This window comes from Roseateles sp. Mitsp63 (assembly GCF_059491535.1).
Genome location: NZ_CP168509.1, coordinates 5,995,360 through 6,053,030 on the forward strand (window position 1 = coordinate 5,995,360; position 57,671 = coordinate 6,053,030).

Annotated in this window: 35 protein-coding genes, 6 tRNA genes and 9 rRNA genes (1 of these 50 running past the window's edge); 25 read left to right on the top strand and 25 right to left on the bottom strand. The window is 64.5% G+C overall.

The features are described 5' to 3' along the window. Positions 1 to 356: 356 nt before the first annotated feature. Both ACEN96_RS25970 and ACEN96_RS25975 read left to right on the top strand, forming a co-directional pair. Entirely contained in the window at positions 357 to 1,547 is a 1,191-nt protein-coding gene (locus ACEN96_RS25970) for an acyltransferase family protein (protein WP_495585902.1), read from the top strand. Continuing rightward, the gene (locus ACEN96_RS25975; RefSeq protein WP_495585903.1) at positions 1,540 to 2,049 is read left to right on the top strand and encodes a CreA family protein; all 510 of its coding nucleotides are present in this window, start codon (positions 1,540 to 1,542) and stop codon (positions 2,047 to 2,049) included. The genes ACEN96_RS25970 and ACEN96_RS25975 overlap by 8 nt, the downstream gene beginning before the upstream one ends. Before the next feature lie 2 nt (positions 2,050 to 2,051). Here ACEN96_RS25975 and ACEN96_RS25980 read toward each other — a convergent pair whose 3' ends face one another. Continuing rightward, on the bottom strand, positions 2,052 to 2,465 hold the full coding sequence (locus ACEN96_RS25980; RefSeq protein ID WP_495585904.1) for a rhodanese-like domain-containing protein: 414 nt from the start codon (positions 2,463 to 2,465) through the stop codon (positions 2,052 to 2,054). A 99-nt stretch (positions 2,466 to 2,564) separates the two neighbouring features. Between ACEN96_RS25980 and ftrA the strand changes: the two genes are divergently transcribed. After that, the gene (gene ftrA / locus ACEN96_RS25985; protein ID WP_495585905.1) at positions 2,565 to 3,554 is read left to right on the top strand and encodes a transcriptional regulator FtrA; all 990 of its coding nucleotides are present in this window, start codon (positions 2,565 to 2,567) and stop codon (positions 3,552 to 3,554) included. Between the two features lie 13 nt (positions 3,555 to 3,567). On the opposite strand, the gene ACEN96_RS25990 is transcribed toward ftrA, so the two are convergent. Further along, a complete protein-coding gene (locus ACEN96_RS25990; RefSeq protein WP_495585906.1) occupies positions 3,568 to 4,623 on the bottom strand; it encodes a lactonase family protein in 1,056 nt (351 codons plus the stop codon). A gap of 40 nt (positions 4,624 to 4,663) precedes the next feature. Here ACEN96_RS25990 and ACEN96_RS25995 point away from each other — a divergent pair, with 40 nt between their 5' ends. Next, complete coding sequence (locus ACEN96_RS25995) at positions 4,664 to 5,896, top strand: GGDEF domain-containing protein (RefSeq protein ID WP_495585907.1); 1,233 nt, start codon at positions 4,664 to 4,666, stop codon at positions 5,894 to 5,896. Between the two features lie 147 nt (positions 5,897 to 6,043). Then, a complete protein-coding gene (locus ACEN96_RS26000) occupies positions 6,044 to 6,676 on the top strand; it encodes a GNAT family N-acetyltransferase (protein ID WP_495585908.1) in 633 nt (210 codons plus the stop codon). A gap of 54 nt (positions 6,677 to 6,730) precedes the next feature. On the opposite strand, the gene ACEN96_RS26005 is transcribed toward ACEN96_RS26000, so the two are convergent. Beyond that, entirely contained in the window at positions 6,731 to 7,903 is a 1,173-nt protein-coding gene (locus tag ACEN96_RS26005; protein ID WP_495585909.1) for a PQQ-dependent sugar dehydrogenase, read from the bottom strand. Positions 7,904 to 8,142: 239 nt separating this feature from the next. Between ACEN96_RS26005 and fusA the strand changes: the two genes are divergently transcribed. From fusA to ACEN96_RS26035, 6 genes are all read left to right on the top strand, one after another. Then, complete coding sequence (gene fusA / locus ACEN96_RS26010; protein WP_495585910.1) at positions 8,143 to 10,272, top strand: elongation factor G; 2,130 nt, start codon at positions 8,143 to 8,145, stop codon at positions 10,270 to 10,272. A gap of 68 nt (positions 10,273 to 10,340) precedes the next feature. Next, on the top strand, positions 10,341 to 10,931 hold the full coding sequence (locus tag ACEN96_RS26015; protein ID WP_495585911.1) for a hypothetical protein: 591 nt from the start codon (positions 10,341 to 10,343) through the stop codon (positions 10,929 to 10,931). A gap of 313 nt (positions 10,932 to 11,244) precedes the next feature. Next, positions 11,245 to 11,430, top strand: coding sequence for a hypothetical protein (locus tag ACEN96_RS26020; protein ID WP_495585912.1), 186 nt, complete (start codon positions 11,245 to 11,247; stop codon positions 11,428 to 11,430). Between the two features lie 66 nt (positions 11,431 to 11,496). After that, positions 11,497 to 11,748, top strand: a complete 252-nt coding sequence (locus ACEN96_RS26025; protein ID WP_495585913.1) for a hypothetical protein — start codon at positions 11,497 to 11,499, stop codon at positions 11,746 to 11,748. Positions 11,749 to 11,958: 210 nt separating this feature from the next. Continuing rightward, positions 11,959 to 12,771, top strand: coding sequence for an HDOD domain-containing protein (locus ACEN96_RS26030; RefSeq protein ID WP_495585914.1), 813 nt, complete (start codon positions 11,959 to 11,961; stop codon positions 12,769 to 12,771). A 59-nt stretch (positions 12,772 to 12,830) separates the two neighbouring features. Continuing rightward, positions 12,831 to 13,442: a methyltransferase domain-containing protein gene (locus ACEN96_RS26035; protein WP_495585915.1), complete on the top strand. Its 612-nt coding sequence runs from the start codon at positions 12,831 to 12,833 to the stop codon at positions 13,440 to 13,442. Positions 13,443 to 13,479: 37 nt separating this feature from the next. On the opposite strand, the gene ACEN96_RS26040 is transcribed toward ACEN96_RS26035, so the two are convergent. Then, positions 13,480 to 13,962, bottom strand: a complete 483-nt coding sequence (locus ACEN96_RS26040; RefSeq protein WP_495585916.1) for an Lrp/AsnC family transcriptional regulator — start codon at positions 13,960 to 13,962, stop codon at positions 13,480 to 13,482. 138 nt (positions 13,963 to 14,100) lie between these two features. Between ACEN96_RS26040 and hppD the strand changes: the two genes are divergently transcribed. Further along, entirely contained in the window at positions 14,101 to 15,225 is a 1,125-nt protein-coding gene (gene hppD, locus ACEN96_RS26045) for a 4-hydroxyphenylpyruvate dioxygenase (protein WP_495585917.1), read from the top strand. Between the two features lie 3 nt (positions 15,226 to 15,228). On the opposite strand, the gene ACEN96_RS26050 is transcribed toward hppD, so the two are convergent. Then, positions 15,229 to 16,173, bottom strand: a complete 945-nt coding sequence (locus ACEN96_RS26050) for an esterase/lipase family protein (RefSeq protein WP_495585918.1) — start codon at positions 16,171 to 16,173, stop codon at positions 15,229 to 15,231. A 173-nt stretch (positions 16,174 to 16,346) separates the two neighbouring features. Here ACEN96_RS26050 and ACEN96_RS26055 point away from each other — a divergent pair, with 173 nt between their 5' ends. Together ACEN96_RS26055 and ACEN96_RS26060 are read left to right on the top strand one after the other, a co-directional pair. Continuing rightward, positions 16,347 to 18,041 (top strand): long-chain-fatty-acid--CoA ligase, encoded by a 1,695-nt coding sequence (locus tag ACEN96_RS26055; RefSeq protein WP_495585919.1) that lies wholly within the window; start codon positions 16,347 to 16,349, stop codon positions 18,039 to 18,041. Between the two features lie 25 nt (positions 18,042 to 18,066). After that, positions 18,067 to 19,029, top strand: coding sequence for an MBL fold metallo-hydrolase (locus ACEN96_RS26060; RefSeq protein WP_495585920.1), 963 nt, complete (start codon positions 18,067 to 18,069; stop codon positions 19,027 to 19,029). 22 nt (positions 19,030 to 19,051) lie between these two features. On the opposite strand, the gene rrf (ACEN96_RS26065) is transcribed toward ACEN96_RS26060, so the two are convergent. From rrf (ACEN96_RS26065) to ptsP, 16 genes are all read right to left on the bottom strand, one after another. Continuing rightward, a 5S ribosomal RNA gene (gene rrf / locus ACEN96_RS26065) occupies positions 19,052 to 19,164 on the bottom strand. A gap of 161 nt (positions 19,165 to 19,325) precedes the next feature. Beyond that, positions 19,326 to 22,206, bottom strand: a 23S ribosomal RNA gene (locus tag ACEN96_RS26070). 306 nt (positions 22,207 to 22,512) lie between these two features. Continuing rightward, positions 22,513 to 22,588: transfer RNA gene (locus ACEN96_RS26075), tRNA-Ala, on the bottom strand. Positions 22,589 to 22,623: 35 nt separating this feature from the next. Continuing rightward, a tRNA-Ile gene (locus ACEN96_RS26080) sits at positions 22,624 to 22,700 on the bottom strand. Between the two features lie 178 nt (positions 22,701 to 22,878). After that, positions 22,879 to 24,407 (bottom strand): 16S ribosomal RNA (locus ACEN96_RS26085). Between the two features lie 391 nt (positions 24,408 to 24,798). Further along, positions 24,799 to 24,911, bottom strand: a 5S ribosomal RNA gene (rrf, locus tag ACEN96_RS26090). Positions 24,912 to 25,072: 161 nt separating this feature from the next. Beyond that, positions 25,073 to 27,953, bottom strand: a 23S ribosomal RNA gene (locus tag ACEN96_RS26095). A 306-nt stretch (positions 27,954 to 28,259) separates the two neighbouring features. Then, positions 28,260 to 28,335 (bottom strand) — tRNA-Ala (locus ACEN96_RS26100). A 35-nt stretch (positions 28,336 to 28,370) separates the two neighbouring features. Next, positions 28,371 to 28,447, bottom strand: a tRNA-Ile gene (locus tag ACEN96_RS26105). A 178-nt stretch (positions 28,448 to 28,625) separates the two neighbouring features. Next, positions 28,626 to 30,154: ribosomal RNA gene (locus tag ACEN96_RS26110) — 16S ribosomal RNA — on the bottom strand. Positions 30,155 to 30,545: 391 nt separating this feature from the next. Next, a 5S ribosomal RNA gene (gene rrf / locus ACEN96_RS26115) occupies positions 30,546 to 30,658 on the bottom strand. 161 nt (positions 30,659 to 30,819) lie between these two features. Further along, positions 30,820 to 33,700 (bottom strand): 23S ribosomal RNA (locus tag ACEN96_RS26120). Between the two features lie 306 nt (positions 33,701 to 34,006). Next, positions 34,007 to 34,082, bottom strand: a tRNA-Ala gene (locus ACEN96_RS26125). Positions 34,083 to 34,117: 35 nt separating this feature from the next. Then, positions 34,118 to 34,194: transfer RNA gene (locus tag ACEN96_RS26130), tRNA-Ile, on the bottom strand. A gap of 178 nt (positions 34,195 to 34,372) precedes the next feature. Further along, positions 34,373 to 35,901, bottom strand: a 16S ribosomal RNA gene (locus ACEN96_RS26135). The 16S, 23S and 5S rRNA genes sit together here with 6 tRNA genes alongside, the layout of an rRNA operon. 511 nt (positions 35,902 to 36,412) lie before the next feature. Further along, complete coding sequence (gene ptsP / locus ACEN96_RS26140) at positions 36,413 to 38,188, bottom strand: phosphoenolpyruvate--protein phosphotransferase (RefSeq protein ID WP_495585921.1); 1,776 nt, start codon at positions 38,186 to 38,188, stop codon at positions 36,413 to 36,415. A gap of 199 nt (positions 38,189 to 38,387) precedes the next feature. On the opposite strand from ptsP, the gene ACEN96_RS26145 reads away from it, so the two are divergent. Next, on the top strand, positions 38,388 to 39,233 hold the full coding sequence (locus ACEN96_RS26145; protein ID WP_495585922.1) for a GNAT family N-acetyltransferase: 846 nt from the start codon (positions 38,388 to 38,390) through the stop codon (positions 39,231 to 39,233). 170 nt (positions 39,234 to 39,403) lie between these two features. Here the strand turns inward: ACEN96_RS26145 and ACEN96_RS26150 are convergent, their stop codons facing one another. The 3 genes from ACEN96_RS26150 to ACEN96_RS26160 all read right to left on the bottom strand — a co-directional run bounded on the left by ACEN96_RS26150 (position 39,404) and on the right by ACEN96_RS26160 (position 40,698). After that, entirely contained in the window at positions 39,404 to 39,673 is a 270-nt protein-coding gene (locus ACEN96_RS26150; RefSeq protein ID WP_343642951.1) for an HPr family phosphocarrier protein, read from the bottom strand. Further along, on the bottom strand, positions 39,670 to 40,104 hold the full coding sequence (locus ACEN96_RS26155; protein ID WP_495585923.1) for a PTS sugar transporter subunit IIA: 435 nt from the start codon (positions 40,102 to 40,104) through the stop codon (positions 39,670 to 39,672). Before ACEN96_RS26155 ends, ACEN96_RS26150 begins: the two co-directional genes overlap by 4 nt. 69 nt (positions 40,105 to 40,173) lie before the next feature. Beyond that, a complete protein-coding gene (locus tag ACEN96_RS26160) occupies positions 40,174 to 40,698 on the bottom strand; it encodes a hypothetical protein (RefSeq protein ID WP_495585924.1) in 525 nt (174 codons plus the stop codon). 415 nt (positions 40,699 to 41,113) lie between these two features. Between ACEN96_RS26160 and ACEN96_RS26165 the strand changes: the two genes are divergently transcribed. The 10 genes from ACEN96_RS26165 to ACEN96_RS26210 all read left to right on the top strand — a co-directional run bounded on the left by ACEN96_RS26165 (position 41,114) and on the right by ACEN96_RS26210 (position 57,290). After that, positions 41,114 to 42,355: a cation:proton antiporter gene (locus ACEN96_RS26165; RefSeq protein ID WP_495585925.1), complete on the top strand. Its 1,242-nt coding sequence runs from the start codon at positions 41,114 to 41,116 to the stop codon at positions 42,353 to 42,355. Further along, positions 42,352 to 43,485: a YbdK family carboxylate-amine ligase gene (locus ACEN96_RS26170; protein WP_495585926.1), complete on the top strand. Its 1,134-nt coding sequence runs from the start codon at positions 42,352 to 42,354 to the stop codon at positions 43,483 to 43,485. Before ACEN96_RS26165 ends, ACEN96_RS26170 begins: the two co-directional genes overlap by 4 nt. 44 nt (positions 43,486 to 43,529) lie before the next feature. Next, positions 43,530 to 44,795: a CaiB/BaiF CoA transferase family protein gene (locus ACEN96_RS26175; protein ID WP_495585927.1), complete on the top strand. Its 1,266-nt coding sequence runs from the start codon at positions 43,530 to 43,532 to the stop codon at positions 44,793 to 44,795. Next, on the top strand, positions 44,792 to 45,550 hold the full coding sequence (locus tag ACEN96_RS26180) for an alpha/beta fold hydrolase (RefSeq protein WP_495585928.1): 759 nt from the start codon (positions 44,792 to 44,794) through the stop codon (positions 45,548 to 45,550). The genes ACEN96_RS26175 and ACEN96_RS26180 overlap by 4 nt, the downstream gene beginning before the upstream one ends. A 414-nt stretch (positions 45,551 to 45,964) precedes the next feature. Next, positions 45,965 to 47,134: a hypothetical protein gene (locus ACEN96_RS26185; protein WP_495585929.1), complete on the top strand. Its 1,170-nt coding sequence runs from the start codon at positions 45,965 to 45,967 to the stop codon at positions 47,132 to 47,134. Between the two features lie 74 nt (positions 47,135 to 47,208). After that, on the top strand, positions 47,209 to 47,718 hold the full coding sequence (locus ACEN96_RS26190) for a TlpA disulfide reductase family protein (RefSeq protein ID WP_495585930.1): 510 nt from the start codon (positions 47,209 to 47,211) through the stop codon (positions 47,716 to 47,718). Between the two features lie 179 nt (positions 47,719 to 47,897). Then, positions 47,898 to 49,433: an MdtA/MuxA family multidrug efflux RND transporter periplasmic adaptor subunit gene (locus ACEN96_RS26195; protein WP_495585931.1), complete on the top strand. Its 1,536-nt coding sequence runs from the start codon at positions 47,898 to 47,900 to the stop codon at positions 49,431 to 49,433. A gap of 25 nt (positions 49,434 to 49,458) precedes the next feature. Beyond that, positions 49,459 to 52,692 (top strand): MdtB/MuxB family multidrug efflux RND transporter permease subunit, encoded by a 3,234-nt coding sequence (locus ACEN96_RS26200; RefSeq protein ID WP_495585932.1) that lies wholly within the window; start codon positions 49,459 to 49,461, stop codon positions 52,690 to 52,692. Next, entirely contained in the window at positions 52,689 to 55,826 is a 3,138-nt protein-coding gene (locus ACEN96_RS26205) for a multidrug efflux RND transporter permease subunit (protein ID WP_495585933.1), read from the top strand. The genes ACEN96_RS26200 and ACEN96_RS26205 overlap by 4 nt, the downstream gene beginning before the upstream one ends. Before the next feature lie 15 nt (positions 55,827 to 55,841). Then, entirely contained in the window at positions 55,842 to 57,290 is a 1,449-nt protein-coding gene (locus tag ACEN96_RS26210; RefSeq protein WP_495585934.1) for an efflux transporter outer membrane subunit, read from the top strand. 136 nt (positions 57,291 to 57,426) lie between these two features. Here ACEN96_RS26210 and lipA read toward each other — a convergent pair whose 3' ends face one another. Further along, positions 57,427 to 57,671 carry the 3' portion of a lipoyl synthase gene (gene lipA, locus ACEN96_RS26215; protein ID WP_495585935.1) on the bottom strand. It continues 754 nt past the right edge of the window, so the window shows 245 of its 999 coding nt (coding positions 755-999); its start codon lies off the right edge, out of view — the gene reads right to left on this strand; it ends in the stop codon at positions 57,427 to 57,429.

A 57,671-nucleotide genomic window follows, 5' to 3' on the forward strand; every position in this document is an offset into this window, starting at 1 on the left:
CGTGCCACAGCGCTGCTGCCCTTCGAAGCACCCCCTCTCCCCTGCCCTCTCCCCCCTCGCGGGGGGCGAGGGAGTTGGTCAGCAGCAGCGCTTGACACGGTTGCTCTCCCACTTCGCGGGAGAGGGTGTAAGAAAAACGCTGGCCGGTATTACCCCCTCGCCCGCTTGCGGGAGAGGGTAGGGGTGAGGGCCAGCGTCCGCCGCAGTAAGGCAACCCCGTAACGCCCGTAACGCGCCGCCAGTCCGGCGCTCATCGCGCGCAAGCCCATTTCATCGGACGATGCGCCTCGCATTCCGCCGCACGCTGACAATCGCGGCCGCCTCTCACAACACGGCCTCGAGGCCGGACCTCCCGCATGTCCTCCCCCGCCCTGCCCGCCTCGGTTCCCGCTCGCCTGCACGGCCTGGACGCGTTGCGCGCCGCCGCGATCCTGCTGGTCTTCGCCTATCACTACCAGGCCTTCGTCAGCGGCCGTCCCACCTTCGGCTGGCTGAGCCAGATCGGCTGGACGGGCGTCGACCTGTTCTTCGTCCTGAGCGGCTACCTGATCGCCAATCAGCTGATGAGCGGCTTCCAACGCGGCGGCCAGTTGTCGCTGCCGCGCTTCTACGGCCGCCGCCTGCTGCGCACGCTGCCCAACTTCTATGTCGTGCTGGCGCTGTACTGGCTCTTCCCGCAGGTCCTCGGCGGCCGCGAGCCGCCGCCGCTGTGGCGCTTCCTGACCTTCACGCAGAACATCGGGCTCACGCCGGGCACGGCGTTCTCGCATGCCTGGTCGCTGTGTGTCGAGGAGCAGTTCTACCTCGCGCTGCCGGCCGCGTTGATGCTCGGCGCGGCGCTGAAGCGCCATCGCCGCGCGCTCGCGTGGTCGCTGATCGGCGTGCTGACGCTCGCGGCGATCGCATGGCGCGACCACCTCTGGCGGCTGTACGGCACGCAGGATCCAACGATCGGCTACTACCCGCAGCTGTACTACGGCAGCCTCTCACGGCTCGACGAATTCCTGCCCGGCGTCGCGATCGCGCTGCTCAAGCATGGCCATCCCGCCGCGTGGACGGCGCTGATGCAGCGCGCGAGGACGCTGCTGGCGGTCGGCACCGTCGCGTGTCTCGGCATGCTGACCCTGATGCTGCACTTCTATTACGTCGACGACTACGGCTACGGTCATGCGATGAGCAGCTGGGGCTACAGCGCGTTGGCATGGAGCTTCGGCGCGATGGTGCTGGCGGCGCTCGCGCCGCGCGGACCGATGTCGCGGGTGGCGTGGCCCGGCGCGAACGCGCTCGCACGCTGGTCCTACGCGCTGTACCTCACGCACAAGCCGATCGCCTACGCGCTGGCCAAGCCGCTGACGGCGCTCGGCCTGGCCCGGACTTCGGGCGGGACCGCCGCGGTCATCGCCGCCGCCTGCCTGCTCGGCGGATGGCTGCTGTACCGGTTGGTGGAGCGGCCGTTCCTGGATCTGCGGGACCGCTGGATCCCGTCGCAATTCGACGCCGCGGCGCGTGCTACAACGGCGGCCCAAAGGAGCCCTCAGCATGCCTAGCGTCCGTCCGTCCCGCCGCCGTCTCGCGGCCCTGTCCTTCGCCACCGCCGCGCTCGCGCTCACTGCCTCCGCGTGCATGGGCGCGAGCGCCGATGAGATCGGCGATGTCAGCACGGTCTTCAAGTTCATCGGTCCGAACCACAAGATCGTCGTCGACGCGTACGACGATCCCGGCGTGCAGGGCGTGACCTGCTACGTCTCGCGCGCGAAGACCGGCGGGATCAAGGGCGGTCTCGGCCTGGCCGAGGACAAGTCGGAGGCCTCGATCGCCTGCCGCGCGGTGGGTCCGATCAGCTTCCCGAAGGCGCTGCCGAAGCAGGAGGAGGTGTTCTCGGAGCGCTCCTCGCTGGTATTCAAGCGGCTGCGCGTGGTCCGCATGGTCGACGCGAAGCGCAACACGCTGGTCTACCTCACCTACTCCGATCGCGTCATCGAGGGCTCGCCGCAGAACAGCGTCACCGCGGTGCCGGTGGATCGGGGGACGGTGATTCCGGTGAGGTGACGTCAGACGGTGGCGGCGGGCTGGCTGGCCGCCACGTGGAACCCCTCATCGATCCATCCCGTCATCCCGCCGATCATCAGCTTCACCGGCCGGCCCAGCCTCGCGAGCCGCACCGCGCCTCGATGCGCGCCGTTGCAATGCGGCCCGGCGCAATAGACGACGAACAGCGTGTCCATCGGATACGCGGCCATCTTCCCTTCGGTGATCTTCCCGTGCGGCAGGCTGATCGAGCCCGGCACATGGCCTCGCTCATGGAGCTCGTGGCTGCGGACATCGAGCAGCACGAAGTCCTGGACACCGCGCGCGAGCGCGTCGTGGACGTCCCAGCAATCGGTCTCGAAGGCGAAGGCCCGCTCGAAATGCGCGAGCGCCTGGTCGCTGGAGGCGGCGGGGATGGCGGAGACATGCGAACTCATCGGATTTCCTTCTCGTTGGTGTATCGATGGCCGTCAGTGTCCCGCCATGCCGCCTTCCCGGCGAGTGGCTGGAACGACGTTGATCGGTAACATTGCGCCATGCCGCGTTCGCCGTCCCCACCCTCGAAGCCGGTTCCCGCCGAGCCTCACCTCGTCGCGATCCTCGCCTATGACCGCCTCTGCATGTTCGAGTTCGGCTGCGCCGTCGAACTCTTCGCGCTCGAGCGTCCGGAGCTGGGCGTCACCTGGTATCGCCATGCCATCTGCGCGGTGGAGCCCGGTCCGCTGCGCGGCACCGGCGGCGTGCGCGTCCAGGCGCCGTACACGCTGGCGATGCTGCGTCGCGCCGGCACGATCGTCATCCCCGGCTGGCGCGACGCCGCCGAGCGCCCGCCCGAGCCCCTGCTGAAGGCCCTTCGCACCGCCCATGCGCGCGGCGCGCGCATCTGCACGATCTGTTCCGGCGTCTTCCTCCTCGCGCACGCGGGCTTGCTCGACGGCCGTCGCGCCACCACCCACTGGCGCTACGCCGAGCGCCTCGCGCGCGAGTTCCCCGCGATCGACGTCGATCCCTCCGCGCTCTACGTCGACGAAGGCGCGCTGATCACCTCGGCGGGATCCGCCGCGGGGCTGGACATGCTGATGCATCTCGTGCGCCGCGATCACGGCGCGCGCGTGGCCAACGCGGTGGCGCAGCGGCTCGTGATGTCGCCGCACCGCGAGGGCGGCCAGGCGCAGTTCGTGCCGCGGCCCATGCCGGCCGGCGAGACCAGCCCCATCGCGGTCCTGCAGGACTGGCTGCGCGCCCATCCCCGTGAGGCGCACACGATCGGCTCGATGGCGCGCCGCGCGTCGATGAGCGCCCGCACCCTGCAGCGCCGCTTCAAGGAGGCCACCGGCCTGGCGCCGCTCGAATGGCTGACCCGCGAGCGCGTCGCCATCGCCAAGGAACTGCTCGAGACGCGCGAGGCGCTCGACATCGAACGCGTCGCGGACCTCGCGGGCCTGGGCTCCCCGGAGTCGATGCGCCGGCACTTCCGGCTGCTGGGCTTGCCGGCGCCCTCGCGCTATCGCCGGCAGTTCGGGTAGCGCGGCGCCAGGTTCAGCGGAACACCACGCAGGCCGCGCCCGGCATCGCGATGAAGCGGCCGTCGAAGCGCGGCATGCCGCCCTCGCCGTCGAGGCGGAACACGCAGACCTGATGGCTGCGCTGCAGGCTGACCCACAGCTCGCGCCCATCCGGACCGAGGGTCGCGCCGCGCGGGTAGCTGCCCTGCGCCCACACCTCGCCACGCCACGACGGCCGCCCCGCTGCGTCGAGATCGAAGACCGCGATCGCGTCATGCAGGCGGTTCAGCGCGAACAGCCGCCGGCCGTCCGGAGCGATCTGCAGGTCCGACGCGTAGCTCAGCCCGTCGAAGCCGGCCGGCAAGCTGCTGACGCGCAGCCGATGGGTCAGGCGCCCCGCGGCGTCCAGGCCCAGCCAGTCGAGCGCGTTCGCGGCCTCGCTCAGCAGATAGAGCTGCCCCGCCTCCAACGGGTGGAAGACGAAGTGCCGCGGCCCGCTGCCCAGCGGCAGCGGCAGGCCCTCCAGCTCGATCGGCATCGGCGCGCCTTCATCGATGCGCCACACGCGCAGCAGGTCCTGGCCCAGGTCGGTGGCCAGCATCAGCGGCCATCGCGGGTGCCGGCGCACCATGTGCGCATGCGGCTGCGCACCAGCCCGGGGAGCGATCGACCGGTCCGGCGCCCTCAGCGCGCCGTCGCCCTCCAGCAGCGCGCGTCGCACGCTGCCATCGCCGTAATGCGCGATCCATGCCTCGCGCGCGCGTTCGTCGAGGACCAGGTGCACCGGCAGCGCGCCGCCCGTCGCCACGCGCGACAGCAGCGTGAGCGCCCCATCCGCGGGATCGACCGCGAAGCTCGCGAGCTCGTGACTGTCCTCGAGCAGCACGTGCAGCCGCCGTCCTCCGTCGGCCAGATGCAGCCAGGTCGGGCTGCCTTCGAGCGGCGCGGCCAGGCGCGCCCGCACGCGGCCGTCACCCTCCCGCGCCAGCGCGTGAACGCCGCCGCACTGCGGGGCGTATCCGCCGGCATAGGCGAATGGCACGCCCAGCGGGCGCGCCTCGGCGGACGGGTGGGCGGTCGTCAGGCTCATGGGGCCGCGACTTTACGTGCACGGCCGCATCGGGGCCACAATGGCCGGTCGTGACCAGCTCACGCCCGCCTCGGCGGCGGGCGCCGCGCGTATGCATTTCGACGTCCCCACGCTGTTCAGCCTGATGCTGATCCAGTCCCTGGCGCTGGCGTTGCTGCTGCCCTTGCTGCTGGGCTGGTGCGACAGCGTCGCCGCGCGCCGCGCCCAGCTCGGTGCCGCCGCGCAGGCCGCCGGCTGGGCCCTGCTGCTGCTCCCGCCCGACGGCCTGCGCCTGACCTCGACGATCGCGCTGGGCCTGCTCAGCGTCAGCGTCACGCTGCTGTGGATGGCCGCCGACCGCTGGCTGCCGGGACGCCTGGGCCGCACCGTCCAGTACGGCATGCCGCTGCTGGTGATGGTCGGCTACGGCGCCGGCTGGGACAACTACGCGCTGCGGCTGGCCTGGTCCAACGGCTGCATCGGCCTGCAGATGCTGGCCCTGGCCGCCTGCCTGCTGCAGCCGGTCAGGCGCGGCCCCTTCGGCAACCTGCGCTGGCGCCTGCTGTTCACCGTCAGCCTGGGGATGCTGGCGCTGCTGAACCTGGCGCGCGGCTACCTGGCCGCCTTCGACACCGCCCACCTGCCCAGCTTCGACGCCCAGCATCCGCTCAACATGGCCTTCGCCGTGATGGCCAATGTCTGCGTGCTGGCCGCCGCGATCGCCATCCTCGTGGCCTGGCGCGGCGAGAGCGAGGCCGAGCTGCGCCGCCTGACCCAGGTCGACACCGCCACCGGCCTGGCCAACCGGCGCGCATTCCAGCAGCGCTCGGTGGACATGATCTCGATGGCGCGCCGCTACAGCGAGCCGCTGATGCTGCTCGTGATGGACCTGGATGGCTGCAAGGCGATCAACATGACGCACGGCGAGGACAAGGGCGACCAGGCGATCGCGCTGTTCGGACGCTGCCTCGACGAGCAGAAGCGCCTGGGCGATGTCGTGGCCCGCATCGACGGCCAGCGCTTCGCCGTGATGATGGCGCGCTCCGACCTGGTCGGTCCGCCGGCGCTCGACCGCCGCGTGCGCGAGGCGCTGCTCGAGCTGGCGCCGCGCGAGCTCGGCTTCACGCTGGGCTATTCCGCGGGCTGGGCCAAGCTGCGCAATGGCGATCGCAACATCGAGGACCTGCTGCACCGCGCCGAGGCCGCCCTCTACGCCGCCAAGCGCCAGGGCAAGGGCCGGCTGTGCGCCGAGCCGGGGCTGGAGGCGGAACTCAGCGTCGCCGTGCCGGCCTGAGCGGCGCCGCGCGCGGCAATCGCCCGGCCGAGACGCGCGAGGGCCGGGCTGGCATGACGTTTGCGTCAGGGTTTTCCAGGTCCCGTCCGCGATCCACGAGGTCGTCCGCGTCGGGGCGCCCTTGTTCGAGACCTGGAGTCACCGCCCATGCATGTCGCCCTCAATCCCACGGCCATCCACGCCCGAGCCCCGCGCGCCCTCAACCCGCTGGCCAGCGACGACGCGGCCGCGCCGCAGCTGCGGCGCGCGCCCATCGAGGTCGTCAAGCTGTCCTCCCGTGACCTGCAATGGCTGCCGGCGCTGACCACGCTGCTGATCGACAACGTCCATCAAGGCGCGTCGCTGGGCTTCCTGGCGCCGCTGTCGCGCTACCAGGCGCTGGACTACTGGCATGGCGTCTTCGCGCGGCTGGGCCAGCATCACCAGCTGTGGATCGCGTGCGAATCGGAAGGCCCGGGCCGGCTGCTGGGCGCGGTCCAGCTGTCGCTGTGCCCGCTGGCCAATGCGCACCACCGTGGGGAGGTGCAGCGGCTGATGGTGCACAGCCAGGAGCGCAGCCGCGGGGTGGCCGGCCAGCTGATGTCGCGCCTGGAATGCGCGGCGGCGACGCAAGGCCGCTACCTGCTGAGGCTGGAGACCTGCGCCGATTCACAGGCCGAGTCGGTGTTCGCGCATCTGGGCTGGCAGCGCGCGGGTCAGATCCCCGACCACTGCCATGGCGCCGAAGGACAACTGCAGGCCGCCGCGCTCTACTGGAAGCGTCTGCCCCACCTGGTGTGAACGGCTTCCCACGACCCTCATCGCGCGACGGCGCTTTACTGGAAGCGGCTGGCGTCAGCGTGACAGGCGCATCAGCTTGCCGCCATCGGTGACGGTCAGCAGCGAGCCGTCACGCGCCTGGATCACGTCGCGGAAGCGCTCGCCCAGGTCGCCGAACATCTTCTCCGTGCCCGTCACCGTGTCGCCGTTCACCGTGATGCGCCAGAGCGCCATGCCCGCCAGCGAGCCCGAGATCAGTTGCCCGCGCCACTCGGGGAACATGTCGCCGGTGTAGAAGACCAGTCCGGCCGGCGCGATCGAGATCGGCGTCCACATGGTCAGCGGCTCGACATAGTCCGGCGCATGCGTGCCGCCGCCGATCCGGCAGGCGTCGCCCACCGGCGAGCCGTACGGACAGCCGTAGCTCTTCACCGGCCAGCCGTAGTTCTGGCCGGCGCGCGCGATGTTGACCTCGTCGCCGCCTTGCGGGCCGTGCTCGGTGATCCAGAGCTCGCCGGTGGCGGGGTGCAGCGCCGCGCCCTGGATGTTGCGGTGGCCGTAGCTCCAGATGCCGGGCTTGGCGCCCGAGGCGAACTTGGGGTTGTCGGCCGGGACGCTGCCGTCGCGGTTCACGCGGATCACCTTGCCCAGCGTCTGCTGCAAGTCCTGCGAGGGACTGCCCTTCATGCGCTCGCCGGTGGTGATGTAGAGCGTCTTGTCGCGCGCGAAGACCAGGCGCGAGCCGTAATGCCCCGGGCTGTCGACCTTCGGCGACTGGCGGAAGATCACCTGCACGTCGGTCAGCGCGTCGCCCTCGAGCCGGCCGCGCGCCACCGAGGTGCCGGCCTTGCCGGCCTCGGCGCCGGTGCCCGGCTCGGAGTAGGAGACATAGACCCAGTTGCCGCCGGCGCTGGCGAAGTCCGGATCGAGCGCGATGCCCAGCAGGCCGCCCTGACCGCTGTCCAGCACCTTGGGCACGCCGCTGAGCGTCGCCTCCTTGGCGCCCGCCGCGGATAGCCGCACGATCGAGCCGCCCTTCTGCGTCACCAGCAGCCGGCCATCGGGCAATTGCGCGATGCCCCAGGGGCGGTCCAGGCCGCTGCTCAGCGTCTGCATGGCCGGCGCCGACGCGCCGCCTCCCGGCTGGGCCGGGGCCGCCGTGTCACCGCCGCTTCCGCCGCCACCACCGCCGCAGGCGGCGGCCGCCACCGCGACCGCCAGGGTCGACATCCATCCCGTCAGGCTCATGTCCGCTGCTCCTCGTGTCCGCCGGAGGTCCTGCGTGAGGCCGGCGCGTCGCGGCCTCACGATTCCGTGAAGGCCCCGAGTCTAGGCCGCGTCCGCGCCGCGGCGGTGAACGTCGCCCATCCGCCCATCCACCCCGCCGGCCCGGATGCCCCTCGCTTGTGCAGGGCGGGCGCTTCCTCTACGCTGGCCGCAATCCGGCTCCAGCCCCACGTCCAACTCTTGCCTGAGAGGAGCGAGCCATGGCCCCCAATCCCACCTCCGATCCGGAGGGCACTTCCGCCGGCAGCCCAGGCGGCGCCGCGGTGCCCCAACACCCTGGCATCGCGGCGATCCGCAGCCTGGCGCTGGCCGGTCCGGCCGGCGCCGGCAAGACCTCGCTGGCCGAGGCCCTGCTGCTCAAGGCCGGCGCCATCAAGACCGCCGGCAGCGTCGAGAAGGGCAACACGGTCAGCGACCATGACCCGCTGGAGAAACGGATGCAGCACTCGCTGCAGACCGCGCAGATGCATCTGCTGCACGACGGGCTGCGGGTGCACCTGCTCGACACGCCGGGAGCGCCCGATTTCATCGGCCAGGCGCTGCCCGCGCTGGAGGCGGTCGAATCGGTCGCCATCGTCATCAATGCCCAGACCGGCCTGGAGCTCATGGTCAAGCGGATGATGGAGGCGGCCGCGGGCCGCGGCCTCACGCGGCTCATCGTCGTCAACAAGATCGACGCCCCCGGTGTCGACGCGCAGGCGCTGCTGGGCCAGCTGCAGGAGGCCTTCGGCCGCGAATGCCTGCCGCTGAACCTGCCCGCCGCCGGCGGCGCGCGCGTGCAGGACTGCTTCTTCGGCTGCAGCGGCGACACCGATTTCGGCTCGGTCGAGGACGCGCATCGCGCGCTGGTCGAGCAGGTGGTCGAGGTCGATCCCGACTTCGTCGACCGCTACCTCAACGACGGCGACGTGCCCGCCTCCGAGCTGCATGCGCCGCTGGAGCAGGCTTTCCGCGAGGGCCACCTGATCCCGGTGTGCTTCGTCTCCGCGCGCACCGGCGCGGGCGTGGCCGAGCTGCTCGACGTCATCGAGAAGCTGCTGCCCAATCCCTACGAGGCCAACCCGCCGCAGTTCCTGCGCCGCGAGGGCGAGGCCGCCGAGCCGCTGCTCGTCGACATGGATCCCGCGCAGCACGTGGTCGCCCATGTCTTCAAGATCCAGTCGGATCCCTACCTCGGCAAGCTCGCGATGCTGCGCGTGCACCAGGGCACGCTCAGGAAGAACGCCCAGCTCTATGTCGGCCACGCGCGCAAGGCGGTGCGGGTCGCGCATCTGTTCCTGCTGCAGGGCAAGGAGCACGTCGAGATCGAGCAGGCGCTGCCCGGCGACCTGTGCGCGCTGGCCAAGCTCGAGGAGCTCCATTACGACGCGGTGCTGCACGACGCGCCCGAGGACGAGCATCTGCATCTGGCGCCGATCGCGCTGCCCACGCCGGTGCACGGCGTGGCGATCCGGCCGAGCCGCCATGGCGACGAGCAGCGGCTGTGGGAGGTGCTCTCGCGCCTGGTCGAGGAGGATCCCTGCCTGCGCCTGGAGCGCGGCGGCGATCAGGAGGGACTCGGCCCGCAGGGCGGGGAGACGCTGGTCTACGGGCTCGGCGAGCTGCACCTGCGCGTGCTGCTGGAGCGGCTGAAGGAGACCTACAAGTTCGACGTCCAGACCCAGCCGCCGCGCATCGCCTATCGCGAGACGATCACGGCCAGGGCCGAAGGCCATCACCGCCACAAGAAGCAGACCGGTGGCGCCGGCCAGTTCGGCGAGGTCTGGCTGCGCATCGAGCCGCTGGAGCGCGGCGCCGGCTTCGAGTTCCGCGACGAGGTCAAGGGCGGCACGATCCCGGGCCAGTTCATGCCGGCCGTCGAGAAGGGCGTGCGGCAGGCGCTGGCGCAGGGCGTGGTGGCCGGCTATCCGGTGGTGGACCTGCGGGTGACGGTCTTCGATGGGAAGCACCATTCGGTGGACTCCAAGGAGGTCGCCTTCATCACCGCCGGCAAGAAGGCGCTGATCGCGGCGGTGCGCGAGGCGCGGCCCGTGGTGCTCGAGCCGATCGTGCAGGTCGAGATCAGCGCCCCGGAGAGCGCCACCGGCGACATCACCGGCGACCTGGCGTCGCGGCGCGGTCAGGTGCTGGGCACGCGCAGCAGCGTGCCGGGGCTGATCGGCGTCGAGGGGCTGGCGCCGCTGGCGGAGCTGAGCGCCTACCAGAACCGCCTCAACGCGATGACGAGCGGCCAGGGACGCTACACGATGGTGCTGTCGCATTACGAGGCGGTGCCCCCCAACACGCAGTCTCAACTCGCCGCGGGCTACCACCTCAAGGACGAGGAGTGAGCCCCTGGTCCGGCCCGGCCCCCGGATGGGCGGCCGGGCGTTTGTGAACGAAGCTTTATCATTGGGGGATGTGTTCCGCCCCCCGCGACGTCGCGCAGATCCGCCTGGACAACGCGATGCGCCTGTTCGACGAGTTTGTCGCCGCGACGATCAAACATCCCGATGCCGCCGCGTTGCGCGGCCTGGAGCGCCGTTTCGCCGAGCGCCTCCAGATCCAGCCCAGCTATTGGAGCCAGATCAAGAGCCGCTCGCGCCAGATCGGCGAACGGCTGGCCCGGCAGTTCGAACAGCTCAGCCACAAGCCGGGCGGCTGGATGGACCAGGAACATGGCGCCCTCGGCGCCACGCCGGCGATGCCCGGCCTGGGCAACGCGGCTTTATCAAGCGCAAGCCGCCCGGCACCCGCGGAGCAGTCGCCCAGCCTGCCTCAGGACGATGACGAGCGCTTCATCGTCGGCCTGGTCCTGACGTACTACCGCCGCCATCCGCAGCGCGCGCGCACGCGCCTGCTGGATCTGCTCGGCGAAGTGCTGACGCCGCCCGCCGCCATCGCGCCGCCGGCGCCCGCGCCGAAGGCCGCCGCGCCCGCCACCGCCGAGGTGGACGAGTGGCGCAAGCTGCAGCAGAGCATCGCGCCGCTCAAGGGCAAGAAGCGCTGATGCAGCGCTGAACCCGCGACCCCGCGGCCTCCGCGCCTCTCCCGTTCCGTTCCCGCCCCGGCCGTCGCCGGGCTCGCTGCGCCATGGCATCAGCGCGGCGCGCCCGCGCCCGCGTTCGGGAAGAGACGTGCCCGCGCCCGTCCCGTCGCCGGGGGACAACGTCAGATAAAAACCGCTTGCGCTTGATAATCAGATGTTTATCATCTGCGCAACTTTGGAGCCCCCGCCGCAGCGGTCGCGTCTTGCGCGACCGCCCCGGGACCGCGGCGCTCCCTCTCACCAACCGATTCGTCTGTCATCACAGGAGGCTGCCATGGCCCAGTTCGTTACTCCCCGTCCGCGTCTTGCCATGACACCGCGCAAGCCGCGCAACCCCTTCGTGGCCCTGGGCCACGGCCGCTCCGCGGGCCGCCATGGCCCCACCGCCGGCGGCCGGCGCCAGCAGGAACAGCAAGCGCTGAAGCGTGCGCTTCAGCGGTACGACGACTTCAGCCCTTGAGCGGGCCGCCTCCGGCGGATCGGGATGTCTTCCCGGTCCGGCGCAGGCCGCCCAGGGAGACAAGACATGCAAGAGATCACCTTGATGCCGGGCCGCATGCATGGCCTGGCCCGCCAGCAGAGCCTGAGGGGCTGGCTGGCGATCCTGCTGCTCAGCGCCGGCGGGCGCCTGATCAGCTGGGCCTGGCGCGTCGCGCCAGCGGCGCGCCGCGATGAAGCGGCCGCCGGCCTGGAGTTCCACGCCGATGCCGACGGCAGCGGCCGGCTCTATGTCAACGGCCAATTGCGGGGCACCCTCTCGGGTGTGCGGCGGCTGTGATGCCCGTCTGGCTGGCGGTCATCCTGGCCGCGGTGGGGATCAAGCTCGCGGACGCCGAGCCGATATACGATGAACGATCACCGTGTATCGCCGCCCACGCGGCGACCTCGCCTCATGACTCAGAGCGTCCCGCCCGCTGCCTCTGCCCCGCCGGGGAACGGAGGGGGGAATCCGCCGGTTCCGCCTCCGTTCCAGCCGCTGACCCGGCCCTTGCCGGACCTGGCGGCGTGGACGGCGCACTTCCGCGGCATGGAGATTCCAGTGCTGGCCAGCACGGCCGAGCAACTGGAACTCTGGCGCGCGAATGAGGACGCGGTCGACGCGCACCTCCTCGGCGAGGTCCTGAGCAAGGACCCGCTGATGACGCTCAAGGTGCTGGCGCATGCCGCATCGCAGCGTTCCAGCCGGCTGCTGACCGACGCCGAGACGGTCACCGCCGCGCTGGTGCTGATGGGCATCACCCCCTTCTTCCGCAACTTTGGCGAGCAGCCCACGGTCGAGCAGCGCCTGGCCTCACGCCCCGAGGCGCTCGCCGGCGTCCAGCGCGTGCTGCATCGCGCCGAGCGCGCGGCCCGTTTCGCGCTGGGCTTCGCCGCGCACCGCGTCGATCCCGACGCCGCCGTCATCCACAGCGCGGCGCTGCTGCACGATTTCTCGGAGATGCTGTTGTGGTGCGAGGCCCCCGACCTGGCGCTGGAGATCCAGCGCCGGCAGCAGGCCGATCCGGCACTGCGCAGCGTCGCGGCGCAGCGCGCGGTGCTCGGCGTCGAGCTCGGCGACCTCGAGCAGGCGTTGATGCGAAGCTGGCATCTGCCCGAACTCCTCGCCCACATCGTCGATGACAAGAAGAGCCACGACCCGCAGGTCCGCTCGGTCATGCTGGCGGTGCGGCTCGCGCGGCACACCGCGCAGAGCTGGGAGAACCCGGCGGTGCCCGACGACCTCATCGAGATCGGCGAGCTGCTGAGCCTGTCCCCTGCCCACACCCTGAAGCTGGTCCACGAGGTCGACGGCACCGTCTGAGCGCCACGCGCGGTAGGCTGGGCGTCTTCATGACGGCGCGACCCGCGCGAGGAGACGACATGGCTGGCCCCGACCGCGAGTTCTGGCAACAACGATTCGAGACCGGACAGACCGGTTGGGACCGCGGTGCACCGCATCCCCAGTTGGCCGCCTGGCTCGAGGCAGGCGTGCTGCCGAAGGGCGCGCGCATCGCGGTGCCCGGCTGCGGCCGCGGCCATGAGCTGTCGGTGCTGGCGCGGGCGGGGCTCGACGTGACGGGACTGGATTACACGCCGGCCGCCGTTGAAATCGCCCGGGCCAGGCTGAAGCAGGAGCAGTTGCCCGGCCGCGTCGAACAGGCGGATGTGCTGGCCTGGCGCCCGGACCAGCCGCTGGACCTGGTCTATGAACAGACCTGCCTCTGCGCCCTTCATCCCGACCAGTGGACCACCTATGCCGAGCAGCTGCAGCGCTGGCTGAAGCCGGGCGGCCGCCTGCTGGCGCTCTTCATGCAGGCCCGCCGCGAGGAGTCGGAGCAAGGCCAGGTCATCGGTCCGCCCTACCACTGCGACGTCAACGCGATGCGCGCGCTGTTCCCCCTCTCGCTGTGGAAGTGGCCCGCGCCTCCCTACGTCCAGCGCCCCCATGAGCGGGGCTGGTTCGAGCTCGCCGTGGTGCTGGAGCGCCGTTGAGCCACCGGCTCGGCGCGCGCTCGCCAAGGCGGGCGGATCAGACCGGCATGGCCGTCGTGTTCTTGAGCCGGTCCAGGACGAAACTGGTCTTGCAGTCCTGCACGCTGGGGTGGCGCAGCAGCGTATCGCTGATGAAGCGCGCGTAATGGCTCATGTCCTCGACGAGGACACGCAGGAGATAGTCCATCTCCCCCGTGAGGGCCGCGCATTCCACCACTTCGGGCCAGGTCTGCACCGCCGCCCGGAAGAGGTCCATCGGCGTGCGCTTGTGACTCTCGGTGTGCTTTTCGAGTCGCACGTTGATATAGGCGGTCAGGCCCAGGCCCACGCGCTCCGGGTTGACCAGCGCGACGTAGGCGGTGATCACGCCGCCCTCCTCCAGCCAGCGCACGCGGCGCAGGACCGCGGACGACGACAGGTTCACCTGCGCCGCCAGCGCGTCGTAGGTCATCCTCCCGTCCGCCTGGAGAGCCTGGAGGATGCGCCGGTCGATCGCATCGAGCTCGATCTGCTTGTCCATCTGCAGATTCTTGCAGGAATCTTGCGCACCCGCCCTTGGGTGCGCCCCGGATCGCAGTAATCCTGCGCCCCCCTCCTCCTACAGTTTCGCCATCGCATTCCTGATCAGATCCCCTTGACCGGGGCACCGGAGACACGCATGGCATTCACTCCCTGGGACAACCCGATGGGCACGGACGGCTTCGAGTTCATCGAGTTCGCCGCCCCCGATCCCGCCGCGCTGGGCGCGCTGTTCACGTCGATGGGCTTCACCGCCGTCGCCCGCCACCGCCACAAGAACGTCACGCTGTACCGCCAGGGCGACATCAACTTCATCATCAACGCCGAGCAGGACGCCTTCGCCCAACGCTTCGCGCGGCTGCACGGCCCGTCGATCTGCGCGATCGCGTTCCGCGTCAAGGACGCCGCCTTCGCCTATCAGCGCGCGCTGGAACTCGGCGCCTGGGGCTTCGACAACAAGGCCGGCCCGATGGAGCTGAACATCCCGGCCATCAAGGGCATCGGCGACTCGCTGATCTACTTCGTCGATCGCTGGCAGGGCAAGAACGGCGCAGCGCCGGGTGAGATCGGCAACATCAGCATCTACGACGTCGACTTCGTCCCGCTGCTCGACGCCGAGGGCAAGCCGGTCCCGTCGACGCCCAAGGGCCATGGCCTGACCTACATCGATCACCTGACCCACAACGTCTTCCGCGGCCGGATGAAGGAATGGGCCGAGTTCTATGAGCGCCTGTTCAACTTCCGCGAGGTCCGCTACTTCGACATCGAGGGCAAGCTGACCGGCCTGAAGTCCAAGGCGATGACCAGCCCCTGCGGCAAGATCCGCATCCCGATCAACGAGAGCAGCGACGACAAGAGCCAGATCGCCGAGTATCTGGACCTCTATCACGGCGAAGGCATCCAGCACGTCGCGCTGGGCACCGACGACATCTACGGCACCGTCGAGGGGATGAAGGACACGGGGGTCACGTTCCAGGACACCATCGACACCTATTACGACCTGGTCCCCAAGCGCCTGCCCGAGCACAAGGAGAACCTGGACGAGCTGCGCCGGCTGCGCATCCTGATCGATGGCGCCGCCCATCAGGGCGCGCCGCACGAGCTGCTGCTGCAGATCTTCACGAAGGAGGTGATCGGACCGATCTTCTTCGAGATCATCCAGCGCAAGGGCAACGAGGGCTTCGGCGAAGGCAACTTCAAGGCGCTGTTCGAGAGCATCGAGCTCGACCAGATCCGCCGCGGCGTCCTGAAGGCCGATGCCTGATCGCTATGCTGACTTCGCGCTGACGCGGCCCACCTCGGCGGTGGACTCGTCGAGCAGCGCGAGCGCCCGTTGGAGGGCCTGTGGCTCGAAGACGAGCTGCAGGTGCCCCCGCGCCGGGAGGTGCAAGACACGGGCGCCGGGAAGGATCGCCGTCTCCGACGGGAACACGATCTGGTCGCAGTGCCCATAGAGGCAATCGAAGCGGCCCGCCAGGTGCGGCGGCTCGTCGCGCGCCAACTGGTTCAGCCATTCGGAGTCGCCCCGCATCTGCCGGGCGTTCTCCGTCGTCCCCAACTTCGCCAGCAGCGTGCCGTGGTGCGGTGTGCCGAGCGTCAGGATGCGGTGGATGCGGCCGAAGTCGTGCCCGGTGCTACGCCACCAGGCTCGCGCGCTCAAGCCCCCCATGCTGTGGGCAACGATCAATGGCGGCAGGCCGGTACGCTCGTGCAGGGCGCGCATCGCCGCATCGACGTGGGGGACATAGCTTTCGATCGACCCGAAGGCCGGCTCCTGCGTGAGCGCGACGAAGGGGACGCCGCGATGCCTCAGGGCCCTCATCCAGCCATTCCAAAGACCACGGTTGCAGTTGTACCCATGCAGGAAGAGCACGCCTCGGCGGCCCCGCGCCTCCTGCGCGTCGGGGAGGAAGTCCGGTTCCTGATGCTCCGCCCAGGGCTGCTGCCAACCGAACACTCGGGTCACCGCGACAACCTCGCGCCACCAAGCCTGCAGCAGGTCCCCCATCGGAGCGACCGGCAGCCCGGGCGCCGGCGGCACGAATCGCAACGCCAGGAAATGCGGAAGCATCACCAGGGGTGAACCCAGCACGAAAAGCGCGAGCACGCCAATGCCCGCCCAGGCGTTCCAGTGCATGCCGGCACCCAGAGCGAGCAGCGGTCCGACGATCCAACGAAACAAGAAAGTGAGGCGCTGCAGCCTGCCGTTCATCCGGACTCCGCGATCGAAAATGGGCGAGTGTAGGCGCCGGTGTGCCGGTCAGGGACTGTCCCTCACGTGACGGCACGGCCTAGGGCATCCCCGCTACGAGGTGGCCGCACCAGCAGCCAGCATCGATGGATCCCTTGAGGGCCCTTTCGACATCAAGAACGCGACGAGGAGACATGAGCGCAACCTACGCCGACAAGCCCTGGCTTAAGAACTACCCACCTGGCGTTCCCGCCGAGATCCCGGTCGATGTCTATCCCTCGCTGGTGGCCCTGCTCGAGGAGGCTTTTCGAAAGCATGCGCGGCGGGATGCCGCTGCCTGCATGGATCAGCGTCTCACGTTCGCGCAGGTGGACGAGCTCTCGAGCGCGCTGGGCGCCTGGCTGCAAGCACGCGGACTGGCACAGGGTGCGCGTGTCGCCGTCATGATGCCCAACGTCCTGCAGTACATGGTGGCCATCGCCGCCATCCTGCGTGCCGGGTTCGTCGTCGTGAACGTGAACCCGCTCTACACGCCCCGGGAACTGGAGCACCAGCTGGCGGACTCCGGCGCCGAGGCCATCATCGTGCTCGAGAACTTCGCGAAGACCTTGTCCGAGGTGGTCGAGCGAACACAGGTCAAACACGTGCTTCTCACCGGGCTCGGCGACATGCTCGGGTGGTGGAAAGGACCGCTGGTCAATTTCGCGGTGCGGCACGTCAAGAAGATGGTGCCCGAGTTTCGGCTTCCCCTCACCAGCGGTCGCACGGTGACTCGCTTCAACCGAGCGCTGTCTGACGGCGCGCGTCTGAAGTTGAAACCCGTGCAAATCAAGGCCGACGATCCCGCGTTTCTTCAGTACACGGGAGGAACGACAGGACTGTCCAAGGGTGCCACGCTACTTCACCGCAATATCGTTGCCAATATCCTGCAAAGCGAGGCCTGGTTTGCTCCCATGCTCAACAAGCTTGGCGATAAACCGTTGACCATTGTTTGTGCACTGCCGCTCTATCACATCTTCGCACTGACGGCCTGCTATATGCTGGGCGCGCGCATGGGAATCATGAATCTGCTGATCACGAATCCCCGCGATATCCCCGGACTGATTGCAACGCTGCGGAACTATCGCGTGAACATGTTCCCGGCTGTGAATACGCTGTTCAATGCACTGGCCAATGAGCCAGCCTTCTCCAAGCTGGATTTCAGCGAATTGGTGATTTCCAATGGCGGCGGCATGGCAGTACAGCAGGCGACCGCTGAGAAGTGGGCTCGAATCACGGGATGTCCAGTGGTCGAGGGATATGGGCTTTCCGAAACTTCCCCAGTTGCCACGGTCAATCGTCTCGACCTCGATCAGTTCACGGGCTCAATCGGCCTGCCTGTTCCCAACACGGAGATCGCGATTCGAGACGATGCGGGCAACGATGTACCGCTCGGCGAGCGCGGGGAAATTTGCATCCGCGGCCCCCAGGTGATGGCCGGGTACTGGAACCGCCCCGAAGAAACAGCGCAAGCCATCGGTCCGGACGGGTTCTTCAAGACCGGCGATATCGGCGTGATGGACCTCGACGGCTTCACTCGAATCGTTGATCGCAAGAAGGACATGATCCTGGTCAGCGGCTTTAATGTCTACCCGACTGAGATTGAGCAGGTGGTCAATCTCCATCCCGGTGTCCTCGAGTGCGCTGCGATCGGAGTGCCAGACCCGCATTCTGGCGAAGCAGTCAAGCTCTTTGTCATCAAGAAGGATACGGCACTTGCCGAGGAAGACCTCTCCAACTATTGCCACAAGCAATTGACCGGATACAAGCGACCAAAATATATCGAGTTTCGAGATGAATTGCCAAAAACCAATGTTGGCAAGATCTTGAGGCGAGAATTGCGCCACTAGGCAGGGGAAGGCGCGGAAGCTTCTTATGCTGCCAACAGGCGTCAGCGTCCTCGAGCGGGGATGGCTCTCTTCAAACAATGTCATCCTGCATGCGGCGACACTAGACGAGGGCGCGGTTGTGATCGACACCGGGTACGCCACTCACGCAGCGCAAACCTTGGAGCTGGTGAACTCGGCCTTGTCTCCAGGAGAGTCGATCCGCTTCATTGCCAACACCCATCTTCACTCCGACCACTGCGGAGGAAATGCGGTCCTGGCGACGGCGTATGGCTGTCCAATCTATATCCCGCCCGGTCAATTTGAGGCAGCCGAACGATGGGACGAAACGGCACTCAGTTTCAAAGCCACAGGGCAGCGTTGCGCCGCGTTCGTTCCCGCTGGAAAGCTTCAACCGGGAGACGCCATTTGGCAAGGCAGACGGGAATGGCAGATTCATGCCGCTCCAGGCCACGATCCCCACTCAATCATTTTGTTCGAGCCGGCAAGCCGCACCTTGATCTCGGCCGATGCGCTCTGGGAGACGGGATTCGGCATCGTCTTCCCAGAGCTTGACGGAATAGACGCCTTTGACGAAGTCGAGGCAACTCTCGACGTCATCGAAGGGCTCAAGCCTGCGCTTGTCATCCCTGGGCATGGGGCGCCCTTTCAGACCGTCGCACCTGCGTTGCAGGTGTCTCGCAGTCGTCTGACGCACTATCGGCGCCACCCCGTTCGACATGCCGCAAGCGCCATGAAGGCGCTTGTCGTCTTCCATATGTTGGAAATTCGTCAGTGCCCTCGCGAAGAACTTTATCGATGGCTAAAGACGACACCCGTTGTCGTTCGGACCCGTGAGCGGTATTTCGCGCATGTTGACACCGAGGAATGGGCTTCGAATGTTTTGGCCGATTTGCTCGGCGCCGGAATTCTTCTGGAGTCCGACGAGCAAATATTCGTCACTCCACGAGAAATCGAAGCCCCAAAGCAAAAACCCCTCGACCAATACTGATCGAGGGGTTTGCGGGATATTAGCCTGACGATGACCTACTTTCACACGGGAATCCGCACTATCATCGGCGCTGAGTCGTTTCACGGTCCTGTTCGGGATGGGAAGGGGTGGGACCGACTCGCTATGGTCATCAGGCTTGACTGGTTGGCTGGTTGTCGCTGGGGACAACAAGCCCAATTCGGTAGAGTTCGAATCAGCTTTTGATTGCGTCTTCAAGTTTGAAGAACGGTTTCGATCGAATGAATTTCGATCCGCGTGACACCTGTCTTTGATGTCGTCTGGACTATCAAAGTTATAGGGTCAAGCCGCACGGGCAATTAGTACTGGTTAGCTTAACGCATTACTGCGCTTCCACACCCAGCCTATCAACGTCCTGGTCTTGAACGACCCTTCAGGGGGCTCTAGGCCCCGGCAAGACTCATCTTGAGACGAGTTTCCCGCTTAGATGCTTTCAGCGGTTATCTCTTCCGCACTTAGCTACTCGGCGATGCCACTGGCGTGACAACCGATACACCAGAGGTGCGTCCACTCCGGTCCTCTCGTACTAGGAGCAGGCTCTCTCAATCTTGCAGCGCCCACGGAAGATAGGGACCAAACTGTCTCACGACGTTTTAAACCCAGCTCACGTACCTCTTTAAATGGCGAACAGCCATACCCTTGGGACCGGCTACAGCCCCAGGATGAGATGAGCCGACATCGAGGTGCCAAACACCGCCGTCGATATGAACTCTTGGGCGGTATCAGCCTGTTATCCCCAGAGTACCTTTTATCCGTTGAGCGATGGCCCTTCCATACAGAACCACCGGATCACTTTGTCCTACTTTCGTACCTGCTCGACTTGTCAGTCTCGCAGTCAAGCACGCTTATGCCAATGCACTATCAACACGATTTCCGACCGTATTTAGCGTACCTTCGAACTCCTCCGTTACACTTTGGGAGGAGACCGCCCCAGTCAAACTGCCCACCATACACTGTCCCCAACCCGGATAACGGGCCAAGGTTAGAACCTCAAACACACCAGGGTGGTATTTCAACGTTGGCTCCACCTGATCTAGCGACCAGGTTTCAAAGCCTCCCACCTATCCTACACAGATCTGTTCAAAGTCCAATGTAAAGCTACAGTAAAGGTTCATGGGGTCTTTCCGTCTTTCCGCGGGGAGATTGCATCATCACAAACATTTCAACTTCGCTGAGTCTCTGGAGGAGACAGTGTGGCCATCGTTACGCCATTCGTGCAGGTCGGAACTTACCCGACAAGGAATTTCGCTACCTTAGGACCGTTATAGTTACGGCCGCCGTTTACTGGGACTTCAGTCAAGAGCTTGCACCCCATCATTTAATCTTCCAGCACCGGGCAGGCGTCACACCCTATACGTCGACTTTCGTCTTTGCAGAGTGCTGTGTTTTTAATAAACAGTCGCAGCCACCGATTATCTGCGGCCTCATTGGGCTCCACCCGCGGGGGCTTCACCTACTAAAGGCACACCTTCTTCCGAAGTTACGGTGTCAATTTGCCGAGTTCCTTCTCCAGAGTTCTCTCAAGCGCCTTAGAATACTCATCTCGCGCACCAGTGTCGGTTTGCGGTACGGTCGTCAATAGCTGAAGCTTAGTGGCTTTTCTTGGAAGCAGGGTATCACTCACTTCGTCTGCAAGCAGACTCGTTATCACACCTCAGCTAAGCTCTCCGGATTTGCCTAAAGAGCACGCCTACATGCTTGAACCAGGATATCCAACACCTGGCTGAGCTAACCTTCTCCGTCCCCACATCGCACTATTGAGCGGTACAGGAATATTGACCTGTTTCCCATCAGCTACGCATCTCTGCCTCGCCTTAGGGGCCGACTCACCCTACGCCGATGAACGTTGCGTAGGAAACCTTGCGCTTACGGCGAGGGGGCTTTTCACCCCCTTTAACGCTACTCATGTCAGCATTCGCACTTCTGATACCTCCAGCAGGCCTCACGACCCACCTTCACAGGCGTACAGAACGCTCTCCTACCACGCACAGTAAACTGTGCATCCGCAGCTTCGGTAACTGGCTTAGCCCCGTTACATCTTCCGCGCAGGACGACTCGATCAGTGAGCTATTACGCTTTCTTTAAATGATGGCTGCTTCTAAGCCAACATCCTGACTGTTTTAGCCTTCCCACTTCGTTTCCCACTTAGCCAATTTTAGGGACCTTAGCTGGCGGTCTGGGTTGTTTCCCTCTTGAGTCCGGACGTTAGCACCCGGTGCTCTGTCTCCCAAGCTGTACTCTTCGGTATTCGGAGTTTGCATAGGTTTGGTAAGTCGCCATGACCCCCTAGCCTAAACAGTGCTCTACCCCCGAAGGTAATACTTGAGGCACTACCTAAATAGTTTTCGGAGAGAACCAGCTATCTCCAGGTTTGTTTAGCCTTTCACCCCTATCCACAGCTCATCCGCTAGTTTTGCAACACTAGTCGGTTCGGACCTCCAGCACCTGTTACGGTACCTTCATCCTGGCCATGGATAGATCACCTGGTTTCGGGTCTACACCCAGCGACTGAATCGCCCTATTCGGACTCGATTTCTCTACGGCTACCCTATTCGGTTAACCTCGCCACTGAATGTAAGTCGCTGACCCATTATACAAAAGGTACGCAGTCACCCTTGCGGGCTCCTACTTTTTGTATGCATGCGGTTTCAGGATCTATTTCACTCCCCTCCCGGGGTTCTTTTCGCCTTTCCCTCACGGTACTTGTTCGCTATCGGTCGATTACGAGTATTTAGCCTTGGAGGATGGTCCCCCCATATTCAGACAGGATTTCACGTGTCCCGCCCTACTCTATTCGTGCCTAGTTCCACAATCGACATTTCTCATACGGGGCTATCACCCGCTACGGCCGGACTTTCCATTCCGTTCTGATATGCCAACTGCTAAAACACGAGGGCTACTCCGATTTCGCTCGCCACTACTTTCGGAATCTCGGTTGATGTCTTTTCCTCGAGCTACTGAGATGTTTCAGTTCGCCCGGTTCGCCTCGCACACCTATGTATTCAGTGTGCGATACCTCTAAACGAGGTGGGTTTCCCCATTCGGAAATCTCCGGATCAAAGCTTATTTGCCAGCTCCCCGAAGCTTATCGCAGGCTATCACGTCCTTCTTCGCCTGTAATCGCCAAGGCATCCACCACATGCACTTAGTCACTTGACCCTATAACTTTGACATCCTCAGATGCCGTCAAGGACAGATGCTCGACAACTCGAGCATTCATTGAGTATCACGCGTTCGCCGTTCTTCAATTTCTTCTCTGAATTGCTTCAGCATTGAAGTTTGTTGACGCAATCAAATGTCGCTGGCGGCACGGTGCCGCGCGCCCCTTTACGAGCGCCAGCTTTCCGCCAGCAACGCTGATTCGACTCTACGAATTGTTAAAGAACAACAGCCGACTTCAAAAGTCGAGACTGGCAAACCACAGCAGCGCGTCGCTGCTGTGGTTTGCCAACCAGGTGTGTGAATTGGTGGAGGATGACGGGATCGAACCGACGACCCCCTGCTTGCAAAGCAGGTGCTCTCCCAGCTGAGCTAATCCCCCTGAACTCACAAGTGCGTGTTTGACACACTTGTTCGTGGTGGGTCTGGCTGGATTCGAACCAGCGACCCCCGCCTTATCAAGACGGTGCTCTAACCGACTGAGCTACAGACCCACGCATTTGTTGCCTGAGTCCGATCGCGCCAACCAGCAAGGCCAGCTCGCCAGGCTCACGCGTTATTCACTCTTCTGTTGTGTACTACAGCCGATAAGTGTGGGCGCGCTGAACTCGCTTGTGTGGACTCGACTCGATCTGCTGACCTGGGCCAGCAAACGGTCTCGTCATTCTCTAGAAAGGAGGTGATCCAGCCGCACCTTCCGATACGGCTACCTTGTTACGACTTCACCCCAGTCACGAACCCTGCCGTGGTAATCGCCCTCCTTGCGGTTAGGCTAACTACTTCTGGCAGAACCCGCTCCCATGGTGTGACGGGCGGTGTGTACAAGACCCGGGAACGTATTCACCGCGGCAAGCTGATCCGCGATTACTAGCGATTCCGACTTCACGCAGTCGAGTTGCAGACTGCGATCCGGACTACGACCGGGTTTCTGGGATTAGCTCCCCCTCGCGGGTTGGCAGCCCTCTGTCCCGGCCATTGTATGACGTGTGTAGCCCTACCCATAAGGGCCATGATGACCTGACGTCATCCCCACCTTCCTCCGGTTTGTCACCGGCAGTCTCATTAGAGTGCCCTTTCGTAGCAACTAATGACAAGGGTTGCGCTCGTTGCGGGACTTAACCCAACATCTCACGACACGAGCTGACGACGGCCATGCAGCACCTGTGTCCAGGTTCTCTTTCGAGCACTCCCACATCTCTGCAGGATTCCTGGCATGTCAAGGGTAGGTAAGGTTTTTCGCGTTGCATCGAATTAAACCACATCATCCACCGCTTGTGCGGGTCCCCGTCAATTCCTTTGAGTTTCAACCTTGCGGCCGTACTCCCCAGGCGGTCAACTTCACGCGTTAGCTACGTTACTGAGAAGAAACCCTCCCAACAACCAGTTGACATCGTTTAGGGCGTGGACTACCAGGGTATCTAATCCTGTTTGCTCCCCACGCTTTCGTGCATGAGCGTCAGTACAGGCCCAGGGGATTGCCTTCGCCATCGGTGTTCCTCCGCATATCTACGCATTTCACTGCTACACGCGGAATTCCATCCCCCTCTGCCGTACTCTAGCCATGCAGTCACAAATGCAGTTCCCAGGTTGAGCCCGGGGATTTCACATCTGTCTTGCATAACCGCCTGCGCACGCTTTACGCCCAGTAATTCCGATTAACGCTTGCACCCTACGTATTACCGCGGCTGCTGGCACGTAGTTAGCCGGTGCTTATTCTTCAGGTACCGTCATGAACCCCCGGTATTAGCAGGAGTCTTTTCTTCCCTGACAAAAGCGGTTTACAACCCGAAGGCCTTCTTCCCGCACGCGGCATGGCTGGATCAGGCTTGCGCCCATTGTCCAAAATTCCCCACTGCTGCCTCCCGTAGGAGTCTGGGCCGTGTCTCAGTCCCAGTGTGGCTGGTCGTCCTCTCAGACCAGCTACAGATCGTCGGCTTGGTAGGCCTTTACCCCACCAACTACCTAATCTGATATCGGCCGCTCCAATCGCGCGAGGTCTTGCGATCCCCCGCTTTCACCCTCAGGTCGTATGCGGTATTAGCTGCTCTTTCGAGCAGTTATCCCCCACAACTGGGCACGTTCCGATACATTACTCACCCGTTCGCCACTCGTCGCCAGGTTGCCCCGCGTTACCGTTCGACTTGCATGTGTAAGGCATGCCGCCAGCGTTCAATCTGAGCCAGGATCAAACTCTACAGTTCGATCTTGAATTCTCAACGGAATCGAACAAAGACTACTTTCATAGCTTCATTCATTTTCCGTGAGCATCTAGCGATTTAACCTTCTCAGGTCGCTCGTCCAGACGCCCACGCTTATCGGCTGTAAATTCTTAAAGAACATCGAAGCAGCTTTCGCTTCAGACTCGAGCCTTGACTCTTGCCCTTGCTTCGTCGCGTCGCTGATTTGTCGTCAGCAGCGAAGAGATGGGACTATAAACGAGTTCGTTTGAACTTGTCAAGCATCTTTTCGATCATCGTTGATGATCTTTCCGACGCTGTCCCAGCCTCACAGATCAACGCTCAAGCAAGCGCTGATCTCTGCAGGCAGAGAAAGGAACGCCCGGTCATTCAGACCGGGCGCTTCCGGATATTAGCCTGACGATGACCTACTTTCACACGGGAATCCGCACTATCATCGGCGCTGAGTCGTTTCACGGTCCTGTTCGGGATGGGAAGGGGTGGGACCGACTCGCTATGGTCATCAGGCTTGACTGGTTGGCTGGTTGTCGCTGGGGACAACAAGCCCAATTCGGTAGAGTTCGAATCAGCTTTTGATTGCGTCTTCAAGTTTGAAGAACGGTTTCGATCGAATGAATTTCGATCCGCGTGACACCTGTCTTTGATGTCGTCTGGACTATCAAAGTTATAGGGTCAAGCCGCACGGGCAATTAGTACTGGTTAGCTTAACGCATTACTGCGCTTCCACACCCAGCCTATCAACGTCCTGGTCTTGAACGACCCTTCAGGGGGCTCTAGGCCCCGGCAAGACTCATCTTGAGACGAGTTTCCCGCTTAGATGCTTTCAGCGGTTATCTCTTCCGCACTTAGCTACTCGGCGATGCCACTGGCGTGACAACCGATACACCAGAGGTGCGTCCACTCCGGTCCTCTCGTACTAGGAGCAGGCTCTCTCAATCTTGCAGCGCCCACGGAAGATAGGGACCAAACTGTCTCACGACGTTTTAAACCCAGCTCACGTACCTCTTTAAATGGCGAACAGCCATACCCTTGGGACCGGCTACAGCCCCAGGATGAGATGAGCCGACATCGAGGTGCCAAACACCGCCGTCGATATGAACTCTTGGGCGGTATCAGCCTGTTATCCCCAGAGTACCTTTTATCCGTTGAGCGATGGCCCTTCCATACAGAACCACCGGATCACTTTGTCCTACTTTCGTACCTGCTCGACTTGTCAGTCTCGCAGTCAAGCACGCTTATGCCAATGCACTATCAACACGATTTCCGACCGTATTTAGCGTACCTTCGAACTCCTCCGTTACACTTTGGGAGGAGACCGCCCCAGTCAAACTGCCCACCATACACTGTCCCCAACCCGGATAACGGGCCAAGGTTAGAACCTCAAACACACCAGGGTGGTATTTCAACGTTGGCTCCACCTGATCTAGCGACCAGGTTTCAAAGCCTCCCACCTATCCTACACAGATCTGTTCAAAGTCCAATGTAAAGCTACAGTAAAGGTTCATGGGGTCTTTCCGTCTTTCCGCGGGGAGATTGCATCATCACAAACATTTCAACTTCGCTGAGTCTCTGGAGGAGACAGTGTGGCCATCGTTACGCCATTCGTGCAGGTCGGAACTTACCCGACAAGGAATTTCGCTACCTTAGGACCGTTATAGTTACGGCCGCCGTTTACTGGGACTTCAGTCAAGAGCTTGCACCCCATCATTTAATCTTCCAGCACCGGGCAGGCGTCACACCCTATACGTCGACTTTCGTCTTTGCAGAGTGCTGTGTTTTTAATAAACAGTCGCAGCCACCGATTATCTGCGGCCTCATTGGGCTCCACCCGCGGGGGCTTCACCTACTAAAGGCACACCTTCTTCCGAAGTTACGGTGTCAATTTGCCGAGTTCCTTCTCCAGAGTTCTCTCAAGCGCCTTAGAATACTCATCTCGCGCACCAGTGTCGGTTTGCGGTACGGTCGTCAATAGCTGAAGCTTAGTGGCTTTTCTTGGAAGCAGGGTATCACTCACTTCGTCTGCAAGCAGACTCGTTATCACACCTCAGCTAAGCTCTCCGGATTTGCCTAAAGAGCACGCCTACATGCTTGAACCAGGATATCCAACACCTGGCTGAGCTAACCTTCTCCGTCCCCACATCGCACTATTGAGCGGTACAGGAATATTGACCTGTTTCCCATCAGCTACGCATCTCTGCCTCGCCTTAGGGGCCGACTCACCCTACGCCGATGAACGTTGCGTAGGAAACCTTGCGCTTACGGCGAGGGGGCTTTTCACCCCCTTTAACGCTACTCATGTCAGCATTCGCACTTCTGATACCTCCAGCAGGCCTCACGACCCACCTTCACAGGCGTACAGAACGCTCTCCTACCACGCACAGTAAACTGTGCATCCGCAGCTTCGGTAACTGGCTTAGCCCCGTTACATCTTCCGCGCAGGACGACTCGATCAGTGAGCTATTACGCTTTCTTTAAATGATGGCTGCTTCTAAGCCAACATCCTGACTGTTTTAGCCTTCCCACTTCGTTTCCCACTTAGCCAATTTTAGGGACCTTAGCTGGCGGTCTGGGTTGTTTCCCTCTTGAGTCCGGACGTTAGCACCCGGTGCTCTGTCTCCCAAGCTGTACTCTTCGGTATTCGGAGTTTGCATAGGTTTGGTAAGTCGCCATGACCCCCTAGCCTAAACAGTGCTCTACCCCCGAAGGTAATACTTGAGGCACTACCTAAATAGTTTTCGGAGAGAACCAGCTATCTCCAGGTTTGTTTAGCCTTTCACCCCTATCCACAGCTCATCCGCTAGTTTTGCAACACTAGTCGGTTCGGACCTCCAGCACCTGTTACGGTACCTTCATCCTGGCCATGGATAGATCACCTGGTTTCGGGTCTACACCCAGCGACTGAATCGCCCTATTCGGACTCGATTTCTCTACGGCTACCCTATTCGGTTAACCTCGCCACTGAATGTAAGTCGCTGACCCATTATACAAAAGGTACGCAGTCACCCTTGCGGGCTCCTACTTTTTGTATGCATGCGGTTTCAGGATCTATTTCACTCCCCTCCCGGGGTTCTTTTCGCCTTTCCCTCACGGTACTTGTTCGCTATCGGTCGATTACGAGTATTTAGCCTTGGAGGATGGTCCCCCCATATTCAGACAGGATTTCACGTGTCCCGCCCTACTCTATTCGTGCCTAGTTCCACAATCGACATTTCTCATACGGGGCTATCACCCGCTACGGCCGGACTTTCCATTCCGTTCTGATATGCCAACTGCTAAAACACGAGGGCTACTCCGATTTCGCTCGCCACTACTTTCGGAATCTCGGTTGATGTCTTTTCCTCGAGCTACTGAGATGTTTCAGTTCGCCCGGTTCGCCTCGCACACCTATGTATTCAGTGTGCGATACCTCTAAACGAGGTGGGTTTCCCCATTCGGAAATCTCCGGATCAAAGCTTATTTGCCAGCTCCCCGAAGCTTATCGCAGGCTATCACGTCCTTCTTCGCCTGTAATCGCCAAGGCATCCACCACATGCACTTAGTCACTTGACCCTATAACTTTGACATCCTCAGATGCCGTCAAGGACAGATGCTCGACAACTCGAGCATTCATTGAGTATCACGCGTTCGCCGTTCTTCAATTTCTTCTCTGAATTGCTTCAGCATTGAAGTTTGTTGACGCAATCAAATGTCGCTGGCGGCACGGTGCCGCGCGCCCCTTTACGAGCGCCAGCTTTCCGCCAGCAACGCTGATTCGACTCTACGAATTGTTAAAGAACAACAGCCGACTTCAAAAGTCGAGACTGGCAAACCACAGCAGCGCGTCGCTGCTGTGGTTTGCCAACCAGGTGTGTGAATTGGTGGAGGATGACGGGATCGAACCGACGACCCCCTGCTTGCAAAGCAGGTGCTCTCCCAGCTGAGCTAATCCCCCTGAACTCACAAGTGCGTGTTTGACACACTTGTTCGTGGTGGGTCTGGCTGGATTCGAACCAGCGACCCCCGCCTTATCAAGACGGTGCTCTAACCGACTGAGCTACAGACCCACGCATTTGTTGCCTGAGTCCGATCGCGCCAACCAGCAAGGCCAGCTCGCCAGGCTCACGCGTTATTCACTCTTCTGTTGTGTACTACAGCCGATAAGTGTGGGCGCGCTGAACTCGCTTGTGTGGACTCGACTCGATCTGCTGACCTGGGCCAGCAAACGGTCTCGTCATTCTCTAGAAAGGAGGTGATCCAGCCGCACCTTCCGATACGGCTACCTTGTTACGACTTCACCCCAGTCACGAACCCTGCCGTGGTAATCGCCCTCCTTGCGGTTAGGCTAACTACTTCTGGCAGAACCCGCTCCCATGGTGTGACGGGCGGTGTGTACAAGACCCGGGAACGTATTCACCGCGGCAAGCTGATCCGCGATTACTAGCGATTCCGACTTCACGCAGTCGAGTTGCAGACTGCGATCCGGACTACGACCGGGTTTCTGGGATTAGCTCCCCCTCGCGGGTTGGCAGCCCTCTGTCCCGGCCATTGTATGACGTGTGTAGCCCTACCCATAAGGGCCATGATGACCTGACGTCATCCCCACCTTCCTCCGGTTTGTCACCGGCAGTCTCATTAGAGTGCCCTTTCGTAGCAACTAATGACAAGGGTTGCGCTCGTTGCGGGACTTAACCCAACATCTCACGACACGAGCTGACGACGGCCATGCAGCACCTGTGTCCAGGTTCTCTTTCGAGCACTCCCACATCTCTGCAGGATTCCTGGCATGTCAAGGGTAGGTAAGGTTTTTCGCGTTGCATCGAATTAAACCACATCATCCACCGCTTGTGCGGGTCCCCGTCAATTCCTTTGAGTTTCAACCTTGCGGCCGTACTCCCCAGGCGGTCAACTTCACGCGTTAGCTACGTTACTGAGAAGAAACCCTCCCAACAACCAGTTGACATCGTTTAGGGCGTGGACTACCAGGGTATCTAATCCTGTTTGCTCCCCACGCTTTCGTGCATGAGCGTCAGTACAGGCCCAGGGGATTGCCTTCGCCATCGGTGTTCCTCCGCATATCTACGCATTTCACTGCTACACGCGGAATTCCATCCCCCTCTGCCGTACTCTAGCCATGCAGTCACAAATGCAGTTCCCAGGTTGAGCCCGGGGATTTCACATCTGTCTTGCATAACCGCCTGCGCACGCTTTACGCCCAGTAATTCCGATTAACGCTTGCACCCTACGTATTACCGCGGCTGCTGGCACGTAGTTAGCCGGTGCTTATTCTTCAGGTACCGTCATGAACCCCCGGTATTAGCAGGAGTCTTTTCTTCCCTGACAAAAGCGGTTTACAACCCGAAGGCCTTCTTCCCGCACGCGGCATGGCTGGATCAGGCTTGCGCCCATTGTCCAAAATTCCCCACTGCTGCCTCCCGTAGGAGTCTGGGCCGTGTCTCAGTCCCAGTGTGGCTGGTCGTCCTCTCAGACCAGCTACAGATCGTCGGCTTGGTAGGCCTTTACCCCACCAACTACCTAATCTGATATCGGCCGCTCCAATCGCGCGAGGTCTTGCGATCCCCCGCTTTCACCCTCAGGTCGTATGCGGTATTAGCTGCTCTTTCGAGCAGTTATCCCCCACAACTGGGCACGTTCCGATACATTACTCACCCGTTCGCCACTCGTCGCCAGGTTGCCCCGCGTTACCGTTCGACTTGCATGTGTAAGGCATGCCGCCAGCGTTCAATCTGAGCCAGGATCAAACTCTACAGTTCGATCTTGAATTCTCAACGGAATCGAACAAAGACTACTTTCATAGCTTCATTCATTTTCCGTGAGCATCTAGCGATTTAACCTTCTCAGGTCGCTCGTCCAGACGCCCACGCTTATCGGCTGTAAATTCTTAAAGAACATCGAAGCAGCTTTCGCTTCAGACTCGAGCCTTGACTCTTGCCCTTGCTTCGTCGCGTCGCTGATTTGTCGTCAGCAGCGAAGAGATGGGACTATAAACGAGTTCGTTTGAACTTGTCAAGCATCTTTTCGATCATCGTTGATGATCTTTCCGACGCTGTCCCAGCCTCACAGATCAACGCTCAAGCAAGCGCTGATCTCTGCAGGCAGAGAAAGGAACGCCCGGTCATTCAGACCGGGCGCTTCCGGATATTAGCCTGACGATGACCTACTTTCACACGGGAATCCGCACTATCATCGGCGCTGAGTCGTTTCACGGTCCTGTTCGGGATGGGAAGGGGTGGGACCGACTCGCTATGGTCATCAGGCTTGACTGGTTGGCTGGTTGTCGCTGGGGACAACAAGCCCAATTCGGTAGAGTTCGAATCAGCTTTTGATTGCGTCTTCAAGTTTGAAGAACGGTTTCGATCGAATGAATTTCGATCCGCGTGACACCTGTCTTTGATGTCGTCTGGACTATCAAAGTTATAGGGTCAAGCCGCACGGGCAATTAGTACTGGTTAGCTTAACGCATTACTGCGCTTCCACACCCAGCCTATCAACGTCCTGGTCTTGAACGACCCTTCAGGGGGCTCTAGGCCCCGGCAAGACTCATCTTGAGACGAGTTTCCCGCTTAGATGCTTTCAGCGGTTATCTCTTCCGCACTTAGCTACTCGGCGATGCCACTGGCGTGACAACCGATACACCAGAGGTGCGTCCACTCCGGTCCTCTCGTACTAGGAGCAGGCTCTCTCAATCTTGCAGCGCCCACGGAAGATAGGGACCAAACTGTCTCACGACGTTTTAAACCCAGCTCACGTACCTCTTTAAATGGCGAACAGCCATACCCTTGGGACCGGCTACAGCCCCAGGATGAGATGAGCCGACATCGAGGTGCCAAACACCGCCGTCGATATGAACTCTTGGGCGGTATCAGCCTGTTATCCCCAGAGTACCTTTTATCCGTTGAGCGATGGCCCTTCCATACAGAACCACCGGATCACTTTGTCCTACTTTCGTACCTGCTCGACTTGTCAGTCTCGCAGTCAAGCACGCTTATGCCAATGCACTATCAACACGATTTCCGACCGTATTTAGCGTACCTTCGAACTCCTCCGTTACACTTTGGGAGGAGACCGCCCCAGTCAAACTGCCCACCATACACTGTCCCCAACCCGGATAACGGGCCAAGGTTAGAACCTCAAACACACCAGGGTGGTATTTCAACGTTGGCTCCACCTGATCTAGCGACCAGGTTTCAAAGCCTCCCACCTATCCTACACAGATCTGTTCAAAGTCCAATGTAAAGCTACAGTAAAGGTTCATGGGGTCTTTCCGTCTTTCCGCGGGGAGATTGCATCATCACAAACATTTCAACTTCGCTGAGTCTCTGGAGGAGACAGTGTGGCCATCGTTACGCCATTCGTGCAGGTCGGAACTTACCCGACAAGGAATTTCGCTACCTTAGGACCGTTATAGTTACGGCCGCCGTTTACTGGGACTTCAGTCAAGAGCTTGCACCCCATCATTTAATCTTCCAGCACCGGGCAGGCGTCACACCCTATACGTCGACTTTCGTCTTTGCAGAGTGCTGTGTTTTTAATAAACAGTCGCAGCCACCGATTATCTGCGGCCTCATTGGGCTCCACCCGCGGGGGCTTCACCTACTAAAGGCACACCTTCTTCCGAAGTTACGGTGTCAATTTGCCGAGTTCCTTCTCCAGAGTTCTCTCAAGCGCCTTAGAATACTCATCTCGCGCACCAGTGTCGGTTTGCGGTACGGTCGTCAATAGCTGAAGCTTAGTGGCTTTTCTTGGAAGCAGGGTATCACTCACTTCGTCTGCAAGCAGACTCGTTATCACACCTCAGCTAAGCTCTCCGGATTTGCCTAAAGAGCACGCCTACATGCTTGAACCAGGATATCCAACACCTGGCTGAGCTAACCTTCTCCGTCCCCACATCGCACTATTGAGCGGTACAGGAATATTGACCTGTTTCCCATCAGCTACGCATCTCTGCCTCGCCTTAGGGGCCGACTCACCCTACGCCGATGAACGTTGCGTAGGAAACCTTGCGCTTACGGCGAGGGGGCTTTTCACCCCCTTTAACGCTACTCATGTCAGCATTCGCACTTCTGATACCTCCAGCAGGCCTCACGACCCACCTTCACAGGCGTACAGAACGCTCTCCTACCACGCACAGTAAACTGTGCATCCGCAGCTTCGGTAACTGGCTTAGCCCCGTTACATCTTCCGCGCAGGACGACTCGATCAGTGAGCTATTACGCTTTCTTTAAATGATGGCTGCTTCTAAGCCAACATCCTGACTGTTTTAGCCTTCCCACTTCGTTTCCCACTTAGCCAATTTTAGGGACCTTAGCTGGCGGTCTGGGTTGTTTCCCTCTTGAGTCCGGACGTTAGCACCCGGTGCTCTGTCTCCCAAGCTGTACTCTTCGGTATTCGGAGTTTGCATAGGTTTGGTAAGTCGCCATGACCCCCTAGCCTAAACAGTGCTCTACCCCCGAAGGTAATACTTGAGGCACTACCTAAATAGTTTTCGGAGAGAACCAGCTATCTCCAGGTTTGTTTAGCCTTTCACCCCTATCCACAGCTCATCCGCTAGTTTTGCAACACTAGTCGGTTCGGACCTCCAGCACCTGTTACGGTACCTTCATCCTGGCCATGGATAGATCACCTGGTTTCGGGTCTACACCCAGCGACTGAATCGCCCTATTCGGACTCGATTTCTCTACGGCTACCCTATTCGGTTAACCTCGCCACTGAATGTAAGTCGCTGACCCATTATACAAAAGGTACGCAGTCACCCTTGCGGGCTCCTACTTTTTGTATGCATGCGGTTTCAGGATCTATTTCACTCCCCTCCCGGGGTTCTTTTCGCCTTTCCCTCACGGTACTTGTTCGCTATCGGTCGATTACGAGTATTTAGCCTTGGAGGATGGTCCCCCCATATTCAGACAGGATTTCACGTGTCCCGCCCTACTCTATTCGTGCCTAGTTCCACAATCGACATTTCTCATACGGGGCTATCACCCGCTACGGCCGGACTTTCCATTCCGTTCTGATATGCCAACTGCTAAAACACGAGGGCTACTCCGATTTCGCTCGCCACTACTTTCGGAATCTCGGTTGATGTCTTTTCCTCGAGCTACTGAGATGTTTCAGTTCGCCCGGTTCGCCTCGCACACCTATGTATTCAGTGTGCGATACCTCTAAACGAGGTGGGTTTCCCCATTCGGAAATCTCCGGATCAAAGCTTATTTGCCAGCTCCCCGAAGCTTATCGCAGGCTATCACGTCCTTCTTCGCCTGTAATCGCCAAGGCATCCACCACATGCACTTAGTCACTTGACCCTATAACTTTGACATCCTCAGATGCCGTCAAGGACAGATGCTCGACAACTCGAGCATTCATTGAGTATCACGCGTTCGCCGTTCTTCAATTTCTTCTCTGAATTGCTTCAGCATTGAAGTTTGTTGACGCAATCAAATGTCGCTGGCGGCACGGTGCCGCGCGCCCCTTTACGAGCGCCAGCTTTCCGCCAGCAACGCTGATTCGACTCTACGAATTGTTAAAGAACAACAGCCGACTTCAAAAGTCGAGACTGGCAAACCACAGCAGCGCGTCGCTGCTGTGGTTTGCCAACCAGGTGTGTGAATTGGTGGAGGATGACGGGATCGAACCGACGACCCCCTGCTTGCAAAGCAGGTGCTCTCCCAGCTGAGCTAATCCCCCTGAACTCACAAGTGCGTGTTTGACACACTTGTTCGTGGTGGGTCTGGCTGGATTCGAACCAGCGACCCCCGCCTTATCAAGACGGTGCTCTAACCGACTGAGCTACAGACCCACGCATTTGTTGCCTGAGTCCGATCGCGCCAACCAGCAAGGCCAGCTCGCCAGGCTCACGCGTTATTCACTCTTCTGTTGTGTACTACAGCCGATAAGTGTGGGCGCGCTGAACTCGCTTGTGTGGACTCGACTCGATCTGCTGACCTGGGCCAGCAAACGGTCTCGTCATTCTCTAGAAAGGAGGTGATCCAGCCGCACCTTCCGATACGGCTACCTTGTTACGACTTCACCCCAGTCACGAACCCTGCCGTGGTAATCGCCCTCCTTGCGGTTAGGCTAACTACTTCTGGCAGAACCCGCTCCCATGGTGTGACGGGCGGTGTGTACAAGACCCGGGAACGTATTCACCGCGGCAAGCTGATCCGCGATTACTAGCGATTCCGACTTCACGCAGTCGAGTTGCAGACTGCGATCCGGACTACGACCGGGTTTCTGGGATTAGCTCCCCCTCGCGGGTTGGCAGCCCTCTGTCCCGGCCATTGTATGACGTGTGTAGCCCTACCCATAAGGGCCATGATGACCTGACGTCATCCCCACCTTCCTCCGGTTTGTCACCGGCAGTCTCATTAGAGTGCCCTTTCGTAGCAACTAATGACAAGGGTTGCGCTCGTTGCGGGACTTAACCCAACATCTCACGACACGAGCTGACGACGGCCATGCAGCACCTGTGTCCAGGTTCTCTTTCGAGCACTCCCACATCTCTGCAGGATTCCTGGCATGTCAAGGGTAGGTAAGGTTTTTCGCGTTGCATCGAATTAAACCACATCATCCACCGCTTGTGCGGGTCCCCGTCAATTCCTTTGAGTTTCAACCTTGCGGCCGTACTCCCCAGGCGGTCAACTTCACGCGTTAGCTACGTTACTGAGAAGAAACCCTCCCAACAACCAGTTGACATCGTTTAGGGCGTGGACTACCAGGGTATCTAATCCTGTTTGCTCCCCACGCTTTCGTGCATGAGCGTCAGTACAGGCCCAGGGGATTGCCTTCGCCATCGGTGTTCCTCCGCATATCTACGCATTTCACTGCTACACGCGGAATTCCATCCCCCTCTGCCGTACTCTAGCCATGCAGTCACAAATGCAGTTCCCAGGTTGAGCCCGGGGATTTCACATCTGTCTTGCATAACCGCCTGCGCACGCTTTACGCCCAGTAATTCCGATTAACGCTTGCACCCTACGTATTACCGCGGCTGCTGGCACGTAGTTAGCCGGTGCTTATTCTTCAGGTACCGTCATGAACCCCCGGTATTAGCAGGAGTCTTTTCTTCCCTGACAAAAGCGGTTTACAACCCGAAGGCCTTCTTCCCGCACGCGGCATGGCTGGATCAGGCTTGCGCCCATTGTCCAAAATTCCCCACTGCTGCCTCCCGTAGGAGTCTGGGCCGTGTCTCAGTCCCAGTGTGGCTGGTCGTCCTCTCAGACCAGCTACAGATCGTCGGCTTGGTAGGCCTTTACCCCACCAACTACCTAATCTGATATCGGCCGCTCCAATCGCGCGAGGTCTTGCGATCCCCCGCTTTCACCCTCAGGTCGTATGCGGTATTAGCTGCTCTTTCGAGCAGTTATCCCCCACAACTGGGCACGTTCCGATACATTACTCACCCGTTCGCCACTCGTCGCCAGGTTGCCCCGCGTTACCGTTCGACTTGCATGTGTAAGGCATGCCGCCAGCGTTCAATCTGAGCCAGGATCAAACTCTACAGTTCGATCTTGAATTCTCAACGGAATCGAACAAAGACTACTTTCATAGCTTCATTCATTTTCCGTGAGCATCTAGCGATTTAACCTTCTCAGGTCGCTCGTCCAGACGCCCACGCTTATCGGCTGTAAATTCTTAAAGAACATCGAAGCAGCTTTCGCTTCAGACTCGAGCCTTGACTCTTGCCTTTGCTTCGTCGCGCCGCTGATTTGTCGTCAGCAGCGCAGAAGCGAGATTATGAACGATTCTTTTTGAATCCGTCAAGCAGTCAGTGAAAAATATTTTCATCGTCGACTGCGAGAATCTCGCCCGCTAAATGAATATTGGATTATCCAGTTGTTCATTCAGCGCCCCGGCATATCCTCCGGGGCCGCCGCTCAAAACGTTGTCGTGAGCAGCGAAGACCGAGAGTCTAGCACGATATTTTTTGTCCACGCAACTCCCGTCATGTGGATGTCACTTGGCGGTGCGCATCCCGATCGAGCGCCCATGTCAGAGCGCCTGACCTGAGCGCCGGCTCAATGAAGCCGGGCTTGCGGCGCCAACGCCTCCAGCGCCACCTTGGCCGGCTCGTCGCTTTCCAGGATGCGCGGCAGCCCCGCCGCCAGCCGTGGCACGTCCGCCCGCAGCACCCGCTGCTTGACCGAGGGAATCTGCGACGGGTGCATCGAGAAGGACGTCAACCCCATCGCGAGCAGCAGGTCGGTGAATGCAGCGTCGCCCGCCATCTCCCCACAGACGCTGACCTCTTTGCCGGCTCCGCGGGCCTGCGCGATGGAATTGGCCAGCAAGTGCAGCACCGCCGGATGCCACGGGTCATACAGATGGGCGACCGCCTCGTCGGCGCGATCGATCGCCAACGTATATTGAATGAGGTCGTTGGTGCCGATGGACACGAAATCCACATGCTTGAGGAGTTGGGGCAGCATGATCGCCGCCGCCGGCACCTCCACCATCACGCCCAGCTCGATCTCGCCATAGGCCTGACCCACCTCGTCCAGTTGCGCCTTCACCCGCTTGATCGTTTCCTGGACCTGCCGGATCTCCCCCAGATGGGCGACCATCGGGACGAGCAGCTTCACCTTGCCAAAGGCGCTCGCCCGATAGATGGCCCGCAACTGCTGGCGGAACATGCTCGGCTCCGCCAGGCTCCAGCGGATCGCCCGCAGCCCCATGGCCGGATTCAGCACATGCTCGTGGCGCAGCTCATTGACCGACATCCGGTCAAGCGGCTTGTCGGCGCCGATGTCGACCGTGCGGATCGTCACCGGCAGGCCGGCCATCGCCTCGACCGCGCTCTTGTAGGCGGCGAACTGCTCTTCCTCGCTGGGCAGATCGCCGTCCCGGTTCATGAACAGGAACTCGCTGCGGAACAGTCCCACCCCGGTCGCGCCGGAAGCCAGCGCGGCCACGGTGTCGCCGGGCAGCTCGATGTTGGCGTGCAGCTCGATGCGCTGACCATCCAGCGTGATCGCCGGCGTATGGCGCAGGCGGGCCAGCCGCGCATGCTCGAGCTCCGCCTGCCGCTGCCGGAAACGATATTCCTCCAGCACGATCGGCGATGGATTGACGATCACCGTCCCGGCATCGCCATCGATGATCACCCAGTCGTCCTGACGGATCAGCCGCGAGGCCTCCCGGGTTCCCACCACGGCGGGGATCGCCATGCTCCGCGCCACGATCGCGGTGTGGGAGGTCTTCCCTCCGATGTCGGTGATGAAGCCCTGGAAGACGCTGCGCTTGAACTGGATCATGTCGGCCGGCGCGATGTCCGCGGCGACCAGCAGCAGAGGATCCTCGCCGGCGAAGTCGCGCGCCACGACCGCGGCCGCGCCACTGGGCGAGTCGTCCTGCTCGGCCGAGAGCGCGGCCAGGACGCGCTCCACCACCTGCTCCAGGTCGGCCTTGCGCTCGCGCAGGTAGTCGTCCTCCATTTCGTCGAACTGCCGCGCCAGCACCTCCAGCTGCGCCGACAACGCCCACTCCGCGTTGTAATGCCGGTCGACGATCCAATCACGGGCCGCGTCGACCAGCGCCTCGTCGTTCAACAGCAGCAGATGCACATCCAGCAACGCATCGAGTTCGTGCGGCGCGTCCTCGGGCAGCTCGGCCTTCAGGTCCTGCAATTCCCGGGTGACCGCATCGCGGCCCCGGACCAGCCGGGCGAATTCCTGCTCCGCGTCAGCGGCGCCAATGAAGTAATGCGCGACGTCGACGCGGCTGGAAGCGACCAGCACCGCTCGGCCGATCGCCACGCCGCGAGAAACGGGAATGCCGAAGACCTGAAAGCTCATGCGCCGACTGTAGCAGCGGGTTCCGATGCCCCCGTGCAGCGAAGGTGAACTGCATGAAAACGTATGCTGGGCCCGCGTCAACCGTCATCCTCCGCAACCGTGACGACGCCACGACTGTCATGGTTCGTTCACTTTCAGGTCACCGACGCGTCACCCCGCCCGCTCAGCATCGCGGGCATCACTTGAGCGAGGCTCTGTCATGAGGGATCTGCCGCTGCCCACCCTGCCCTTCTCGGATCTGCGCCCGGCCGAGGCGCCCCGGAGGTCACTTCCAGTCGGATCGCAGAACGTCGCTGTCGACGCTTCGCGCACTCGCTTCCACGTGGGTTGGGCGCGCACGGAAGACGAAGTCCGCCAGGCCCAGCGCCTGAGGTACCAGGTCTTCGTCGACGAGATGGGCGCGCGCCTGAGCGTGCCGGCCGGCGCGCCCGCGGGGCACGACGTCGACATCTTCGACCCCTTCTGCGAACACCTGCTGGTGCGCACGCTCGACGAGCGCGGCCAGCCCGGAGAGGTCATCGGCACCTACCGCGTGCTGACACCCGAAGCCGCCCGCCGCGCCGGCGGCCTGTACAGCGAAACCGAATTCGACCTCACCCGCCTGCGCTCGCTGCGCCCCCGCATGGTCGAACTGGGCCGCTCCTGCGTGCACGCGGATCACCGCCACGGCGGCGCCATCATGGCGCTGTGGGGCGCACTGGCCGAGTTCATGGTCCGCAACGACCTCGACACGATGATCGGCTGCGCCAGCATCAGCATGCGCGACGGCGGCCACTACGCAGCCAGCCTTTGGCGGCAACTCGAAGGCAGCCACATGGCCGACATCGAATGGCACGTCCGGCCACGGCTGCCATTGCCAGTCGACGAACTCCGGCAAGACCTGGCCGTCGAGCCTCCGCCGCTCATCAAAGGCTATCTGCGCTGCGGCGCGCGCATCCTCGGACGCCCAGCCTGGGATCCCGACTTCAATACCGCCGACCTGCCAATGATCATGCGCATCGCGGATCTGCCGGCACGGTATCGGAAACACTTCCTGGGGCTTTGAGGCGTCGCGGGAGTCGGAGCCCGGAGTCCGGCGCCCGAAGCTGGGGCGCCGGTACCCCTCTGCGCTCACAGTCTTCCCTGCGGTCCAGGGTTCGCTTCGAGGGGTACCGGCGCCCCAGCTTCTCCAGACCAATGACGGCCTTGAGGGCGCGTCGCCCAGGCGGGACTGGCTTATTGGCCTTCGCCGAACTTGTCGTTCACCAGCGCGGTGATCGCGTCGTGCGCAGCCTGCTCGTCCTCGCCAGCCGTCTCCAGCTCGACCTCGGCGCCAATGCCAGCCGCCAGCATCATCACGCCCATGATGCTCTTGGCATTCACGCGACGGCCGTTGCGGGTCATGAAGACCTCCGCCTGAAATCCACCCGCCAACTTCGTCAACTTCGCCGAGGCACGGGCATGCAGGCCCAGCTTGTTGCTGATGGTGAGAGTCGACTTGATCATGAGCAGGACGGTTGGGACTTGGAAGAAGAGGAACACGGCGACGACGCCGCATCGCACAGGATGCCCTGGGTGCCACCCTGGCTCGCGCGCTGCAGCAGCGCATCCAGGCCTTCGCCGGCATAACACAGCGAACGCCACAGCATCGGCACGTTGACCCCCGTCAGCACCTTCACCTGCTCACCCTGCAGACGCAGCGCGGCATTGGTCGGCGTGGCACCGTAGACGTCGGTCAACACCAGGGTCTGCACATGCCCGGACGCAACGATCAGCGCGCGCGCCTGCGACTCGACATCATCGGCGCTCATGTCCGGCGTCACGTCCAGCACGCTCAGCTGCAGCGAGCAATGCGGGAACGTGTGCTCGGCCACCTGCTTCAGCGCGGTGGCCAGCGGGGCATGGGCAATCAACAGCAGGCCGGACATGAGGCTCATTATCGTGCGCCGCAGCATGGCGCGGGCGGGGCTCGCACAAACCCGCAATGATGGGGAGGGTGACCCACTTCAGGGCGGCAACTGCACCGACCCGAGGAACACGTCCCAGGCCTCGGCATCGAGCCGCTCGCCCTGCATCAGCAGCTGGTACAGCCGTCCGCCCCGCGCGAACACCGCCTGCCGCGCCTGTTGCGCCGGCTGGCCCGGCCTGGCCTCGAACGCCTGCTGGAAGGACTCGGGATCGGAGGCCGCCCCGCGCACGCCCAGCGGCGCGGACGCTCCCGGCGACATCTCGCGGGCGATGCCCTCGTGCATCCGGCGCATCGCGGCGGATGCGGCCGCGGGCTCCCCCAGATCGGCCCAGGTCAGCGAGAACTGCCCGCCCCGGGCTCTGCAACTCATCGACCGCACAGTCACCGCCCGGCCGCCAGGGCCAGGCTGGGCCCGCTCCTCGCGCTCAGGCTTGCAGGGGAACATCAGCGCCAACTGAGCGCCTTCCGGATTCACCTTGCGCCAATTCAACGCGGGACTGCAACCGGCGATCAGCAACGCGCCGGCGATCACCGCCAGCGGCACTGACAGGGGAACTGGCATCGAAGCGCGCATCGGGCAATCTTAGAGGCGGCTTGGACCGCGACGTCGCCGCCCGCGCGAATCGATGGCAGACTCGCTGACGAGCGGCGGCCCGAGGGCCGTGCGCCCTTCGTCGCTGGCCCAGTCCCGATCCGCGCGTCGCGGACCGCTGTTGCCGGCAAGTCCTGACCCCCGGTGGCCTTGAACGCGGTTCCCCGGAACCGCCGATTGCCACACCCGTGACGAGAACGGCGCGGGCGTGGCAAATGGCGCTCCCGCCCGGTCGCCGATGACCGGCAATCGGTAAAGCCGACAAGTAAAGGCTGCCAGCGCCTGTCCTGGAACGCCGCCATGGCGCCGGATTGGCTCGATGATCCAGGGTCCCCGCGATCCGGTATCGGCAGCCGTCCACCCCTCGAGGAGAACCTTCGTCTTGATGAACGACCTTGCGAACTTCCTGCAGTTCAGCAGTTGGCCGCCCCGGCCGGACTGGCTGTTCTGGGCCTCGCTGACCATGGTGGCCGCCGGCGTGCTCGGCGAATTCGTCAACCGCCGGCTCGGGCTGCCCCGCGTCGTCGGCTACAGCGTCGTCGGCATGGTGCTGGCCGCGCTCGGCCACGGCATCTTCGCCAACGGCGCGCTCGACGCGCGGCTGCGGCTCGTCGTCGACCTCGCGCTGGCGCTGCTGCTGTTCGAGATGGGCTCGCGCGTCAACCTGCGCTGGCTGCGCAACAACAAGGCGCTGCTGGGCGCGAGCGCCGCCGAGGCGCTGGCCAGCTTCGTCTTCGTCGGCTACGGCCTGACGCTGCTGGGCGTGAGCCCGCTGATCTCGATCAGCTGCGCGGTGCTGACGATGGCCTCGAGCGCCGCGGTGATCGGTCGCGTCGGCGCGGAGCTGCGCGCGGCCGGCCAGGTCAGCGAGCGGATGCTCGCGCTGGCCTCGCTGAACACCATCTATGGCGTGCTCGCGCACAAGCTGCTGCTGGGCTGGCTGGCGCTGGACCAGAAGGGCGACTGGCTGGAGGCCGTCGCGCAGCCGCTGTATGCATTCATCGGCTCGGTGATCGTGGCGGCGCTGCTGGCGCGGCTGACGGCCGGCCTGATGCGCCGCCTGGACCTGCGCAACGAGAACTCGGTGCTGATGCTGCTGGGCCTGGTGCTGGTGGCGCTGAGCGCGGCACGGGTGCTGAACCTGTCGACGCTGCTGGTGCCGCTGCTGGCCGGCATGATCCTGCGCAACACCACCGAGCGCCCCTGGGTCTGGCCGCGTCACTTCGGCACGGCCGGCGGCGTGCTGGTGCTGATGCTGTTCGTCGCGGTCGGTTCCGCGTGGACGCTGCAGGCGCTGGCCGCCGGCGCGGTGCTCGCGCTGGCGCTGCTGCTGCTGCGCCTGGCCGCCAAGGCCGTGGCGCTGACCGGCATGGCGCGCATCAGCGGCATCGACGCGCGCCAGGGCATCGCGCTGGCGGTGTGCCTGAGCCCCGTGTCCGGCACCACGCTGGTCCTTTTCAGCGAGGTGCAGCTGCATCACCCGCAGACCGCGGCGATGCTGGCACCGGTCATCCTGTCCACGATCGCGCTGATGGAACTCATCGGCCCGATCGCCGTGCAATGGGGGCTGCGCGTCGCCGGCGAGCACCACCCCGAAACCTCCGTCAAGGAGGCGCCGAAACGATGAGCCTCGAACCCTTTGCCACCTCGAAGCCCCTGACGATGGGCGTGGAGCTCGAGCTCCAGATCGTCAACCGCCACGACTACGACCTGACGCCGGGCTCCAAGGACCTGTTGCGGGTGATGAAGGGCGAGACGCTGCCCGGCGACGTCACGCCCGAGATCACCGACAGCATGATCGAGCTCTGCACCAACGTGTGCACGAACTACGAGCAGGTGCTGGAGCAGCTGACGATCACCCGCGATGCGCTGGTGCGCAGCGCCGACAAGCTCAACCTCGGTCTGTCGGGTGGCGGCACCCATCCGTACCAGCACTGGAGCAAGCAGCGCATCTTCGACAAGCCGCGCTTCCAGGAGATCTCGTCGCTCTACGGCTACCTGAGCAAGCAGTTCACGGTCTTCGGCCAGCACGTGCACATCGGCTGCGAAGGCCCGGATCACGCGCTGCGCCTGCTGCACGGGCTGTCGCGCTTCATTCCGCACCTGATCGCGCTGTCGGCCTCGTCGCCCTACGTGCAGGGCAACGACACCGGTTTCCACTCGGCGCGGCTGAACTCGGTGTTCGCCTTCCCGCTGTCGGGGCGCGCGCCCTTCGTGCTGACCTGGGACGACTTCCTGGTGTTCTTCGAGAAGATGACGCACACCGGTGTCGTGAAGAGCATGAAGGACTTCTACTGGGACATCCGGCCCAAGCCCGAGTTCGGCACGATCGAGGTGCGCGTGCTCGACACGCCGCTGACGATCGAGAAGGCCTCGGCGCTGGCCGCGCTGATCCAGTGCCTGGCGCGGTGGATCTCGCATGACCAGCCGTTCGCGCTGCACGAGGACGACTACCTGCCCTACACCTTCAACCGGTTCCAGGCCTGCCGCTTCGGGCTGGACGGCACCTTCGTCGACCCCAAGAGCGGCGAGCACCGCAGCCTGCGCGAGGACCTCAACGTCACGCTGCACGCGCTGGAGCCGCACGCCGTCGCGCTGAAGGCGGAGCCGGCGCTGCGCCATGTCCGCGAGGAGATGCGCTGGCAAGGCAACGACGCGACCTGGGCGCGTGGGGTGGTCGAGAAGGAGCAGCTGCTCAACGAGCTGGTGCGGCAGCAATGCGAGCGCTGGGCGGGGCGGCCCGTGGCGGCGCGCTGAGCCGGCTCACCGCGGAGGGGGGCGGCATCCCCCACAATGCCCCGATGAGCGAAGCGAACCCCCTCCGTCCCTCCGCCATGGCCCTGCAGGGCGTGCGCGTGCTGGATCTCTCCCGTGTGCTGGCCGGGCCCTGGTGCACGCAGACGCTGGCCGACCTCGGCGCCGACGTCATCAAGGTCGAACGTCCCCCGAAGGCCGGCCACCCCGGGGGGGACGACACCCGCGGCTGGGGGCCTCCCTACTTGAAGGACCGCGACGGGCAGGACACCGCCGAGGCGGCCTACTACCTGGGCGCCAACCGCAACAAGCGGTCGATCGCCATCGACATCGCCAGCCCCGAGGGTCAGGCCTTGATCCGCGAACTCGCGATGCGCGCGGACGTGCTGGTCGAGAACTACAAGGTCGGCGACCTGACCCGCTACGGCCTGGACGCCGAGGCGCTGCGGGCGCTCAATCCGCGGCTGGTGTTCTGCTCGGTCACCGGCTTCGGACAGACCGGCCCCTACAGCGACAGAGCGGGCTACGACTACGCGGTCCAGGGCCTGGGCGGCCTGATGAGCGTCACCGGCGAGGCCGACGCGCTGCCCGGCGGCGGCCCGCAGAAGGTGGGCGTCGCGGTGGCGGACCTGTTCACCGGCATGTACGCCACCGTCGCGATCCTGGCCGCGCTGCGGCACCGCGACGCGACCGGCCAGGGCCAGGTCGTCGACATGGCCCTGCTCGACACCCAGGTGGCGATGCTGGCCAACCTCGGCGCGAACTACCTGGCCACCGGCCAGGCGCCGCGGCGCATGGGCAACGCGCACCAGAACATCGTTCCCTACCAGGTGTTCCACGCCAATGACGGGCACCTGATCGTCGCGGTCGGCAACGACGGCCAGTTCGTCAAGTTCTGCGAGCTCCTCGGCCTGCCCGAGCTGCCGCGCGATCCGCGCTATGCGACCAACGCGCAGCGGGTGCGCCACCGCGGCGAGCTGGTCCCGCTGCTGGCTGATCGCATCGCCAGCCAGTCGCGCCAGCACTGGCTGGACGCGATGGAGGCGGCCAAGGTGCCGGGCGGCGCGATCAACGACCTGTCCGAGGTCTTCGAGGATCCGCAGGTCCGGCATCGCGGCATGGTCGTCGAGATGGACCATCCGCTGAGCGATGCGCTGCGCGTCGTCGCCAGCCCGATGAAGCTATCCGGGACGCCGGTGGCCTACCGATTGCCCCCTCCGCTGCTGGGGCAGCACACCGAGGAAGTCCTCGGCGAGCTCGGCCATGGCGCCGAGGCGATCGCCGCATGGCGCAAGGAAGGAGTCATCGCATGAGCAGGGACGGACAGGCCAGCGGGCCGGATTCCGGCGTGAACATCGTCCTGGTCCACGGCGCGTGGCTGGGCGCGTGGGCGTGGAAGCGGGTGCTGGGGCCGCTGCGGGCGGCGGGACATCGCGTCTTCCCGGTCACGCTCAGCGGGGTCGGGGAACGCGCGCATCAGCCGCATGACGGCATCCGGCTGCAGACCCACATCGATGACGTCAAGGCGGTCATCGAGTGCGAGGAATTGAGCGACGTGCTGCTGGTCGGCCACAGCTACAGCGGCATGGTGATCACCGGCGTGGCGGACCAGATGCCGGAGCGCATCGCGCGGCTGGTCTATCTGGACGCCGTGGTGCCGGAGCCGGGCGAGAGCTGGTCCAGCCGGCATACGCCGGAAACGCAGGTCCAGCGGCGCGAGCTGATCTCCAGGTTCGGACACCTGCCGGTGACCGAGCCGAATGGCATGGGCCTCAAGCCGGAAGACTTCGACTGGATGATGCGGTGCCAGCGGCCGCAGCCGGGAGGCGTCTATGACAGCCCGCTCGCATTCGACAAGGCGGCATGGCTGCAGCGGCCGCGCACCTTCATCGACTGCGACCGTCCGGCGCTGCTCACCATCGCGGCGGCGCGCGAGCGCGCGCGCAGCCAGCCCGGCTGGGAGCTCTTCGAGATCCATACCGGGCACCAGGTGATGGTCTCCGCGCCCCAGGAACTCACCGAGCGCCTGTTGATGCTCGCGGACCGTCAGGCAAGAGAACTTCGGTAGGCCGCTGGCCCTCACCCCTCCCGCATGCGGGCGAGGGGGCAAGAAGAGCCGGGCGGCGCAGTAAACCCCCTCGCCCCAGCGGGGAGAGGGAGGGGAGAGGGGGCTCGTGCCACAGCGCTGCTGCCCTTCGAAGCACCCCCTCTCCCCCACCCTCTCCCCCCTCGCGGGGGGCGAGGGAGTTGGTCAGCAGCAGCGCTTGACACGGTTGCTCTCCCGCAAGCGGGCGAGGGAGTTGAAGAAAAGAGGACCACTTGCAGACGTCCGTTCCGATCACCGGACCGTGAGCCATTTCACGCCATCCAGACAGGTGGCGCCTTGCCCCCGAGTCACGGGATGGCCGGTCCTGGGGCCGCGCGGAACCATGGCGCCTCCCAGCCCCGGCCTGCCGCCGGTGGAACAAGACAATGAGAGAGCATGTCCCGCCCGCCCCTCACCGTTGCCGCGCCGTTGGCCGCCAATGACATGGCGCAACGTCCCAGCGATTCGCAATGGGGCGACATCGTCCAGCAGCTCGGCGCCGAGATCGCCGGCCCGCTGAGCGCGGCGCTGGAGCGGATCCAGACCTTGATCAGCACCGGCCAGATCGACCGCCAGGGCCTGCGCGCGCTGCGCGACTCGGTGGCGCAGGCGCGCGAGGCCGGCATGGTGAGCCAGCAACTGGCCCGTCTGGCCTCCGGCCGGCTGCGGCTGTCCCGCGAGCGGGTCCATCTGACCCAGGTGCTGCGCACCGTCCTGACGCAGCGCAGCCGCGAGACGCAGGCCCGCGGCATCCAGATCCGCCAGCTGCTGCAGCCGATCGAGGTCATGACCGACGCCTCGCTGCTGTTCTCGCTGCTGAACGCGGTGATGGACTGGGCGCTGCTCAACACCCATTCCTCGCTGGAGATGCGCCTGGACCTGACGCCCTGGCCGGCCAAGGCGCGGCTGATGTGCCGTTTCGCCCACCGCTCGCTGGACCTGGGCAGCGCGCCCTCGGCGGCGATCCACGAGCCGCCCGAGTCGCTGAACTCGCTGACCTGGCGCCTGATCGAGCAGACCGCGCTGACGCTGGGCGCGCTGCCGCTGCGCGAGGACGAAGCCGGCATCACGATGCTGACGCTGGAGTTCCCGCACGTCGCGATGGACGAGCCCGGCCTGCAGCAGGGCGAGCCGCCGCCGCCGCGCCCGGACCGGCCCGAGCTCGACGATCCGGCGCCGTCGCACAACTCCAAGCCGCTGGCCGGCTGCCACCTGCTGATCGTGTCGCCGCGCCGCGAGCTGCGGCAGGAGATCCAGGGCGCCGTGCGCCACATGGGCCTGATCATCGATGCCGTCGCCTCGATGGACGAGGCGATGCACTTCTGCGAGGAAGGCCTGCCGCACGGCATCGCCTTCGAGCAGTCGCTGCGCGATGGCGGCTTCGACCGCCTGCGCGCCGACATCACCGGCGAGGTGCCCAACTTCAGCTTCATCGAGGTGCTCGACGGCGACCAGCAGACGCAGCTCTCCACCGCCACCTCCGACCACATGGCGCGGATCTCGCGCCAGAACCTCCAGGACGCGCTGCCCTCGGTGCTGCTGTTCGAGCTGTCCAAGGCGCTCTGAACACCCCGCCGGGCCCTGGACGCAAGTCCCTGCCGGGTGGCGGGCGGACGGGCCCAGGCATACACTCGCCCCCCATGAAGCTGCCACGCTGGTCTGGACTCCTCCTGCTCGTCGCCGCCGTCGGGATCGGCGCCGGCCTCGCCTATGAAGGCCTCAAGCCCGAGCCCGCCCCGCGGGTGGACTACGTGCTGCTGGACGGCTCCAAACACGCTTCCGCGCAGGCCTGGTCCGGCAAGGTGATGCTGGTCAACTTCTGGGCCACCTCCTGCACGACCTGCGTCAAGGAGATGCCGAGCGTCATCGCGACGCACCAGAAGTACAAGGACAAGGGCTTCGACACGCTGGCGGTGGCGATGAGCTACGACCCGCCGGCCTACGTCGCCAACTACGCCGAGACCCGCAACCTGCCCTTCGGCGTCGCGATGGACAGCACCGGCGAGATCGCGCGCCAGTTCGGCAAGGTCCAGCTGACCCCGACCACCTTCCTGATCAACAAGCGCGGCGAGATCGTCAAGCGCTTCGTCGGCGAGCCCGACTTCGCCGCGCTGCACGGCACGATCGAGAAGCTGCTCGCCGAAAGCTGATCCCCCGCGCGAGGGCCCCTCTCCCGGCCCTCGCCTCCCCGCCGATGCCGCTCCTCGAGCGGCATTTTTCATGGGCGTCGATCCGGGTTGGACCGGGCGCTTTGCGATTCTTTTCGCGGGCGACACCAGGCTGCTGTCGCCAGATACTAGGGTGGCGACATCACGCTTCGCCCGCCCGCATGAACACGAACAACAAGCCCTCTGGCGCGCCGGTCACCGGCCCCCTGTCCTCCTCCAGCGCGCCGGTGAGCCGGCGTCAGCGCGGCCGCGCGGCGCCCTGGATCCTCGGCCTCGTGGTGCTGGCCGCCGCGGCCGGCGGCTGGTGGTGGTGGAAGGGCCGCGGCGCCGACGGTGAAGCCGGCGGCCCGTCGCGCGCGGCCAGCGCGCCCGGCGGCGCGGCCGGCGGCGGCGGACGCGGTGGACGCTTCGCCGCCAATCGCGTGCAGCCGGTCTCGGTGATGCCGGCGCGCCTGCAGGACATCCGCCACACCGCCGCCGCGATCGGCACGATCAGCGCCTCCAACACCGCCGTGGTGCGCGCGCAGGTCAGCGGCGTGCTGCAGCAGATCCACTTCACCGAGGGCCAGCAGGTCAAGGCCGGCCAGACCCTCGCGCAGATCGATCCGCGCGCCTTCCAGGCCGCGCTCGGCCAGGCCGAAGGCCAGCTCGCGCGCGACAAGGCGACGCTGGACAACGCCCGCATCGACCTGGCCCGCTACAAGGACCTGCTCGCCAAGGACGCGATCGCGCGTCAGCAGGTCGACACGCAGCAGGCCACGGTCCGCCAACTCGAGGGCACCGTCAAGGCGGACCAGGCCAGCGTCGACAGCGCGCGGCTGCAGGTCACCTACACCAAGGTCCTCGCGCCGATCAGCGGCCGCGTCGGCCTGAAGCAGGCGGACATCGGCAACGTCGTGCAGACGGGCGACACCAGCGGCATCGTCAGCATCACGCAGACGCGGCCCATCGCGCTGACCTTCGCGGTGCCGTCGGCCCTGCTGCCGCGCATCACCGCCGGCCTCAAAGGCAGCACGCCGATGGCGGTCGAGGCCTGGAGCCGCGACGGCAAGACCCGCCTGGCCACCGGCAAGCTGGCCACCGCCGACAACGCGATCGACCTCACCACCGACACGATCAAGCTCAAGGCGCTGTTCCCGAACGAGGACGACGCGCTCTTCCCCAACCAGTCCGTCAGCGTGAAGCTGCAGCTGGCGACCGAGCAGAACCGCCTGGCCGTGCCGGCCGCCGCGGTGCTGCGCGGCGCGCAGGGCTTCTACGTCTACGTCGTCGGCGCCGACGGCACGGTCAACACGCGCGTGGTCCAGACCGGCGCGGTCGACGGCGACTGGATGGCGGTGGACGGCCAGATCGAACCCGGCGAGCGCGTGGTCATCGACGGCGTCGACCGCCTGCGCGAAGGCGCCAAGGTCGAGGTCATCGCCGCCGATCCGAAACAGCGCGCCGGCGCCAACGCCGCGCCACGCCGCGGCCGCGGCGCGAGCGGCCCGCATGGCGCGGCCTCCGCCGCGTCCGGTGCCTCGGCCGCGAGTGGCGCCTTGGCTGACTGGGGCGAGCGTCCGGCCTGGCTGGACCGCCTGCCGCCGGAGCTCCAGGACAAGGTCATGAAGATGAGCCCCGCCGAGCGCGAAGCCTGGATCGCCGAGCGCCGCGCCGAGCGCGCCAGGCGCCAGGCCGCGTCCGGCGGCGGCAACTGAACGGCGGGAGCGCCAGGCCATGGCCATGAACCCGTCCCGTCCCTTCATCGAGCGGCCGGTCGCGACCTCGCTGCTGATGCTGGCCATCCTGCTGGCCGGCCTGCTCGCCTACCGGCTGCTGCCGCTGTCGGCGCTGCCCGAGGTCGACTACCCCACCATCCAGGTCACGACGCTGTATCCGGGCGCGAGCCCCGACGTCATCTCGACCACCGTCACCGCGCCGCTGGAGCGCCAGTTCGGGCAGATGCCGGGGCTGAACCAGATGACCTCGTCGAGCTCGGGCGGCGCGTCGGTGATCACGCTGCGCTTCTCGCTGGGGCTGTCGCTGGATGTCGCCGAGCAGGAGGTGCAGGCCGCGATCAACGCCGGCGGCAACCTGCTGCCCAGCGACCTGCCGATGCCGCCGGTCTACAGCAAGGTCAACCCGGCCGACGCGCCGGTGCTGACGATCGCGGTGACCTCGCCCTCGCTGCCGGTGATCAAGGTCCACGACCTGGTCGAGAACCGCCTCGCGCCCAAGCTGTCGCAGGTGGACGGCGTCGGCCTGGTGAGCATCGCCGGCGGCCGGCGGCCGGCCGTGCGCATCCAGGCCAATCCGCGCGCGCTGGCCGCGCTGGGCCTGTCGCTGGACGACGTGCGCAGCGCCATCGCCGCGGCCAACGTCAACCAGGCCAAGGGCAGCTTCGACGGCTCGCAGCGCGCCTCGACCATCGACGCCAACGACCAGCTGCGCTCCGCCGCCGAGTACCAGAACCTGATCATCGCCTGGAAGAACGGCAACCCGCTGCGCCTGAGCGACGTGGCCGAGATCGTCGACGACGCCGAGAACCTGCGCCTGGCGGCCTGGGCCGACACCACGCCCGGCGTGATCCTGAACGTGCAGCGCCAGCCCGGCGCCAACGTGATCCAGACCGTCGACCGCGTGAAGGCGCTGCTGCCCAAGCTGCAGGGCACGCTGCCCGCGTCGGTCGACGTGCAGGTGCTGGCCGACCGCACCACCACCATCCGCGCCTCGGTCGACGACACCGAGATCGAGCTGCTGCTCGCGATCGCGCTGGTGGTGGCGGTGATCTTCCTGTTCCTGCGCAGCGGCAGCGCCACGCTGATCCCCAGCGTCGCGGTGCCGCTGTCGCTGGTGGGCACCTTCGGCGTGATGTACCTGGCCGGCTTCTCGATCAACAACCTGACGCTGATGGCGCTGACCATCTCGACGGGCTTCGTCGTCGACGACGCGATCGTGATGATCGAGAACATCGCCCGCTACGTCGAGGAAGGCGACTCGCCGATGGAGGCCGCCTTCAAGGGCTCCCGGCAGATCGGCTTCACCATCATCTCGCTGACGGTGTCGCTGATCGCGGTGCTGATCCCGCTGCTGTTCATGGGCGACGTGGTCGGCCGGCTGTTCCACGAATTCGCGATCACGCTGGCGGTGGCCATCCTGATCTCGGCCTTCGTGTCGCTGACGCTGACGCCGATGATGAGCGCCCGGCTGCTCAAGCCGGAGACCGAGCAGCGGCATTCGCGCCTGGGCAGCTGGTTCGGCGAGAGGTTCGAGGCCCTGATCCAGGGCTACGGCCGCGCGCTGGACTGGGTGCTGGACCGTCCGGTGCTGACGCTGCTGGGCTTCGCGGCGACGCTGGCGCTGACGGCGCTGCTCTACGTGATCGTGCCCAAGGGCTTCTTCCCGGTGCAGGACACCGGGCTGCTGCAGGTCATCACCGAGGCGACGCAGAGCACCTCCTTCGATGCGATGAGCACGCGCCAGCAGAAGCTGGCCGAGGCCTTCCTCAAGGATCCGGACGTCGACCACATCGCCTCCTTCATCGGCGTGGACGGCGCGAACGCGTCCTTGAACACCGGCCGCATGCAGATCACGCTCAAGCCTTTCGCGCAGCGCCGCGCGTCGGCGGCCGAGGTGATCGCGCGGCTCGGCGACCTGAACCGCCAGGTGCCCGGCATCACCGCCTACATGCAGCCGGTGCAGGACCTGACGATCGAGGACCGCGTCTCCAAGACGCAGTACCAGTTCCTGATCAGCTCTCCGGACGCGGGCGACCTGCAGAAGGCCAACGACCTGCTGCTGGAGCGGCTCAAGGGGCTGCCACAGCTGGCCGACGTCGCCAGCGACCTGCAGAACCAGGGCCTGCAGGCCTGGGTGCAGATCGACCGCGAGGCCGCCGGACGGCTGGGCGTGACCATCGCGGCCATCGACACCGCGCTGTACAACGCCTTCGGGCAGCGGCTGATCTCGACGATCTACACGCAGGCCAGCCAGTACCGCGTCGTGCTCGAGGCCGCGCCGGAGTTCCGCAGCGGCCCGCGCGCGCTCGAGGGCCTCTACGTGCCGGGCACCACGACGACGACCGGTGCCGCCGGCACGCCGCAGACCAGCACGGTGCAGGTGCCGCTGAACTCGGTGGCGCAGATCGTCGAGCGGCCGGCGGCGCTGGCGATCAACCACGTCGCGCAGTTCCCGGCGGCGACGATCTCGTTCAACCTGCCCCCCGGCGTCGCGCTCGGCGACGCGGTGAAGGCGATCAAGGCGGAGCAGGCGCAGCTGGACCTGCCCATCAGCGTCGAGACCAGCTTCCAGGGCGCGGCCGAGGCCTTCAGCAATTCGCTGTCGAGCACGCTGTTCCTGATCCTGGCGGCGGTGGTCACGATGTACATCGTGCTGGGCGTGCTCTACGAGAGCTACATCCATCCGGTCACCATCCTGTCGACGCTGCCGTCGGCCGGCGTGGGCGCGCTGCTGGCGCTGCTGGCCGGCGGGCTGGACCTGGGCATCATCGCGATCATCGGCATCGTGCTGCTGATCGGCATCGTGAAGAAGAACGCGATCATGATGATCGACTTCGCGCTCGAGGCCGAGCGCGAACAGGGCCTCGATCCGCGCGCCGCGATCCACCAGGCCTCGCTGCTGCGCTTCCGGCCCATCCTGATGACGACGATGGCCGCGCTGCTGGGCGCGCTGCCGCTGATGCTGGGCACCGGCGTCGGCCATGAACTGCGGCATCCGCTGGGCGTGACCATGGTCGGCGGCCTGATCGTGAGCCAGCTGCTGACGCTGTTCACGACGCCGGTGATCTATCTCGGCTTCGCGCGGATCGCGCAGCGCTGGCGCGAACGCCGTCGTCGCCGCGACTCCGGCCCGGGGTCTGGATCGGAGGGGGCGGGCCCGAGCGCCGGGCCGCCCCAAGCCGGGCCCGACCCTCTCGGAGGGTCGATCGCCGTACCCGGCGATCGGGGTGCCCCATGAACATCTCGGCGCCGTTCATCGCCCGGCCGGTCGCGACGACGCTGATCACGATCGGCATCGCGCTGGCGGGGATGCTGGGCTACCACTTCCTGCCGATCGCGCCGCTGCCGCAGGTGGACTTCCCGACGATCTCGGTGTCGGCGTCGCTGCCGGGCGCGAGCCCGGACACGATGGCGGCGACGGTGGCGACGCCGCTGGAGCGCGCGCTGGGCAGCATCGCCGGCGTGACCGAGATCACCTCGCGCTCGTCGCTGGGATCGAGCAACGTGACGCTGCAGTTCGATCTGAACCGCGACATCGACGGCGCCGCGCGCGACGTGCAGGCCGCGATCAACGCGGCGCGGACGCTGCTGCCCACCGGCATGCCGAGCAACCCGACCTATCGCAAGGTCAACCCGGCCGACGCGCCGATCATGATCCTGGCGCTGACGTCGCAGACGCTGACGCGCGGCCAGATGTACGACACGGCCTCGACGGTGCTGGCGCAGCGCCTGGCGCAGGTCGCCGGCGTAGGCCAGGTCAACGTGGGCGGCGGCGCGCTGCCCGCGGTGCGGGTGGAGCTGAACCCGGACAAGCTGGCCGCCAACGGCATCGCGCTCGATCAGGTGCGGCAGGCGATCGGCAACACCAATGCCAACCGGCCCAAGGGCGCCGTCGAGCAGTCCGGCCGCTACTGGCAGATCGGCGCCAACGACCAGGCGCGCGCCGCGTCGGAATACGCGCCGGTGGTGCTGTCCTACCGCGACGGCGCGGCGCTGCGGCTGCGCGACGTGGCCGAGGTGGTGGACTCGGTGCAGGACGTGCGCAACTATGGCGCGTCCAACGGCCAGCCGGCGATCCTGCTGTTCATCCAGAAGGAGCCCGGCGCCAACATCATCGAGACGGTGGCGCGGGTGCGCGAGCTGCTGCCGCGGCTGCAGGCCTCGATCCCGCCGGCCATCGAGCTCAAGGTCATCAGCGACCGCACGCCGACGATCCGCGCCTCGCTCGACGAGGTGCAGCGCGCGATGGCGATCGCCATCGGCCTGGTGATCCTGGTGGTGCTGCTGTTCCTGCGCAGCTGGCGCGCGACGCTGCTGCCGGCGGTGGCGGTGCCGGTCTCGCTGGCGGGCACCTTCGGCGTGATGTACCTGTGCGGCTACAGCCTGGACAACCTGTCGGCGATGGCGCTGACGGTGGCCACCGGCTTCGTCGTCGACGACGCGATCGTGGTGCTGGAGAACATCACCCGCTACATCGAGCAGGGCCTCACGCCGGTCGAGGCCGCGCTGCGCGGCGCGCGCGAGATCGGCTTCACCGTGATCTCGATCAGCCTGTCGCTGATCGCGGTGTTCATCCCCATCCTGCTGATGGGCGGCGTCGTCGGGCGGCTGTTCCGCGAGTTCGCGGTCGTGCTGTCCTCGGCGATCCTGGTGTCGATGATCGTCTCGCTGACGACGACGCCGATGATGGCCTCGCGCGTGCTGAAGGCGCGCAAGGAACCCGAGCCCGGCGCGCGCCATCGCAAGGGCTGGTTCGCGCGGCTGGCGGCGCGCTTCAACCGCGGCCTGGCGCGCGGCTACCGGCGCTCGCTGATGTGGACGCTGCGGCATCAGCCGGTGGCGCTGCTGTCGCTGGTGGCGGTGATCGCGCTGAACGTGCACCTGTACGGCGCCATTCCCAAGACCTTCTTCCCGCAGCAGGACACCGGCGTGCTGATCGGCGGCGTGCAGGCGGACCAGGGCAGCTCGTTCGAGATGATGCGCAAGCGCGTCGACCGCTTCATGGCGATCATCCTGTCCGACCCGGCGGTGCAGAACGTCAACGGCAACACCGGCGGCGGGCAGCGCAACTCGGCCAACTTCTACATCACGCTCAAGCCGCTGAAGGAGCGCGGCGTGTCGGCCGACCAGGTGGTGAACCGGCTGCGCGACAAGATGGCGCACGAGCCCGGCGCCAACCTGTTCATGGTGCCGGTGCAGGACATCCGCATCGGCGGCCGGCAGGCCAACGCGCAGTACCAGTTCACGCTGCAGGCGGACGACCTGGCGGTGCTGCGCGAATGGGAACCGCGCGTGCGCAACGCGCTGAACAACCTGCCGGAGCTGACCGACGTCAACACCGACCAGCAGGACAAGGGCGTGCAGACCTCGCTGGTGATCGACCGCGACGCGGCGGCGCGGCTGGGCGTGACGGTGAGCACCATCGACACGACGCTGAACAACGCCTTCGGCCAGCGCCAGGTGGGCGTGATCTACAACCCGCTGAACCAGTACCGCGTGGTGATGGAACTGGCGCCGCAGTACCTGCAGGGGCCGGAGACGCTGCGCAAGCTCTACGTCACGAGCAGCGCCGGCGCGCAGGTGCCGCTGTCGGCGTTCAGCCGCTTCGAGACCACCAACACGCCGCTGTCGGTGAACCACCAGAGCGGCACCCCGGCCTCGACGATCAGCTTCAACCTGCCCGAGGGCGTGTCGCTGTCGCAGGCCACCGACGCGATCAACAACGCGATGGCGGAGCTGGGCGTGCCGGTGTCGCTGCGCGGCACCTTCTCGGGCACGGCCAATGCGTTCCAGGACGCCCTCAAGTCGCAGCCGATCCTGATCGGCGCGGCCATCATCGCGATCTACCTGGTGCTGGGCATGCTCTACGAGAGCCTGGTGCATCCGGTGACCATCCTTTCGACGCTGCCGTCGGCCGGGGTGGGCGCGCTGCTGGCGCTGATGATGTTCAACACCGAGTTCTCGATCATTGCCTTGATCGGCGTGATCCTGCTGATCGGCATCGTGAAGAAGAACGCGATCATGATGATCGACTTCGCCATCGCGCGGCAGCGCACGACGGCGCACCTGACAGCGGGCGCGGCGATCTTCCGCGCCGCCAAGCTGCGGCTGCGGCCCATCCTGATGACGACCTTCGCCGCGATCTTCGGCGCGGTGCCGCTGGCCATCGGCAGCGGCGACGGCGCCGAGCTGCGCAAGCCGCTGGGCATCGCGATCGTCGGCGGCCTGATCCTGAGCCAGCTGCTGACGCTGTACACGACACCGGTCGTGTTCGTCACGATGGAGCGGCTGCGCCAGCGCGTGACGAAGCGCCGCGCGCTCACGCCTTCGATGAATCCCGAGCCGCCCGCGGCTCCGACCCTGCAGGGCTGAAACATGCCGACCCCGATGACCTCGACTTCATGCCTTCGTCCCTCGCTGTCCGCCGTGGCGGCGGCGGTACTCGCCGCCCTGGTGAGCGGCTGCGCGGTGACGCGCGTCGACCCGCCCGCGCCGGTCGCGGCGCCGGCGCAGTACCAGGAGGACGGGCTCTGGAAGAAGGCGCAGCCCGGCTCGGCCGAGCCGGTGCCCGATCAATGGTGGACGCTGTTCGACGATCCGGTGCTCAACGACTTGCAGCAGCGGCTGGTGATCGGCAACGAGAACCTCAAGGCGGCGGTGGCGCAGGTCACGGGCGCGCGGGCGGCGCTGGACGCGAGCCGCTCGGCGCTGTTCCCGACGCTGTCGGCCGGCTTCTCGGGCACGCGCAGCGCGAACCCGGACAGCAACGCGGGGAACGGCAACGCCGGGAATGGCTCGATCAGCCGCGGGCCGGCGAACAGCGTGCAGGTCTCGCTGAACGCGAGCTGGGAAGCCGACCTGTGGGGCAAGCTGCGCCTGGCCAGCGAGGGCGCGAATGCCTCGCTGCAGGCGAGCGCGGACGATCTGGCCGCGGCGCGGCTGAGCGCGCAGGCGACGCTGGCGCAGACCTATTTCTCGCTGCGCACGGCGGAGGCGCAGGAAGCGCTCTACGACCGCAGCGTGAAGGCCTATGAGCGCTTCCTGGACCTGACGCAGGCGCGGTACCAGAGCGGCGTCGCCGCGCGCAGCGACGTGCTGCAGGCGCAGACGCAGCTGCGCACGGCGCAGGCGCAACTGCTGGAGACGCGCTCGACGCGCGCCCAGCTGGCGCACGCGATCGCGGTGCTGCTGGGGCTGCCGCCGTCGGCGCTCGAGATGACGAAGAACGCGGCGCTGCCGAGGGCGCCGGAGGTGCCGGCGATGCTGCCGTCGCAGTTGCTGGAGCGGCGTCCCGACATCGCCGCGGCGCAGCGGCGCGTGGCGGCGGCGTACGCGCAGATCGGCGTGGCCGACGCGGCGTACTTCCCGTCGCTGACCTTGTCGGCGAGCGGCGGGTATCGCAACGGCACGCTGAGCAACCTGCTGTCGGCGCCCAACTTGTTCTGGTCGATCGGGCCGTCGCTGGCGGCGGCGATCTTCGACGGCGGGCAGCGCAAGCTCGCGAGCGCGCAGGCCCGTACCAGCGCGGAGGTCGCCACCTCGACCTATCGGCAGACGGTGCTGACGGCGCTGCAGGAGGTCGAGGACAACCTGATCCTGGCCGACCATCTGCGTGAGGAGGCGCGGCTGCAGCAGGAGGCGGTGGAGTCGGCGCAGCGCAACCTGGAACTGGTGACGGACCAGTACCGCGCGGGCACGGTGTCCTTCCTGGATGTCACCACCGCGCAGAACAGCGCGTTCAACGCGGAAGCCTCGCTGCTGTCAGTGCGCAACCGGCAACTGGCGGCGATCAATCTGCTGCTGAAGAACGTGGCGGGGCGGTGGACGCCGGCATAAGCGGAATGCCGGGAGCCCGGCCCTCACCCCGCCCTCTCCCGCAAGCGGGCGAGGGAGTAAGACAGGACTGCCCGCACTTGCCTTGCGCAAGAACTCCCTCGCCCGCTTGCGGGAAAGGGGGTGAGGGCAACCCGCCTTACGCCGAGATCTGCGCCTTCTCCAGCGCGGCATGCGCCTGCTGGTCCGCGTGGTAGCTGGAGCGCACCATCGCGCCGACCGCCGCGTGCGTGAAGCCCATCTTGTAGGCCTCTTCCTCGAACATCTTGAAGGTGTCCGGGTGCACGTAGCGGCGCACCGGCAGGTGATGCCCCGACGGCGCCAGGTACTGGCCGATCGTCAGCATGTCGATGTCGTGCCCGCGCATGTCGCGCATGACCTGGA

Bases quoted from the DNA above. Each gene is read 5' to 3' on its own strand.
- ACEN96_RS25970 (WP_495585902.1), top strand. From the start codon at position 357: ATGTCCTCCCCCGCCCTGCCCGCCTCGGTTCCCGCTCGCCTGCACGGC.
- ACEN96_RS25975 (WP_495585903.1), top strand. From the start codon at position 1,540: ATGCCTAGCGTCCGTCCGTCCCGCCGCCGTCTCGCGGCCCTGTCCTTC.
- ACEN96_RS25980 (WP_495585904.1), bottom strand. From the start codon at position 2,465: ATGAGTTCGCATGTCTCCGCCATCCCCGCCGCCTCCAGCGACCAGGCG.
- ftrA (WP_495585905.1), top strand. From the start codon at position 2,565: ATGCCGCGTTCGCCGTCCCCACCCTCGAAGCCGGTTCCCGCCGAGCCT.
- ACEN96_RS25990 (WP_495585906.1), bottom strand. From the start codon at position 4,623: ATGAGCCTGACGACCGCCCACCCGTCCGCCGAGGCGCGCCCGCTGGGC.
- ACEN96_RS25995 (WP_495585907.1), top strand. From the start codon at position 4,664: ATGGCCGGTCGTGACCAGCTCACGCCCGCCTCGGCGGCGGGCGCCGCG.
- ACEN96_RS26000 (WP_495585908.1), top strand. From the start codon at position 6,044: ATGCATGTCGCCCTCAATCCCACGGCCATCCACGCCCGAGCCCCGCGC.
- ACEN96_RS26005 (WP_495585909.1), bottom strand. From the start codon at position 7,903: ATGAGCCTGACGGGATGGATGTCGACCCTGGCGGTCGCGGTGGCGGCC.
- fusA (WP_495585910.1), top strand. From the start codon at position 8,143: ATGGCCCCCAATCCCACCTCCGATCCGGAGGGCACTTCCGCCGGCAGC.
- ACEN96_RS26015 (WP_495585911.1), top strand. From the start codon at position 10,341: ATGTGTTCCGCCCCCCGCGACGTCGCGCAGATCCGCCTGGACAACGCG.
- ACEN96_RS26020 (WP_495585912.1), top strand. From the start codon at position 11,245: ATGGCCCAGTTCGTTACTCCCCGTCCGCGTCTTGCCATGACACCGCGC.
- ACEN96_RS26025 (WP_495585913.1), top strand. From the start codon at position 11,497: ATGCAAGAGATCACCTTGATGCCGGGCCGCATGCATGGCCTGGCCCGC.
- ACEN96_RS26035 (WP_495585915.1), top strand. From the start codon at position 12,831: ATGGCTGGCCCCGACCGCGAGTTCTGGCAACAACGATTCGAGACCGGA.
- ACEN96_RS26040 (WP_495585916.1), bottom strand. From the start codon at position 13,962: ATGGACAAGCAGATCGAGCTCGATGCGATCGACCGGCGCATCCTCCAG.
- hppD (WP_495585917.1), top strand. From the start codon at position 14,101: ATGGCATTCACTCCCTGGGACAACCCGATGGGCACGGACGGCTTCGAG.
- ACEN96_RS26050 (WP_495585918.1), bottom strand. From the start codon at position 16,173: ATGAACGGCAGGCTGCAGCGCCTCACTTTCTTGTTTCGTTGGATCGTC.
- ACEN96_RS26055 (WP_495585919.1), top strand. From the start codon at position 16,347: ATGAGCGCAACCTACGCCGACAAGCCCTGGCTTAAGAACTACCCACCT.
- ACEN96_RS26060 (WP_495585920.1), top strand. From the start codon at position 18,067: ATGCTGCCAACAGGCGTCAGCGTCCTCGAGCGGGGATGGCTCTCTTCA.
- ptsP (WP_495585921.1), bottom strand. From the start codon at position 38,188: ATGAGCTTTCAGGTCTTCGGCATTCCCGTTTCTCGCGGCGTGGCGATC.
- ACEN96_RS26145 (WP_495585922.1), top strand. From the start codon at position 38,388: ATGAGGGATCTGCCGCTGCCCACCCTGCCCTTCTCGGATCTGCGCCCG.
- ACEN96_RS26150 (WP_343642951.1), bottom strand. From the start codon at position 39,673: ATGATCAAGTCGACTCTCACCATCAGCAACAAGCTGGGCCTGCATGCC.
- ACEN96_RS26155 (WP_495585923.1), bottom strand. From the start codon at position 40,104: ATGAGCCTCATGTCCGGCCTGCTGTTGATTGCCCATGCCCCGCTGGCC.
- ACEN96_RS26160 (WP_495585924.1), bottom strand. From the start codon at position 40,698: ATGCCAGTTCCCCTGTCAGTGCCGCTGGCGGTGATCGCCGGCGCGTTG.
- ACEN96_RS26165 (WP_495585925.1), top strand. From the start codon at position 41,114: ATGAACGACCTTGCGAACTTCCTGCAGTTCAGCAGTTGGCCGCCCCGG.
- ACEN96_RS26170 (WP_495585926.1), top strand. From the start codon at position 42,352: ATGAGCCTCGAACCCTTTGCCACCTCGAAGCCCCTGACGATGGGCGTG.
- ACEN96_RS26175 (WP_495585927.1), top strand. From the start codon at position 43,530: ATGAGCGAAGCGAACCCCCTCCGTCCCTCCGCCATGGCCCTGCAGGGC.
- ACEN96_RS26180 (WP_495585928.1), top strand. From the start codon at position 44,792: ATGAGCAGGGACGGACAGGCCAGCGGGCCGGATTCCGGCGTGAACATC.
- ACEN96_RS26185 (WP_495585929.1), top strand. From the start codon at position 45,965: ATGTCCCGCCCGCCCCTCACCGTTGCCGCGCCGTTGGCCGCCAATGAC.
- ACEN96_RS26190 (WP_495585930.1), top strand. From the start codon at position 47,209: ATGAAGCTGCCACGCTGGTCTGGACTCCTCCTGCTCGTCGCCGCCGTC.
- ACEN96_RS26195 (WP_495585931.1), top strand. From the start codon at position 47,898: ATGAACACGAACAACAAGCCCTCTGGCGCGCCGGTCACCGGCCCCCTG.
- ACEN96_RS26200 (WP_495585932.1), top strand. From the start codon at position 49,459: ATGAACCCGTCCCGTCCCTTCATCGAGCGGCCGGTCGCGACCTCGCTG.
- ACEN96_RS26205 (WP_495585933.1), top strand. From the start codon at position 52,689: ATGAACATCTCGGCGCCGTTCATCGCCCGGCCGGTCGCGACGACGCTG.
- ACEN96_RS26210 (WP_495585934.1), top strand. From the start codon at position 55,842: ATGACCTCGACTTCATGCCTTCGTCCCTCGCTGTCCGCCGTGGCGGCG.